The organism is Brevundimonas sp. GW821-FHT02A10, assembly GCF_059422025.1.
The window spans coordinates 844416-898462 of the sequence record NZ_JBWKWC010000001.1 but is presented as its reverse complement, the minus strand read 5'-3'; the positions used below and the strand labels follow the sequence as shown (position 1 = coordinate 898462).

At 68.3% G+C, this 54047-nt stretch carries 57 protein-coding genes and 1 tRNA gene (2 of these 58 cut by a window edge); 27 read left to right on the top strand and 31 right to left on the bottom strand.

Going from position 1 to position 54047, the window contains the following annotated elements:
- From AC07U0_RS04115 to phnC, 4 genes are all read right to left on the bottom strand, one after another.
- Nucleotides 1-263 carry the beginning of a substrate-binding domain-containing protein gene (locus AC07U0_RS04115; RefSeq protein WP_494718748.1) on the bottom strand. Its footprint begins 814 nt before the window's first position, so 263 of the gene's 1077 nt are visible here — the first part of the coding sequence; the start codon lies at nt 261-263; its stop codon lies beyond the left edge, outside the window.
- Between the two features lie 90 nt (nt 264-353).
- Nucleotides 354-1166 (bottom strand): phosphonate ABC transporter, permease protein PhnE, encoded by an 813-nt coding sequence (gene phnE / locus AC07U0_RS04110; protein ID WP_494718747.1) that lies wholly within the window; start codon nt 1164-1166, stop codon nt 354-356.
- Entirely contained in the window at nt 1163-2170 is a 1008-nt protein-coding gene (phnD, locus tag AC07U0_RS04105) for a phosphate/phosphite/phosphonate ABC transporter substrate-binding protein (RefSeq protein WP_494718746.1), read from the bottom strand. Before phnD ends, phnE begins: the two co-directional genes overlap by 4 nt.
- Nucleotides 2167-2964: a phosphonate ABC transporter ATP-binding protein gene (phnC, locus tag AC07U0_RS04100; RefSeq protein ID WP_494718745.1), complete on the bottom strand. Its 798-nt coding sequence runs from the start codon at nt 2962-2964 to the stop codon at nt 2167-2169. Before phnC ends, phnD begins: the two co-directional genes overlap by 4 nt.
- Nucleotides 2965-3298: 334 nt before the next feature.
- Here phnC and AC07U0_RS04095 point away from each other — a divergent pair, with 334 nt between their 5' ends.
- The 3 genes from AC07U0_RS04095 (at nt 3299) to AC07U0_RS04085 (ending at nt 6263) form a co-directional block, all read left to right on the top strand.
- Complete coding sequence (locus AC07U0_RS04095; RefSeq protein ID WP_494718744.1) at nt 3299-4564, top strand: type III PLP-dependent enzyme; 1266 nt, start codon at nt 3299-3301, stop codon at nt 4562-4564.
- A 121-nt stretch (nt 4565-4685) separates the two neighbouring features.
- The gene (locus AC07U0_RS04090; protein WP_494718743.1) at nt 4686-5738 is read left to right on the top strand and encodes a 1,9-bis(guanidino)-5-aza-nonane synthase; all 1053 of its coding nucleotides are present in this window, start codon (nt 4686-4688) and stop codon (nt 5736-5738) included.
- 147 nt (nt 5739-5885) lie between these two features.
- Nucleotides 5886-6263, top strand: a complete 378-nt coding sequence (locus AC07U0_RS04085) for a lysozyme inhibitor LprI family protein (protein WP_494718742.1) — start codon at nt 5886-5888, stop codon at nt 6261-6263.
- Between the two features lie 60 nt (nt 6264-6323).
- Here the strand turns inward: AC07U0_RS04085 and AC07U0_RS04080 are convergent, their stop codons facing one another.
- Nucleotides 6324-6773 carry a PadR family transcriptional regulator gene (locus AC07U0_RS04080; protein WP_494718741.1) on the bottom strand — a complete coding sequence of 150 codons (450 nt, stop codon included), beginning with the start codon at nt 6771-6773 and terminating at the stop codon, nt 6324-6326.
- A 27-nt stretch (nt 6774-6800) separates the two neighbouring features.
- On the opposite strand from AC07U0_RS04080, the gene AC07U0_RS04075 reads away from it, so the two are divergent.
- The 5 genes from AC07U0_RS04075 (at nt 6801) to AC07U0_RS04055 (ending at nt 9854) form a co-directional block, all read left to right on the top strand.
- Entirely contained in the window at nt 6801-7049 is a 249-nt protein-coding gene (locus AC07U0_RS04075; protein ID WP_494718740.1) for a hypothetical protein, read from the top strand.
- Nucleotides 7050-7139: 90 nt separating this feature from the next.
- Nucleotides 7140-7388: a ribonuclease gene (locus AC07U0_RS04070; RefSeq protein WP_494718739.1), complete on the top strand. Its 249-nt coding sequence runs from the start codon at nt 7140-7142 to the stop codon at nt 7386-7388.
- A gap of 109 nt (nt 7389-7497) precedes the next feature.
- A complete protein-coding gene (locus tag AC07U0_RS04065) occupies nt 7498-8031 on the top strand; it encodes a hypothetical protein (RefSeq protein WP_494718738.1) in 534 nt (177 codons plus the stop codon).
- Between the two features lie 8 nt (nt 8032-8039).
- Complete coding sequence (locus AC07U0_RS04060) at nt 8040-8870, top strand: phosphatase PAP2 family protein (RefSeq protein WP_494718737.1); 831 nt, start codon at nt 8040-8042, stop codon at nt 8868-8870.
- A 3-nt stretch (nt 8871-8873) separates the two neighbouring features.
- Nucleotides 8874-9854 carry a right-handed parallel beta-helix repeat-containing protein gene (locus AC07U0_RS04055; RefSeq protein ID WP_494718736.1) on the top strand — a complete coding sequence of 327 codons (981 nt, stop codon included), beginning with the start codon at nt 8874-8876 and terminating at the stop codon, nt 9852-9854.
- A gap of 12 nt (nt 9855-9866) precedes the next feature.
- Here the strand turns inward: AC07U0_RS04055 and AC07U0_RS04050 are convergent, their stop codons facing one another.
- The 5 genes from AC07U0_RS04050 to AC07U0_RS04030 all read right to left on the bottom strand — a co-directional run bounded on the left by AC07U0_RS04050 (nt 9867) and on the right by AC07U0_RS04030 (nt 14824).
- Nucleotides 9867-10856 (bottom strand): cation diffusion facilitator family transporter, encoded by a 990-nt coding sequence (locus AC07U0_RS04050; RefSeq protein WP_494718735.1) that lies wholly within the window; start codon nt 10854-10856, stop codon nt 9867-9869.
- Between the two features lie 8 nt (nt 10857-10864).
- Entirely contained in the window at nt 10865-11533 is a 669-nt protein-coding gene (locus tag AC07U0_RS04045; RefSeq protein WP_494718734.1) for a hypothetical protein, read from the bottom strand.
- Between the two features lie 41 nt (nt 11534-11574).
- Nucleotides 11575-11829: a hypothetical protein gene (locus AC07U0_RS04040; RefSeq protein ID WP_494718733.1), complete on the bottom strand. Its 255-nt coding sequence runs from the start codon at nt 11827-11829 to the stop codon at nt 11575-11577.
- 8 nt (nt 11830-11837) lie between these two features.
- Nucleotides 11838-13322, bottom strand: coding sequence for an alpha/beta hydrolase (locus AC07U0_RS04035; protein WP_494718732.1), 1485 nt, complete (start codon nt 13320-13322; stop codon nt 11838-11840).
- A gap of 68 nt (nt 13323-13390) precedes the next feature.
- Nucleotides 13391-14824 (bottom strand): class I SAM-dependent methyltransferase, encoded by a 1434-nt coding sequence (locus tag AC07U0_RS04030; RefSeq protein WP_494718731.1) that lies wholly within the window; start codon nt 14822-14824, stop codon nt 13391-13393.
- Nucleotides 14825-15071: 247 nt separating this feature from the next.
- Between AC07U0_RS04030 and rplU the strand changes: the two genes are divergently transcribed.
- From rplU to AC07U0_RS04015, 3 genes are all read left to right on the top strand, one after another.
- A complete protein-coding gene (gene rplU / locus AC07U0_RS04025) occupies nt 15072-15617 on the top strand; it encodes a 50S ribosomal protein L21 (protein WP_494718730.1) in 546 nt (181 codons plus the stop codon).
- Between the two features lie 88 nt (nt 15618-15705).
- On the top strand, nt 15706-15987 hold the full coding sequence (gene rpmA / locus AC07U0_RS04020; RefSeq protein WP_494718729.1) for a 50S ribosomal protein L27: 282 nt from the start codon (nt 15706-15708) through the stop codon (nt 15985-15987).
- A gap of 167 nt (nt 15988-16154) precedes the next feature.
- Nucleotides 16155-16688, top strand: coding sequence for a GNAT family N-acetyltransferase (locus tag AC07U0_RS04015; protein ID WP_494718728.1), 534 nt, complete (start codon nt 16155-16157; stop codon nt 16686-16688).
- Between the two features lie 10 nt (nt 16689-16698).
- On the opposite strand, the gene AC07U0_RS04010 is transcribed toward AC07U0_RS04015, so the two are convergent.
- The 3 genes from AC07U0_RS04010 to AC07U0_RS04000 all read right to left on the bottom strand — a co-directional run bounded on the left by AC07U0_RS04010 (nt 16699) and on the right by AC07U0_RS04000 (nt 18248).
- Entirely contained in the window at nt 16699-16896 is a 198-nt protein-coding gene (locus tag AC07U0_RS04010; RefSeq protein WP_494718727.1) for a hypothetical protein, read from the bottom strand.
- Nucleotides 16897-17060: 164 nt separating this feature from the next.
- Nucleotides 17061-17648, bottom strand: coding sequence for a BA14K family protein (locus AC07U0_RS04005; protein WP_494718726.1), 588 nt, complete (start codon nt 17646-17648; stop codon nt 17061-17063).
- A gap of 63 nt (nt 17649-17711) precedes the next feature.
- Nucleotides 17712-18248, bottom strand: a complete 537-nt coding sequence (locus AC07U0_RS04000) for a hypothetical protein (RefSeq protein ID WP_494718725.1) — start codon at nt 18246-18248, stop codon at nt 17712-17714.
- Between the two features lie 115 nt (nt 18249-18363).
- Here AC07U0_RS04000 and AC07U0_RS03995 point away from each other — a divergent pair, with 115 nt between their 5' ends.
- Nucleotides 18364-19566 (top strand): threonine ammonia-lyase, encoded by a 1203-nt coding sequence (locus AC07U0_RS03995; protein ID WP_494718724.1) that lies wholly within the window; start codon nt 18364-18366, stop codon nt 19564-19566.
- Entirely contained in the window at nt 19547-20092 is a 546-nt protein-coding gene (gene bamJ, locus AC07U0_RS03990; RefSeq protein WP_494718723.1) for a BamJ family beta-barrel-assembly machinery protein, read from the top strand. Before AC07U0_RS03995 ends, bamJ begins: the two co-directional genes overlap by 20 nt.
- On the opposite strand, the gene queG is transcribed toward bamJ, so the two are convergent.
- The 3 genes from queG to AC07U0_RS03975 all read right to left on the bottom strand — a co-directional run bounded on the left by queG (nt 20089) and on the right by AC07U0_RS03975 (nt 24933).
- A complete protein-coding gene (gene queG, locus AC07U0_RS03985) occupies nt 20089-21198 on the bottom strand; it encodes a tRNA epoxyqueuosine(34) reductase QueG (RefSeq protein ID WP_494718722.1) in 1110 nt (369 codons plus the stop codon). The genes bamJ and queG overlap by 4 nt on opposite strands.
- Nucleotides 21199-21685: 487 nt before the next feature.
- Complete coding sequence (locus tag AC07U0_RS03980; RefSeq protein WP_494718721.1) at nt 21686-23671, bottom strand: M1 family metallopeptidase; 1986 nt, start codon at nt 23669-23671, stop codon at nt 21686-21688.
- A gap of 74 nt (nt 23672-23745) precedes the next feature.
- On the bottom strand, nt 23746-24933 hold the full coding sequence (locus tag AC07U0_RS03975; protein ID WP_494719183.1) for a multidrug effflux MFS transporter: 1188 nt from the start codon (nt 24931-24933) through the stop codon (nt 23746-23748).
- A 254-nt stretch (nt 24934-25187) separates the two neighbouring features.
- On the opposite strand from AC07U0_RS03975, the gene AC07U0_RS03970 reads away from it, so the two are divergent.
- The 4 genes from AC07U0_RS03970 (at nt 25188) to AC07U0_RS03955 (ending at nt 28908) form a co-directional block, all read left to right on the top strand.
- Nucleotides 25188-25358 carry a hypothetical protein gene (locus AC07U0_RS03970; protein ID WP_494718720.1) on the top strand — a complete coding sequence of 57 codons (171 nt, stop codon included), beginning with the start codon at nt 25188-25190 and terminating at the stop codon, nt 25356-25358.
- A gap of 220 nt (nt 25359-25578) precedes the next feature.
- Entirely contained in the window at nt 25579-26700 is a 1122-nt protein-coding gene (locus AC07U0_RS03965) for an HlyD family secretion protein (protein ID WP_494718719.1), read from the top strand.
- Nucleotides 26697-28313, top strand: coding sequence for a DHA2 family efflux MFS transporter permease subunit (locus tag AC07U0_RS03960; RefSeq protein WP_494718718.1), 1617 nt, complete (start codon nt 26697-26699; stop codon nt 28311-28313). Before AC07U0_RS03965 ends, AC07U0_RS03960 begins: the two co-directional genes overlap by 4 nt.
- A 1-nt stretch (nt 28314) precedes the next feature.
- Nucleotides 28315-28908, top strand: a complete 594-nt coding sequence (locus tag AC07U0_RS03955; protein ID WP_494718717.1) for a TetR/AcrR family transcriptional regulator — start codon at nt 28315-28317, stop codon at nt 28906-28908.
- Between the two features lie 7 nt (nt 28909-28915).
- On the opposite strand, the gene AC07U0_RS03950 is transcribed toward AC07U0_RS03955, so the two are convergent.
- From AC07U0_RS03950 to AC07U0_RS03940, 3 genes are all read right to left on the bottom strand, one after another.
- Nucleotides 28916-29000 (bottom strand) — tRNA-Leu (locus AC07U0_RS03950).
- Nucleotides 29001-29067: 67 nt separating this feature from the next.
- A complete protein-coding gene (locus AC07U0_RS03945; RefSeq protein ID WP_494718716.1) occupies nt 29068-30222 on the bottom strand; it encodes a metallophosphoesterase in 1155 nt (384 codons plus the stop codon).
- 81 nt (nt 30223-30303) lie between these two features.
- Complete coding sequence (locus tag AC07U0_RS03940; RefSeq protein WP_494718715.1) at nt 30304-32688, bottom strand: TonB-dependent receptor; 2385 nt, start codon at nt 32686-32688, stop codon at nt 30304-30306.
- A gap of 187 nt (nt 32689-32875) precedes the next feature.
- On the opposite strand from AC07U0_RS03940, the gene AC07U0_RS03935 reads away from it, so the two are divergent.
- Nucleotides 32876-33826: an ATP-grasp domain-containing protein gene (locus tag AC07U0_RS03935; RefSeq protein ID WP_494718714.1), complete on the top strand. Its 951-nt coding sequence runs from the start codon at nt 32876-32878 to the stop codon at nt 33824-33826.
- On the top strand, nt 33823-34866 hold the full coding sequence (locus AC07U0_RS03930; protein ID WP_494718713.1) for an LLM class flavin-dependent oxidoreductase: 1044 nt from the start codon (nt 33823-33825) through the stop codon (nt 34864-34866). The genes AC07U0_RS03935 and AC07U0_RS03930 overlap by 4 nt, the downstream gene beginning before the upstream one ends.
- Before the next feature lie 64 nt (nt 34867-34930).
- On the opposite strand, the gene AC07U0_RS03925 is transcribed toward AC07U0_RS03930, so the two are convergent.
- The 8 genes from AC07U0_RS03925 to hppD form a co-directional block, all read right to left on the bottom strand.
- Nucleotides 34931-35710, bottom strand: a complete 780-nt coding sequence (locus tag AC07U0_RS03925; protein ID WP_494718712.1) for an energy transducer TonB — start codon at nt 35708-35710, stop codon at nt 34931-34933.
- A gap of 3 nt (nt 35711-35713) precedes the next feature.
- A complete protein-coding gene (locus AC07U0_RS03920; RefSeq protein WP_494718711.1) occupies nt 35714-36529 on the bottom strand; it encodes a hypothetical protein in 816 nt (271 codons plus the stop codon).
- Nucleotides 36526-37062 (bottom strand): CcdC protein domain-containing protein, encoded by a 537-nt coding sequence (locus AC07U0_RS03915; protein WP_494718710.1) that lies wholly within the window; start codon nt 37060-37062, stop codon nt 36526-36528. The genes AC07U0_RS03920 and AC07U0_RS03915 overlap by 4 nt, the downstream gene beginning before the upstream one ends.
- 83 nt (nt 37063-37145) lie before the next feature.
- Entirely contained in the window at nt 37146-38153 is a 1008-nt protein-coding gene (locus AC07U0_RS03910) for a fumarylacetoacetate hydrolase family protein (protein ID WP_494718709.1), read from the bottom strand.
- Nucleotides 38154-38237: 84 nt separating this feature from the next.
- Nucleotides 38238-38987 carry a hypothetical protein gene (locus AC07U0_RS03905; protein ID WP_494718708.1) on the bottom strand — a complete coding sequence of 250 codons (750 nt, stop codon included), beginning with the start codon at nt 38985-38987 and terminating at the stop codon, nt 38238-38240.
- Between the two features lie 129 nt (nt 38988-39116).
- A complete protein-coding gene (locus AC07U0_RS03900) occupies nt 39117-39383 on the bottom strand; it encodes a hypothetical protein (protein WP_494718707.1) in 267 nt (88 codons plus the stop codon).
- Nucleotides 39380-40558, bottom strand: a complete 1179-nt coding sequence (locus tag AC07U0_RS03895; protein WP_494718706.1) for an isoaspartyl peptidase/L-asparaginase family protein — start codon at nt 40556-40558, stop codon at nt 39380-39382. The genes AC07U0_RS03900 and AC07U0_RS03895 overlap by 4 nt, the downstream gene beginning before the upstream one ends.
- Before the next feature lie 216 nt (nt 40559-40774).
- Entirely contained in the window at nt 40775-41884 is a 1110-nt protein-coding gene (gene hppD, locus AC07U0_RS03890) for a 4-hydroxyphenylpyruvate dioxygenase (RefSeq protein WP_494718705.1), read from the bottom strand.
- Between the two features lie 194 nt (nt 41885-42078).
- On the opposite strand from hppD, the gene AC07U0_RS03885 reads away from it, so the two are divergent.
- Genes AC07U0_RS03885 through AC07U0_RS03875 form a run of 3 tightly spaced genes read left to right on the top strand, consistent with a single transcriptional unit; the run spans nt 42079 to nt 43842 of the window.
- Complete coding sequence (locus AC07U0_RS03885) at nt 42079-42660, top strand: YqaA family protein (protein ID WP_494718704.1); 582 nt, start codon at nt 42079-42081, stop codon at nt 42658-42660.
- Between the two features lie 26 nt (nt 42661-42686).
- Entirely contained in the window at nt 42687-43250 is a 564-nt protein-coding gene (locus AC07U0_RS03880; RefSeq protein ID WP_494718703.1) for a disulfide bond formation protein B, read from the top strand.
- 4 nt (nt 43251-43254) lie between these two features.
- Nucleotides 43255-43842 carry a demethoxyubiquinone hydroxylase family protein gene (locus AC07U0_RS03875; protein WP_494718702.1) on the top strand — a complete coding sequence of 196 codons (588 nt, stop codon included), beginning with the start codon at nt 43255-43257 and terminating at the stop codon, nt 43840-43842.
- Here the strand turns inward: AC07U0_RS03875 and AC07U0_RS03870 are convergent.
- Both AC07U0_RS03870 and cobT read right to left on the bottom strand, forming a co-directional pair.
- The gene (locus AC07U0_RS03870) at nt 43826-44824 is read right to left on the bottom strand and encodes an esterase-like activity of phytase family protein (RefSeq protein WP_494718701.1); all 999 of its coding nucleotides are present in this window, start codon (nt 44822-44824) and stop codon (nt 43826-43828) included. The genes AC07U0_RS03875 and AC07U0_RS03870 overlap by 17 nt on opposite strands.
- 8 nt (nt 44825-44832) lie before the next feature.
- Nucleotides 44833-46725 (bottom strand): cobaltochelatase subunit CobT, encoded by a 1893-nt coding sequence (cobT, locus tag AC07U0_RS03865; protein ID WP_494718700.1) that lies wholly within the window; start codon nt 46723-46725, stop codon nt 44833-44835.
- A gap of 102 nt (nt 46726-46827) precedes the next feature.
- Between cobT and AC07U0_RS03860 the strand changes: the two genes are divergently transcribed.
- On the top strand, nt 46828-49722 hold the full coding sequence (locus AC07U0_RS03860) for an ATP-dependent DNA helicase (RefSeq protein WP_494718699.1): 2895 nt from the start codon (nt 46828-46830) through the stop codon (nt 49720-49722).
- Here the strand turns inward: AC07U0_RS03860 and AC07U0_RS03855 are convergent.
- Nucleotides 49719-50153, bottom strand: a complete 435-nt coding sequence (locus AC07U0_RS03855; protein ID WP_494718698.1) for a VOC family protein — start codon at nt 50151-50153, stop codon at nt 49719-49721. The two genes, AC07U0_RS03860 and AC07U0_RS03855, sit on opposite strands and share 4 nt — an antisense overlap.
- Nucleotides 50154-50313: 160 nt before the next feature.
- Here AC07U0_RS03855 and AC07U0_RS03850 point away from each other — a divergent pair, with 160 nt between their 5' ends.
- Nucleotides 50314-51429, top strand: a complete 1116-nt coding sequence (locus tag AC07U0_RS03850) for an alpha/beta fold hydrolase (protein ID WP_494718697.1) — start codon at nt 50314-50316, stop codon at nt 51427-51429.
- Between the two features lie 14 nt (nt 51430-51443).
- On the opposite strand, the gene AC07U0_RS03845 is transcribed toward AC07U0_RS03850, so the two are convergent.
- On the bottom strand, nt 51444-51977 hold the full coding sequence (locus AC07U0_RS03845; RefSeq protein WP_494718696.1) for a hypothetical protein: 534 nt from the start codon (nt 51975-51977) through the stop codon (nt 51444-51446).
- Between the two features lie 143 nt (nt 51978-52120).
- Between AC07U0_RS03845 and AC07U0_RS03840 the strand changes: the two genes are divergently transcribed.
- The 3 genes from AC07U0_RS03840 to AC07U0_RS03830 form a co-directional block, all read left to right on the top strand.
- Entirely contained in the window at nt 52121-52327 is a 207-nt protein-coding gene (locus AC07U0_RS03840; protein WP_494718695.1) for a hypothetical protein, read from the top strand.
- 64 nt (nt 52328-52391) lie between these two features.
- Nucleotides 52392-53447, top strand: a complete 1056-nt coding sequence (locus tag AC07U0_RS03835) for a DUF2125 domain-containing protein (protein ID WP_494718694.1) — start codon at nt 52392-52394, stop codon at nt 53445-53447.
- A 7-nt stretch (nt 53448-53454) separates the two neighbouring features.
- Nucleotides 53455-54047, top strand: the 5' portion of a protein-coding gene (locus tag AC07U0_RS03830; protein WP_494718693.1) for a hypothetical protein. The gene runs 94 nt beyond the window's last position; 593 of the gene's 687 nt are visible here — the first part of the coding sequence; its start codon is at nt 53455-53457; its stop codon lies off the right edge, out of view.

Here is a 54047-nt window from a genome sequence, read left to right as displayed (position 1 = left end):
GAGGGGCCGACGCCCTGACAGAAGGCCTGGATGCCGCCGCCGGTGCCCAGCGATTCGACCCGCGGCGCCGCGCCGCCGGGATTGTTGCGCCCGAAATTCTCGGCGACGCGGGTGGCGAAGGGGAAGACGGTCGAGGAGCCGGCGGCCCAGATGCCCGCGCGCTGGGCCTGGGGGGCGCCACCGCCGCCCTGGCCGCAAGCGGCGACCGCGACGACGGTCACAGCCATCAGGGCGGCCGAGGCGGCCAATTGCTTGCGGGTCATCAGACGCTCTCCGAACGGACGTTTCCGCCCGTGCTTAGAGCAGGCTTTTGTGACGGTACGGCTACCGTTCCGGCGAGGCGTTTTGTCCTGTCAGAGCAGGCGCTTGCGCATCGTCTGCGACAGCATGTCGATCAGGGTCACGGCGACGATGATGATGATCACCACGGCCGACACTGACCGGAAATCGAAGGCGTTCATCCGGTCGAACAGAACCTGGCCGATGCCGCCCGCGCCGATCAGGCCGAGCACGGTCGCCGAGCGGCTGTTGGACTCGAAGCGGTAGAGGGCGAAGGAGGTCCAAAGGGGGGCGACCTGGGGAATGACGCCCCAGAAGATCTCGTGCAGGGGCGAGGCGCCCGTAGCGCGCACGCCCTCGACGGGGCCCTTGTCGATCGACTCGACGGCTTCGGAGAACAGCTTGGCCAGGACGCCGGCCGTGTTCAGGGCGATGGCGAGAACGCCCGGCAGCGGCCCCAGGCCCACGGCGACCACGAACAGCAGGCCGATGACCAGATCCGGGATCGAACGCAACAGGTTCATCACCCAGCGCACCGGCGTCACCACCCAGATCGGGGCGATGTTGCGGGCGGCCGCGAGGCCCAGCGGGATGGCCGCGAAAATGGCCAGGAAGGTGCCCCAGAGCGCGATCTGGATCGTCTCCCACATCTTGGCGACATAGATTTTCCAGTCGGCGAAGTCGGGCTTGAGCAGTTCGGCCGCGAACTGGCCGGTGTGCTCATTGGCTTCGAAAAGCTTGGTGATGTTGCCCAGGTCGACGGCCTTGACGCTGTAGGCCAGGACCACGGCGACGCCGCCCCAGATCAACAGGTCCAGCAGCATGGCCCCGAGGGACTTGGACGGGGCCTTGGGAATGACGGCGGTATCGAGGGGGGCGGCGGTCAAGGCTGGACCTCGGCGCGGGCGCGCAGGCGTTGCAGTTCGGCCTCGGCGGCGGTGACGCCGGCGGCGTCGCCCTTGGCCCTGGCGTCGGTCAGCTTCTGGTCGGCGACCATCAGGCGGATCGGGTCCAGATAGCCGTCATCGGCGGCGCGGAACTCCGAATACTCCAGCGCGGACAGCACCTGGCGCTGGCGGTCGGCCTCGACGCCCGTGCCCTTGCCGTAGGACAGGAAGAAGGCGCGGATCTTTTCCTTCAGGGCCGGCGGCAGGCTCTCGGACACCACGATGCCCGATTCCGGGATCGGCGGGGACTGCCAGATGTCATGGATCTGGGCGGCCATGACCGGATTCTCGCGGTTCATGAAGACGGTGTTGACGCTGTTCGAGGTCGCCACGTCGAGCACGCCCGAGGCGACGCCGAGCGCGTTCGACTGGTGGTTGGCCGAACGCACGGTCTTGAAGCAGTTGGCCGGGACGATGCCGCGCGGATTGAACAGGAAGGACATGGGGGCCAGGGTGCCCGAGGTCGACTGGGCGTCGCCGATGCCGAAATTGTACTTCTTGCCGCAGGCCAGGACCATGTCGAGGGTGATCCCGGAGTCCTTCCGGGCGATCAGCGTGGCCTGGTAGCTGTCCAGACCTTCCTTGTTGACGGTGCGGGCGATGACCTCGGCGTTGGCGCGATCGACGGCCTCGAGCGCGGGCTTGGCCGAGAACCAGCCGACCTGGGTCTGTTCGCCGCGCATGGCCTCGACCAGGACGGTGTAGTTGGAGCCGAAGAAGGGTTTGACCGTGACGCCGGTCGCCTTGGACATGTCGTCCAGCAGCGGCTGCCACAGCGGGCCGGCCGAGGCCTGGCCCTCGGCGGACAGGATGGAGAAGGTGATCTCGGTCGGCATGGCGCCGGCGGCCTTCTTCTCGCCGCCTCCGCAGGAGGCGACGCCGAGCGCGACAGCAGCGACGGCCGCGAGGCCGAGCAGGCGGCGGGTAAGGAGGGTGCGGCTCATGCCTTGGCTTCCCAGAACGCGTCCTCGAACTCGGGACCGTAGATGTCGATAAGGGTCTTGGTGTCCAGGCTGGTCGAGGGACCGTCATAGACGATCTTGCCAGCCTTCAGCGCGATGACGCGCTCGCAGTAGCGGATGGCGTAGTCGACCTGGTGCAGGGTGACGATGACGCCCAGACCGTCGCGCTTGTTCAGTTCGACCAGCAGTTCCATGACCTTGCGGGCCGAAACGGGGTCGAGCGAGGCGACGGGCTCGTCGGCGAGGACGGCTTGTGCGCCCTGGACGATGGCGCGGGCGATGGCGCCGCGCTGCTGCTGGCCGCCCGAAAGGGTGTTGGCGCGCTGGGCCGCATAGTCGGCGACGCCGACGCGGTGCAGGGCGGCCATGGCCTTGTCCTTGTCCGCCCTGGGCCAGGCGCCGAGGATGCCGCGCCAGCCGGGCAGGCGGCCGAGCGCGCCGAGCATGACGTTGGAGAACAGCGACAGCCGGCCGACCAGGTTGAACTGCTGGAAGATCATGCCGAGTTTGGCGCGGGCGGCCCGGATCTGGCCGGTGGTGCGGCCGTTCTTCTGCACCGTCTCGCCGAACACCTGGATCGTCCCCTTGCCGGGGTCGATGGGGTGCATGCCGGTGATGGAGCGCAGCAGGGTGGACTTGCCGGAGCCGGACGGTCCGATCAGGGCCACCATCTCTCCGGCGGCGACCTCCACCGACACGCCGTCGAGCGCCTTGCGGGCGCCGTAGGTCTTCGACACATCACGAACGGATGCGACGGCTGGGGAAGTGGAACTCATCGGGCTCGCTGGTGCGGCTGAAACGGGGGCGCCGAATGACGCGAGAGGGGCGTTTCGGCAAGTCTTAATGCCATGCGGGCGGATGCGGCGTCCAGTGCTGTGGACAATGGGCGACAGCCGCGCCGGGCCCCGGGGGACGTCTCCGGCTTGTCTTTGAAATCCCGAGACCTTCCGCAGGCGGATCAAACCGGCCTCTGGTCAGGCCCCGCCTAGAAAAAACCTCTTTACATGACAGTCCCGTGACCCTACATCGCCCTCTCCGGCGGACCCCGTAGGTCTAACGTTGCGCTGCTAACGCCGGTCTGGGTTTAACAATTACAGGGGTTTACGTGAATTGCGCACGTATCATTTCCCCCTGGACCTGGTCCGCGAGCGGTCCCCCGAACGTCCTGTCGCACTCGTGCGGCCGGCGACGGTTTCCGTAGCGGCGCGCTGGTTCCAGGACAATCTGAACGCTGACGTCTTCTATGCGGTGAAGGCCAACCCTTCGCGCTGGGTCATCGAAGCTCTCGTCGAATCCGGCGTGAACTCGTTCGACGTCGCCTCGCTCGCCGAGATCGAGCTGGTGCGTTCGGTCGCCCCCGACGCGCGTCTGGCCTTCATGCATCCGGTCAAGAGCCGGTCGGCGATCACAAAGGCGTACTTCGACCATGGAGTCCGCACCTTCTCGCTCGACTGCATGGACGAGCTGCAGAAGATCCTCGACTCGACCGCCGGCGCCACCGATCTGAACCTGATCGTGCGCATGGCCGTCTCGGCCGAGGGCGCGGCCTACACCCTGTCGGGCAAGTTCGGCGTCTCCGTCGACCAGGCGCCGCCCCTGCTGCTGGCCGTGCGCCGGGCGGTGGTCGACGGCCTGATGGGGGTGTCGTTCCACGTCGGTTCGCAGTGCATGCGCCCGACCGCCTATCAGGCGGCCATGTCCCAGGTCGGCCGTGCGATCTCGCGCGCCGGCGTCATCGTCGATGTCGTGGACGTCGGCGGCGGCTTCCCCTCGGTCTATCCGGGCATGGTCCCGCCGGACATGAGCGAATACGCCGACGCCATCCACCGCGGCTTCAACGAAATGCCCGTGTCGGAAACGACCGAGCTGTGGTGCGAGCCCGGCCGGGCCCTGGTCGCCGAAAGCTCGTCGATCCTGTGCAAGGTCGAGCTGCGCAAGGGCGACGCCCTGTATCTGAACGACGGCTCCTACGGCTCGCTGTTCGACGCCACCCACTCGCGCTGGCCCTTCCCGACCAAGCTGGTCCGGGACGGCGAGTCCGCGTCGGAGCTCAAGCCGTTCCAGTTCTACGGCCCGACCTGCGACTCGATCGACCATATGCCGGGTCCGTTCTGGCTGCCGGCCGATATCCGCGAAGGCGACTATATCGAGATCGGCATGCTGGGCGCCTATGGCGTGGCCATGTCGACCGGCTTCAACGGCTATGGCGAGCACGATCTCGCCGCGGTCGAGGACGCCCCGATGGCCTCGCTCTACGGCCTGGCGCCGCGCTCCATCCCGACCGTGCGCACCACGGCGGAAGAGAACGCCCGCAAGGTCGTCCGCCTGTCGCGCCCCAAGGGCAAGGCCGGCCAGCGCAAGAAGGCGAAACGCTAGACATCCTGTCCCGCTGACGCCAAAGCGTCGCGAACGCGTTTGATAAAGCAGCGGCCCGTCGCTCCGTCCGGGCCGCTGCCTTCGCTATGACGGGCGCTCAAATCAAAGGGAAACCCCTGAAATGAACGCACCCGTCGAGTCGAACACCAAGGCGCAGCTGCTCCAGAACGTGGTCGAGCACGTCGACATCACCTCGTTCGACGCCCGGCCGATCATCGACAGCATGCGCAAGATGTCGTTCTCGTCGCGCGACACCGCCCGCGCCGCCGACATCTTCAACATGGCGCTCGAGGACAAGGACTGTTCGCCGTGGCTGATCCTGGCCGGCTCGACCTCGGCCGGCGGCTGCATGCATGTGTACCGCGACATGGTGAAGTTCGGCATGATCGACGCCGTGGTCGCAACGGGCGCCTCGATCGTCGACATGGATTTCTTCGAGGCCCTGGGCTTCAAACACTATCAGGCCGCCGGCGAGGTCGACGACAACGTCCTGCGCGAAAACTACATCGACCGGATCTACGACACCTATATCGACGAGGAAGAACTCCAGGCCTGCGACCACACGATCCTCGAGATCTGCGACCGTCTGGAGCCGCGCGGCTATTCCTCGCGTGAGTTCATCTGGGAGATGGGCAAGTGGCTGTCCGAAGGGAACGCCAAAAAGGAAGGCTCGCTGATCCAGACCGCCTATGAAGAAGGCGTGCCGATCTTCTGCCCGGCCTTCGTCGACTCCTCGGCCGGCTTTGGTCTGGTCAAGCACCAGAAGCAGCGCATCGCCGAGGGCAAGCCCTATCTGATGATCGACGCGGTCGCCGACTTCCGCGAACTGACCGACATCAAGATCGCGGCGGGCGTCACCGGCCTGTTCATGGTTGGCGGCGGCGTGCCCAAGAACTTCGCCCAGGACACGGTGGTCTGCGCCGAAATCCTCGGCGTCGACGCCGAGATGCACCGCTACGCGGTCCAGATCACCGTCGCCGACGTGCGCGACGGCGCCTGCTCGTCGTCGACGCTGAAAGAGGCCGCCTCCTGGGGCAAGGTCCAGACCACCCACGAACAGATGGTCTTCGCCGAAGCCACCACCGTCGTGCCCCTGATCGGCTCGGACGCCTACCACCGCGGCAGCTGGAAGACCCGCGACAAGCGCCGCTGGGCCAAGCTGTTCGGGAAGTAAGCCCGCGCTCGATCAAGTCTGGATGAGGCAAGAAGGGGAGAAGGTCGGATCGGCCTTCTCCCTTTTCCAATTGCGATCGCGACCTTCCGATCGGTCCGGCGTTTCGAACGGGCGGCGCTGAACGCCGCGCGATTTCGGAGACGCAGAATGAACCGCAAGCTGAAGGCCGCCCTTGTGGCCGTCATCCCCTGTTTCGTGGCGGGCGCGGCGATCGCCCAGTCGCAGACCGGTATGAACGCCTCTGCGGCCCAGGCTGCGAGAGACGCGGATCGGGCGCTGAACACCCAGTATACGGCGACCATGAACAGGCTTTCGCCGCCTTCGCGCACACTGTTGCGCGACGCCCAGCGCGCCTGGATCACCTTCCGCGACCAGCAATGCCGCTATGAGGCGTCCGGCGTGCGGGGCGGCTCCGCCTTTTCCATGGTCCAGTCCGGCTGCCTTGCCCGATTGAGCACGGAACGCACGCGCGACCTGCGGCGCCTCGGCCAGTGTCAGGAAGGCGATCTGTCCTGCCCGCGCTAGAGGGCGCAAAAAAGGGGCCGCGAGCGATCGCGGCCCCTTCGTCATGCGCAGCGGGGAGCGTTACTCCCCGCTGATTTCCCGCACGGCCTTCATCAGGGCCTCGACGACCTTGGCGGTCTCGGGGTCCGACCAGCCGCCGGGCTTCATCTGCACGGCCTGGCGCAGGGTGTGGAAGGCTTCGCGAACCACTTCCGGCGTCTGTTCTCCGGCGACAAATTTGGCGGCAAGGGCCATGCGCTGCATGACGCCGTCGACGGCCGCGCGGTTCTCCGCCAGCCAGGCCTGACCGGCCTCGGTGACCGAGAAGACCCGCTTGCCGGACGCATCCTCGACGCCCGCGATCAGGCCTTCGTCGGCCAGCAGCGACAGGGTCGGATAGACCACGCCGGGCGAGGGGGCGTAGCCGCCGCCGAACGCGGTCTCGATGGCCTTGATCAGGTCGTAGCCGTGGCGCGGCTCCTGTTCGATCAGGGCCAGCAGCACCAGCCTCAGATCACCGGGGCCGAACATGCGGCGTCCGCGTCCCGGGCCGCGTCCATGACCGCGGCCTTCACCGCGCTCACCCATGCGGCCCCCCATACGGTCCATCGGGCCACGGCCTTCGCCACGACCCCACGGCCCGGCGTGATGGCCGAAGCGGCCCCCGCCCTGACCCCGGCCTTCGTGGCCGCAGAAATGACGGCCGTGACGACCGCCGCGTTGACCTTCACCGCGTCCTTCGCGGTCCTCGTGAAATCCAAACATGATGTGTTCCTTCGTTTTCATGTCGCAAAGATATATCTTTAAGAGCGTTACGCAAGGATCTTGAGATATATCTTTTTGCATATCGGAACCGGGACCTCGCTCGTGGGCTTTTGTCTCGAGAAGGAGCCCGCCATGTCAGACCCCCACGTCACCGAAGACGCCCGCGAAGCCGACGACATCGGCGAGAAGCCCGATCTGGGCCGAACCGCCGACACCCTGATCGACGTGCTCAACGGCACGGATTCCGGCTCGGACACCCGCGCGGGTTCGCTGCGCGGCGGGTCGGCGACGGGTTCGGACGACGATCCTGATCAGGAGCTGATCAACGAAACCCTCGCCAGCGAGGGCATGGTCGACAAGGCCGAGACAGCCAAAGACTGACTCCCGATCCATCATCGGTCGTCCGAGCGGCGCCGTAGCGCCTTGCCGCCGCCGCAACGATGGGCCACGGTGGCGTCAGTAGAGAAACGTGCCCAGGGACGAGACCGGAATGAAGCGCAGTCTGGCGGCGGTAGTCGCCCTTCTGACGGTGGCGTCACTTACTGTGGGCCTGTCCGCCTGTGATCCGTCGGGCAAGGACCACAAGGCTTCCGACACCCCGTCCGATTCCCCGGCGAAGACCGGCGCCGAATCGCCTGTCGCCGAAACCGGGGCCCCCGCGACCACGGGTGCGGCTCCGGCCGACGCCCCGGCCGCGACTGTGGTCCGCCTGGGCAATGCGCCTGATTTCGCCGCTGTCTATCCGGGCGGAGTGGTCGAGGCGCCACCGACCGTCGCGGGCGGTCCCGCCGGTCCCGGCGGTCTGGTCACCTTCACGACGGATGCGAAGCCCGAAGCGGTGATCGGCTTCTACAAGCAGCGCGCCGAGGCCGCGGGTCTGGCGCCGGTCATGTCGCTGAACCGTGGCGACACCGTCGCCTATGGCGCGGCCGAGCCCGCCAACGGCGCCATGGTCCAGGTCGTGGCCACCGCAGTGGACCAGGCGCCGACCTCGGTCCAGCTGACCTGGAGCGCGGGTCAGTGAGAAGGGCCGTGACCGCGCCGGTTCTGGCCGCCGCGCTTCTGGCCATTCCTGTCATCGCCGCCTGCGCCTCGACCCCCTATGGCGAACCCGCAGGCGCCTCGACGACGGCGACCCCGATCGCTGATCCGGTCCTCGCCGGCTATTTGACGGAGGCACGGATCAAGGCTCTGGCCGACGCCGTGCCCGCCCCCTCGGCCGACGGATCGGCCGAGCAGATCGCCGACCGCGCCCTGTCGGACCGCTATCGCGCGCTGGAGAATTCCGACCGATGGCTTCTGGCCACCGCCCATGCCGAACTCAGCCCCGAACTGGCGCGTCAGCATTTCGACTGCGCCCTCGGGGTCCGCTTCACCGGGACTGCCACCCCTCGCCTGAACGCCGTCCTCGCGAAAATCCTGCACGACGCCAACGAAGCCGCCGAGGCCGCCAAGTCGCGTGAATTCCGCCCCCGCCCCGTCGGCGTCGACATGGCCCGTCCCGCCTGCACGCGCATCAGCGAGGCCGGCCGCCGCAGTCCCTCCTATCCGTCCGGCAGCGCCTCGGTCGGGGCCGCCTATGGCGAGGTCATGGCGGCCGTGGATCCGGCCCATGCCGCCGAGGCCCGCGCCATCGCCCATCAGATCGGCGTCAGCCGCATCGTCTGCGCCATGCACTATCCCGCCGACGTCGCCGCCGGCGAGGCGCTGGGCAAGGCCGTCTTCGCCGAGGCCGCCGCCACCCCCGCCTTCCAGACCGAGCTCGTCGCCCTGCGCGCCGAACTGGCTGATGTGCGCCGCACGGGCCTGACCAACCCCGGCTGCGTCGCCGAACGCGCCGCCCTGGCCATGCCCCTGCCTTAGGGGATGGTCGGGCCGTTCCTCGCCCTCCTTCTACAGTCGAGCGGCTGGTCGCTGCCTGCGACCCGTGTCTGTTCCGCGGAGGAGATCCGCGACCTCACGGCTGCGCCTGACGCCGCCGAGACGCCCTTCCGCCTGACCTGCCGCGCCGACCTCAATGGCCGCCCGGTCCTGCGCCGTATCCTGATCGAGGGCGCGGAGGCCTCTGGCGCGGGCGTCGACTGCGGCGGCGGTGGGGTTGGTCGCCCCGGCGCCCGCACCACGACCCAGACGCCGACGATCGCGATCTGGTCGCGTCGTATCGACGGGCCCGAGCCCCGCTGGAGCCGCCCGACCGACGTCTTCATCCGCAACTGCACCGTCCACGGCGCGATCCGCATCTGGGGCATGGGGGCGGGCGGCCGCATCGACGACCTGCGCACCTCCTCGCGCACGCCCGGCCATACGGCGGCGGCGCAAGGCGCCGCGCCATCGCACATCGTCCTGACCAATCTGACCTTCGCCGCGACCGGCTCCATCCCCCTCTATGTCGGGCCGGGCGTGACGGCGGTGACGGTCGAGGGCGGGCGTTTCAGCGGGCGGTCGGATTCCACGGCCGTCTATCTGGACGCCGAGAGCGCCGGGAACAGCATCCGCGATGTGACCTTCGCCGTCCGCACCCCGCGCGAGATCATCGCCGTCGACGGCTCGGCCCGGAACACGATCACCGGCAATCGTTTCGCCCTGAATGGGCAGGGCGGCGTCTTCCTTTATCGCAACTGCGGAGAGGACGGGGTGATCCGGCACCAGACCCCGTCGGACAATGTGATCACCGACAATGTCTTCACCGGCGCCGCGATGCTCAGGCCGCGTACCGTGGTGGTCGGGGCGCGCGAGGGCGGGCGGCGCTACTGTGCAGACGACCGGGGCTGGCCCTTCGGCTCCAGCATCGACGACGGCGACCATGCGACCGGCAATACGGTGGCGCGCAACCGCGCCATGCGCTGATCTGGGCGCTGATCAGCAGTTCGGGCAGTCCGGCAGGGCGCCGGTTTCGAGCTGCAGCGTCGTATGGCCGATGGAGAACCGGCTGCGGGCCAGTTTCTGCGCCTCGATCAACAGGGCGGCGCCGTCTGCCCGGTCGTGAACCAGATGGGCGGTCAGGGCCGTCTCGGTCGTCGACAGGCCCCAGACGTGCAGGTCGTGCACCGCCGAAACCCCGGGCAGGGCGAGGAAGGCGGCCTTGACCGCCGCCACATCGACCGACGGCGGCGCGGCGTCGAGCGCCAGATTGACCGAGTCCTTCAGCAGGCCCCAGGTCCCCAACAGGATCACCGCCACGATCAGGATCGACACCAGCGGATCGAGGATCGACCAGCCCGTGACCATGATGATCCCGCCTGACAGCACGACCCCGATCGAGACGGCGGCGTCGGACATCATGTGCAGATAGGCGCCCTTGGCGTTCAGGTCCGAATGCTGGTCGCGCATGAACAACAGGGCGGTGCCGAGGTTGATGACGAACCCGATGCCGGCGACGATCATGATCATCACCGAATGGACGGGCGCCGGATCGGTCAGCCGCTGCACGGCCTCGAAGGCGATGGCCCCGCAGGCGAAGATCAGCAACAGGGCGTTGGCCAGGGCCGCCAGCACAGTCGCCTTGCCGAAGCCGTAGGTCAGCTGCTTTCCCGCCGCGCGCCGCGCCAGCACCGCCGCGCCCCCGGCCATGGCCAGGCCGAGAACGTCGGACAGGTTGTGGCCCGCGTCGGCCATCAGGGCGGTCGAGCCACTGAAAATCCCGGCCCCGAACTCGCAGGCCACAAAGGCCAGGTTGACGATCAGCCCGACGCCATAGCGCCAGTCGCCGGTGTCGACCGGGCCGTGGTGGTGGCCGGCATGACCGTGGGCGTGCCCATGGGAATGAGAATGGCCATGCGAATGCCCGTGATCGTGACCCGAATGGTCGTGATCGTGGTCGTCATGCGCGTGGTCGTGGGGGGAAGCCATGCCCCGTCTTAGTGCTGATGCAGCAGGACGAGAAGGCCCAGCCCCAGCAGGGCGACCCCGAGCACGGCGCCTTCATAACGGGCCCAGCGTTCGAGCTTCAGCACCGAGGCGCCCATCCGGGCCAGGGCCGTGAAGACCCCCATGCCCAGCACCGTGCCGACGGCGAACGCGGCGGTCAGGAAGCCCAGCGCCATGATCCCTTCCTGGGCCGAGGACATATAGATGGGCAGCAGCACCTCGCCGGGCGAGATCGCCAGCATGGCGACCAGACCCCAGAAGGCGGCGCCGTGGCTGACGGTCGGCTCGGCCAGCTCCAGCGTCGCGCCATTGGCGGTCACCGGGGCCGGACGCCGGATGATGGCCCTGAGCAGATAGAAGCCGCCGAAGGCGAACAGCAGGATGGCCGACAGGTGGGGCAGCAGGCCCGAGATCCACTGATCCAGCGCCACGCCCGCTGCGACGATCAGTCCGCCGACGACCGCCGTGGTGACGATATGGGCCAGACCCGCCGCGGTCACCGCCGCCAGTACGCGCGCCAGACTCCACTTCTGCGCCCGCCCGACCAGGACGAACGGCAGCCAGTGGGTCGGCAGGGCCGCGTGCAGGAAGGCCGCCACGAAGCCGCCGCCGATCAGCGACAGCAGCACGTCATGTTCGAGCGGGGAGGGCGGCGTCATTGATCGCCCTCTACCGTGTTATCTTATAACAGTCGAGGGCTTTATTCCTCTTCCTTGGGGGAGGCCGCTTTCAGGACGATCTTTTTCGCAATCTGATTGATCAGGAGAAGGACGCCGCAGATCGGAATCGCGCGCAAAGTGAATTGAAAGAGATCCGACCGAAACAGGGAATCGTGGCCCACCAGCAAGGCGGCCAAGCTCACCGCGACATATCCTAGGAGCAGGCCGCCGATGACAGAGGTGTTGATCGCCACCGCACGAAAGGTTTTCGCTGCATATTGCGCGCGGTCGTACATGGCTTGCCCTAGCTCTCCGTGAACACCAGCGGCGTGCCCGCCGCCGGCAGACAGCTCTGGTCCACCGGCTTTGTCGGATCCCTGAAGAAGTCGCGGGCCGCGCGGGCGGCGCAGGGGCTACCGCCGGTGACGCCGTGGGTGGCGTTGGTGACGATCATCACCTGACTGTTCGCATAACCCTCGGCGGCCTTGCGGGTCAGGGGCGGGGGGCAGCCGGGGTCGATCTCGGCGGCGATGAACAGGGTCGGGATGGTGGTGTGGACGGGCGCGTTCTCGACCGGATCGGAGGGGCCGACGTCGACCGTGGCGCAGACGTCGAACAGGCGCGACAGGCTGGGAACCGAGACCTCGGCGACCGGATCGCCCGCGGCCCCGGCGGCCAGCCGTTCCTTGGATTCGAACGGCAGCTCCTCCTTGCACAGATGGGCCATGTGCTGGCCTTCGAAATAGTAGGTGCGGTTCTCGGCGGCCTCGGCGACGGGGGTCAGGTCGCCCGCGATGATCTTCTCCAGATCGGCCGGCAGGCTGCGTACGCCCGAGGCCGAATAGGTGGTGTCCATCAGGAAGGACGCCAGGTCCTCGACCGTGTAGGTCTTGCCGTCCCTGTTGGTCTGCGGCCCCGCCAGCCATTTGCGCGCATTGGCCTCGAACCGGGTCTGCAGGTCGAGGTGGCGGGCGCCGCACTCGGCCTGGGCCGCGCATTTGGCGAGGATGATCTTCACGGCGGCCGAGACCTGTTCCGGCGTGCCGACGGCCCAGTTGCCCTCGGGCGGCCAGGGGCTGTCCATAACCACGGCGCGCACGCCCTCCGGCGCATGGGTGATGACCGCGGCCTCGATGCGCGGACCATAGGAGCCGCCGAACAGGTCGATCCGGTCGAGGTGCAGGGCGGTCCTCAGGTCGGCGACGTCGGCGGCGATGGCGGCGGCATTATATTGCGACAGGTCCACCTTGGCGTCGTGCCCCATCATGCAGTCGATCAGCTTGCGCGCGTCTTCCTCCGACGGCGGACCCGCGTCAGTCAGCTGGGCGCCGGGGCAGTCCATCGACGGGATGCTCAGCCCGCCGCCGCGCTGGTCGAAATAGATCCAGTCCTGATCGACGGCGGCCAACGGACCGGCCCGGTCCGGATTGGCGGCGTAGAAGGCCAGGCGTCGGCCCAGCCCCTGGACCAGGGCGCCGCCCGGTCCGCCGTGGAAGACCACGACCGGCGGCAGGGTCTGGCCCGACGCATCGTGGTACGGTTGGCTCGCTCTCACGATGGCCACGGCGATGTCGATGCGGCGGGTGTCCGGACTGCCGCGCGTCTCGTCGACTGTCAGGGTCCCGCACTCAACCTTGCGCGCCGTCGGACCGGTGGCCTGGGCCGGCCAGTCGGCGGGGCAGTCCCTGACCGTATAGACGGGCGCTTCCGCCCGGGCGTGCGGCGCGGCGGCCAGCAGGCCCAAGGCCGCCACAGGGATGGCCACAAGGGCGGCGAACAGTCTGGTCATGAAGGATCCTCCGCCCGCACCAGACACCCGGAAGGCGTCGAGGCGCAAGCAGGAGGACGTTAGGAGCCTCAGGCCTTCTTCGGGGCGGCCTTCTTGCCGGTCACCCTGGCGATGGCTTTCGACACCGCCGCCTTCACCCCGCGCGCGGGTTTGGCTGCGGCCCTGACCACGGCCGGAACGCCCGGCTTGCGCTCGGCATAGAGCGACTTGCGGTCCAGCGGCAGGCCGCTCGGTCCCGGACGGCGCTTCTGGGCCACGGTCTGATAGACCAGCACCGAACCGCGCTCGAAGCTCTTCTTGAACAGGGCGAAATAGATCAGCCACAGCCGGGTGCGCGCCTCGCCGACCATGGCGTAGGCCTCCTCGCGCTTCGCATAGAGCCGCTCTTCCCAGTGCTTCAGCGTCAGCTCGAAATGCTCGCGCATGTCTTCGACGTCCAGGGTCTCGAAGCCGAGGCGGCCGAGGTTGGTCACCGTCATGCCGATGGTGTCCAGCTCCCCGCCCGGGAAGATGAAGCGGGTGATGACCTTGGTCGTATTGGTGGCCTTGATCGGATCCAGACCGCCGCGGCGCACCGAGGCCTGGTGGAAATAGAGGCCGCGCGGCTTCAGCAGCCGCTTCATCTCCAGGAAGTGGCGTTCGTGGTTGGCGAAGCCGACGTGTTCGAACATCTCGACCTGCGAGATCGCATCATACTGGCCCGTGACGTCGCGATAGTCCTTGAGCTCCAGCGTGATCCGGTCCGACAGGCCCTCGCGCTCGACCTTGGCCCGGCCGTAGTCGAGTTGCGCCTGCGACAGGGTCACGCCGTGGACGGTGACGCCATAGTGTTTGGCCGCCCAGCAGGACAGGCCGGCCCAGCCGCAGCCGACGTCCAGCAGCTTCTGGCCGGGCTGCAGGCGCAGCTTGCGGCAGATCCGGTCCAGCTTCTCTTCCTGGGCCGCTTCCAGCGTCGCGTCGTGATCCGTGAAATAGGCGCTCGAATAGACCATCTCCGGATCGAGGAAGAGCCGGTAGAAGTCGTTGCCGACATCATAGTGGAACTGGATGAAGTCCTTGTCGCTGCGGCCGGCCTTGTCGGCGCCGATGCCGTCATTGCCGGTCTTGTCCCACTCGGGCAGCTGGGTCGCGCCGGCGTCGGAACCGCCCAGCAGGAAGGGAATGGCCGCCTTGGCAATGAGCATCTTGTCGGCGCGCTTGGCCAGGTGGACGGCGCGGCCGTGATCCCAGCGGTCGGCGGCCTCCAGCGGGCTGCCGCCCTCGATGCGCATGTCGCCCGTGGCGAACATCTCGAACAGGGTCATCAGGCCGGGCTTGAGCAGCAGGCGGCGGACGGCGGACGGGCGGGCGATGACGATCTGGATGTCGTCGCGGGCGTTCGGTCCCAGCGGCAGGACCTCTCCGTTCCAGAGGCGCAGGGACAGGTCGGCCTGAAGCAGTTCGGCGACATGGGCGGTGATACGGCGCGCGGCAATGATGCGGCTGTCGGCGTCGGTCGTCATATGGAGTGTGTCCTCTTCCCCTTATGCGTTCATTGCACGGTCGCGTTGCGCGGGGCTAGAGAGGCGTGGCGATTCAAAGCGTCGCTGGAGCCGGGTGGGGCGCCGAGGCCATGCGACCGGCCTTTTCGAGCGGTTTCGGGCCGGTTTGGCGTTGACTCAGAGGGCCCGGTCCGTATATGTCGCCGCTCTTCGCCCGGGGGGTCATCCGCCGGGCGCATCCTTTTTTGCGTTACGCTGAGGCTCCAACATGTACGCGGTGATCAAGACCGGCGGCAAGCAGTACCGGGTTCAACCGGGCGACACGATCGTGGTCGAGAAGCTGAACGGCGACGCCGGTCAGGAACTGAAGTTCGACAGCGTCCTGATGCTGGGCGGCGACAAGGGCGTGACCCTGGGCGCCCCGCTGATCGACGGCGCTTTCGTCGGCGCGACCCTGATCGAGACCCGCAAGGGTGAGAAGGTCAAGATCTTCAAGAAGACCCGTCGTCAGGGCTACCGCCGCACGAACGGCCACCGCCAGCTGGAAAGCGTTCTGCGCATCACCGGCATCGAAGGCGCCGGCGAAACGGCCAAGTGGGACGGCAAGATCGATCTGACGACCCGCGCCGAGATCAACCTGCGCGCCCGTGGCCTGGCCAAGCGCGACGCGACGTCGGCCTTGGGTTCGACCGAGACGGTCGTCGCCTCGCACGACGGCGCTTCGGTTGACGCCGTGGTCGTCGAGAAGTCCGCACCCGCCAAGAAGGCCCCGGCGAAGAAGGCTGCCAAGCCCGCCGAGACCGACGAAGCCTAAGAACAACCGCGCTACCCAGCGCGACCCACGAAGACCGCGCTCAAGCAGGCCGACCGGCCGTTAGCGCAACAAGGAAGAGGAGCAGACTATGGCTCACAAGAAATCCGGTGGTTCGTCGCGTAACGGTCGCGACTCCCAGTCCAAGCGCCTTGGCGTGAAGAAGTACGGCAGCGAAAACGTGCTCGCCGGCAACATCCTCGTGCGTCAGCGCGGCACCCAGTTCCACCCGGGCGCCAACGTCGGCCTCGGCCGCGACCACACCCTCTTCGCGCTTGAGCACGGCGTGGTGAAATTCACGACCAAAACCAACGGCCGTTGTTACGTGTCGATTATTCCGGCCAACGACGCACAGGCGATGGCCGCCGAGTAACGCGAAACCCGGAATTTTCGGATCGCGTTGCTCCTCAAAAGCAGCCGATCCGGACCAGGGAAAATATTCCGCGGGGAGTCTGGATCACCAGGCTCCCCGTTTGCGTTTCCCCGCCTCGAAGTCCGCCCGAGCCCTCCAAGGAGGCGGACCGATTTGAGGCCAAGACCATGTGCATCATCGAAACCTCTCCGGTCATCGAGACCCGGCGTCTGGTCCTGCGCGCGCCCGCGCCCCAGGACGCCCCCCGTATCGCCGCCCTGGCCAATGACCGCGAGATCGCGCGGATGACCTGCCGCATGCCGCACCCGTTCGGGACCGGCGACGCGGAAGACTTCGTCATCGCCGTCGCGGGTCAGGATCCGGCCAGGGCCAACACCTTCCTGATCGAGCATGAAGACCTGGGGCCCGTCGGGGTCATCGGGATGTTCGAGGACGGGGATGTGGCGCCCGAGACGGGCTACTGGATCGGCCGCGATTTCTGGGGCCGGGGCTTCGCCACCGAGGCTCTGGAGGGCGCCATGGTCTGGGCCAGCCGCAAGTGGAAGCGCCGCGCCCTGGTCGCCGGTCACTTCGCCGACAATGCTGCCTCGGGCCGGGTGCTGGAGAAGGCGGGCTTTCTGTACACCGGCGAGACCCGCCGGCCGTACAGCCAGGCGCGTCAGGCGACTGTCGACACCCGCCGGATGGTCTGGATCGCCTGAAGCGGTCCGGTCAGCCGGCCGCCAGGCTGGGTCCGAACACCGCGACGGCGCCGATTATGCCTGCGAGAACGGCCATCCCGGCTCCGGCCATGAAGGCGACGGCCGTCCGGGTGCGGCGGCGGCGCATGCCTCCGGTCTTGACCGAGCGGATATAGACCTTGGGTGTGCGGTCGAAGGCTTCCGATCCGCTGATATTGTGCTGGGACATGAACGCGCTCCCCCGACTGACCTCGCGCCCCTCCAGAGGATCTGGCGGACGCGGGGTCACTCAGGGACGTGCGGTGGGGCCAAACAAAGGCGAACGCCGCTCACCCACCAATCCGTGATCGGACGACTGTTGGTCGCTGAATCCCGGATCAGCCGCGGAAGGCTTTACCCGCAGAAGACGGGCCGGCCGCTGTAGGCGATGTAATAGCCCGTCGCCGGGTCATAGGAGCGGTACTCGGCGCAGCACCAGTTGATCCGCTGCGGATCGCGGCCGCCGACGGCGTACTGACCATGGTCGTGGCCGTAGCGGTCGGCATAGGCCTGACCAGAGGCATAGCCGCCGTAGCCGCCGCCCGAATAGACGACGTCCGGCCGGCCGTACTCGCCGTAATAGACGTTGTTGCCGTAGCTGTAGCCGCCGCCGTAGCTGTAGCCCGTGCTGCGCCGCCAGGGCGCGCGCTGGTCCCGCCAGCGGGCGTCGCAGTCGGTGCGGCCGCGATCCCAGTAGGCGTCGCAGCGATAGTCGCCCGGCACGTCGCGCTGGCCCTGATAGCTGTAGTCCCGCGAGCTGTAGCGCCGGTCATGGCGGCGGTCCCCGCAGCGGTCGCCGCAGACCGCGCCCTGCTGATAGCCGTAGAAGTCCTGGGCGCCGCCGGGCTGGTAGCCGTAGACCTGCGCCGAGGCCGGAAGGGCGCTGAGGGCGAGCGGGGCGGCAAGGGCCAGCGCGGTGAGGCGCGACGAAACGGAAAACATGGTTAACGCCTCCAGTCGGCCTCTACCCCCTCCAGGGCGACCCGCCGTGTTGATGGGGTACGCTTACAGGGTGACGGAGATGACGCGGCCGCCGCGCGTCTCGACGCGGCGCATGAGCACGATTCGGTCGCCACCGGCGCTGACCGGGGCGATGATGAACCAGCTGCCGTCCGGCAGGCCGGTGACGGTGAAGCGGTTGTTGGCGCAGGTCGAGGCGCGCACGAACGAGCGATAGTCCGCGTTCGGATCGGCGACGGTGCGCGCGCGCACCACGGCCTCGGGGATCGCCGCCTGCTCGGTCGAGCCGTACAGGGTGTTGAATCGGGCGCGGGTGTAGGGGGTGTCGGGCGTCAGGGCGACCGAGCCGGTGCAGCCATAGGCCGTGCCGTTGCGGCTATAGCTGATGCGGCCCTCGATTGTGCCCTGGCCGGGACGCGCGGACCAGTCGAAGGCGTCGGCGTTGAAGGCGCTGGACGGCGGCGGGGGCGGAGCCATCGTCCCCATCGTCGGTGCGCAGGCCGCGACGGTGAGTAGAGAAAGGGACGCCAGGGTCGCGAGCGCGGCCGGACGGGCGCGTCCGATACGGATCTGATTCGACATGGGTTACCCTTTCCTGTGCGATCCCGTCTCGCGGAACCGACCCCTAACCATACGCCTAACGCCCGTCCTATGGTCAAGGTTGCGAGCGTTGACGACCTCAGTCACAACATCGCCGATGACCGTGACATTTTCCGACATCCAGGCCGCCAAAAACCGCATCGCGGGTCAGGTGGACCGGACCCCCGTGCGCCATTCCCGTCGCCTGTCCGAGCTGACCGGGGCCGATGTCTGGGTCAAGTACGACAATCTGCACTTCACCGGCTCGTTCAAGGAGCGCGGCGCCCTGAACCGGCTGCTGCTGCTGACCCCGGACGAGCGCAAGCGCGGCGTCGTCGCGGCCTCGGCCGGCAACCACGCCCAGGCCCTGGCCTATCACGGCGGCCGTCTGGGCGTGCCGGTGACCATCGTCATGCCCGAGGGCACCCCCTTCGCCAAGATCAACGGCACCCGCAGCCATGGCGCCACCGTGGTCATCCACGGCCTCGACTTCACCGCCTCAACCGAGGAGGCCAAGCGGCTTCAGGTCGAGAACGGCTATGTCTTCGTCTCGGCCTTCGACGACGAGGGCATCGTGGCGGGCCAGGGCGTCTGCGCCATCGAGTTCCTGGAGGATGCGCCCGAGCTCGAGGCCCTGATCGTGCCGATCGGCGGCGGCGGCCTGATCGCCGGCTGCGCCATCGCCGCCAAGGCCATGAAGCCGGAGATCAAGGTCTTCGGCGTCGAGGCCGCCCGCTATCCGTCGTTCACCGCCAAACGCGCGGGTGAACCGCCCGTCTGCACCGGCCAGACCATCGCCGAGGGCATCGCCATCAAGGCCGTGGGCGACATCCCCTTCAACCTGGCCAACGACCTCATCGACGAGGTCTTCGTGGTCGACGAGGCCGACTTCGAACGCGGGGTCTCCTTCATGGTCACCCTGGAGAAGACGGTGTGCGAGGGCGCCGGCGCCGGCGGTCTGGCGGCCCTGCTGCGCTATCCGGAACGCTTCAGGGGCATGAAGGTCGGCATCGAGCTGACCGGCGGCAACATCGACGCCCGGATGCTGGCCGTGGTCCTGAACCGCGAGATGGTCCGTGAACGGAGGCTGATCGTCTACCGCATCCTCGGTGACGACCGGCCGGGCATGCTCTCGGCCATGGCGGCGGTGATCGGCGGCCTCGGCGGCAACATCATCGACGTCGTCCACAACCGTCTGGCCCTCGATGTCCCGGCCAAGGGCGCGGAGTTCGACATCATGGTCGAAACGCGCGATAGCGCCCACGCCGACGAGATCGGCGAGGCTTTGAAGGACAAGGGTTATGCGCTTCGGATGGGCTAGGGCCGCCCGAAAGACCGTTGGGGTCTCTGTTATCGCCGCCACGCTTCTGGTCGCCGCTTGCCATCGCCCTCCGGTCAGCCCCGAGGAACTGGCGAAGAACGCCGCCGACGCCGCCGCCTTCATGGACAGGAACAAATCCGCAGAAGGGGTCCAGACCCTGCCGTCGGGGCTGCAGTACAAGGTGCTGGTCTCGGGCCCGTCCGGGGCCGCCAGCCCCGACCGCAACGATCTGGTGCGGGTCGACTACGAAGGCGCCCTGATCGACGGTACGGTGTTCGACAGCTCGTTCGAGCGTGGCGTGCCCCTGGCCATCCACGTCGATGAGGTGGTGCCCGGCTGGACCGAGGCCCTGCAGCGGATGAAGGCCGGCGATGAGTGGATGCTCTATGTCCCGCCCGCCCTCGGCTACAAGGACCAGCGCGCCGGCGATATCCCGCCGAACTCGGCGCTGGTCTTCCGCGTCAAACTGCTGGACGTCGCCCCGGTCCCCGGAAGCGGCCGCGCCATCGGGTCGGCGCAGGGCTAACCCCGGGTCCACTCCGCCCTCACACCCTCATCGTCTTCCCCTGCGAGCCGGGCCGTCTTCGCGCGCCCGAAGGCTTCCGCGTCCAGCCGCCCCAGCGCCCAGGCCGCCGCCCCGCGCACCAGCGGTGACGCATCGTCCAGCAGCCGTTCCGCCGTCGGAACCAGCGCCGTATCCCCGCTGTTGCCGACCGCATAGAGGACGTTCCTCAAAAAGCGGTCGCGGCCGATGCGCTTGATCGGGCTCTTCGTGAACAGGGCGCGGAAGGCGGGGTCGTCCAGCGCCGCCAGCTCGGCCAGTGGCGGCTGCTCCAGCGCGCCGCGCGCTTGCAGCCGGACCTCCCTCGAGGCGGCGGCGAACTTGTTCCACGGGCAGACCGCCAGACAGTCGTCGCAGCCATAGATGCGCGAGCCCGTCGCGGTGCGGAATTCGACCGGCCAGGGCCCCGGGAATTCGATGGTCAGGTAGGAGAGGCAGCGGCGGGCGTCGAGCTGGAACGGCGCGGGGAAGGCCTGCGTCGGGCAGGCGTCCAGGCAGGCGGTGCAGGAGCCGCAGTGCTCGGTCTCGGCCGCGTCCGGCTCCAGTTCCGCCGCCGACAGGATGACGCCGAGGAACAGCCAGTTGCCGTGGTCGCGGCTCAGCAGATTGGTGTGTTTGCCCTGCCAGCCGATGCCGGCGCGCTGGGCCAGCGGTTTCTCCATCAGGGGGGCGGTGTCGACGAAGACCTTCACGTCCTCGCCGGTCTTCGCCGCGATCTGGCCCGCCAGGGTCTTCAACCGGCCTTTGATGACCTCGTGATAGTCGTCGCCCCGGGCATAGACCGAGATATATCCCGCCGACCGATCGGCCATCTCGGGCAGGGGATCGGTCTTTGGGCCATAGTTCAGGCCCAGCACCACCGCCGACTTCGCCCCGTCCCACATAGCGGTCGGATGGGCGCGGCGCTCCAGCGTCGTCTCCATCCAGCCCATCGCGCCATGCCGCCCCGCCTCGACGAAATGAGCCAGCTTCTCGCCCGCGCTCCAGGGATCGCTGGCCGAGGCGAAACGGCAGACGTCGAAACCCAGGGCCGAGGCCTGGCTGCGGATGATGTCGCGGGGATCGGCCATCGGGAGGTGATCTGTCACAGAGGGGCTGGCGAGGACAGGGGAGTCTTCCTTCTCCCCTTGCGGGAGAAGGTGGCAGGCGGAGCCTGACGGATGAGGGGTCACGCAGGCCTGTGAGATGAGGGACCGCCAACCTCAGCCGTCGGCACGACCCCTCATCCGAGCCGCTGCGCGGCCCACCTTCTCCCGCAAGGGGAGAAGGATCAGGTCAGCCTCGCATTCGAACGCTTCGAAACTGGCCCTCGATCAACGCCTTACCACCCCGCCACCTCATTCGGTCCAGCAGGCCCCACGCAGGTGCTAACCTCCGCCCGGGTCTTTGACATCGCCAGCCCTCGACCGCGCACGCCGTTGCACGCTCATGGCACGCGAGTGCAACGAACGCCGTTCTGAAAGCCTGAGCGAATCCCGTCGTCTGCGGGGCGAACCTCTCGCCCCGCTTTCAGGATTGCACTTTTTGCACTCGCTTTTTTGAGTGCAGAAGGGGCCGCTACTGCCCCGCCGGCTTGCCGATCAGGGCGTCGACCGAGCCGGTCGTCACCGGGTGATAGCCGGGCCGGGCGGTGGCATAGATGCGCGTCGCCAGCGGACGGCCCCAGTCGCCCTCCTTCCACAGGCTGGTGAACAGCGGCATCACGAACTTCCGGCGACCCTGCGAAGTCAGGAAGCGCTCCAGTGTCGGCACGGCCGGCTGATACCGGTGGGCCACGGCGATCTGCAGCCAGGCGAAGGTCAGCTCGGAGTTGCCCTCGTGCTCGAGGTTCAGGGTGGCGTCCAGGTCCGCCAACTGCTGGTTGGTCATCCAGTCGGCCCCATCGCGCAGGTTGGCAGGGCGCCACTGCAGGAAGCGCTGCCGCTGCTGGGTGCTCCAGCCCTTCCACGGGATGGCCGAGGCCGGACCGCGGTTGGCGAAGAAGGCCGTCGCGGCGCGGTCCACGGCGTCGAAGTCGGCCGAGGTCGGGGCCACGGCGTTCGACGGCAGGCCGGGCTGATAGACCCATTCATCCAGCTTCAGCTGCTGCTCCAGCGCCTGATCGCCCTTCACGAGGTTGGCCCGGATGTCCTGCAGGAACAGCTCGGAGGTCATCGGCCGGAAGGCGTTGCGGTCAAAGTAGCCCTTCAGCCAGGCGTCGAAGCGCTGACGGCCGACGATGCGCTCGATGGTCTCAAGGAAGGCCGCGCCCTTCTCGTAGGCGATGTCGGTCATGCCGTCGTCGGGATCGCGCCCGGTCAGGTCGAGGTGCAGACGGGTGTCGGCCGCCGGCTGGGTCTTGAGCTGCTCCTGCAGCGAGTCCCAGCCGAGGACGCGCTCCTGCTGGGCGCGGGCGGGGCTGTAGACGGCCTCCATGATCCGGTTCTGGAAGTAGGTGGTGAAGCCCTCGTTGAGCCAGAAGTCGGCCCAGACGGCGTGGGTCACCGTATTGCCCGACCAGCTGTGGGCCAGCTCGTGCGCGACCAGCGAGACCAGCGACTTGTCCCCGGCGATGACCGTGGGGGTGGCGAAGGTCAGGCGCGGGTTCTCCATCCCGCCGAACGGGAAGGAGGGCGGCAGGACCAGCACATCATAGCGGCCCCAGCGATAGGGGCCGTACAGGGCCTCGGCCGCGTCGACCATCTTGCCCATCTCGGCGAACTCGGCCTTGACCGCCTCCAGACGGCTCGGCTCGGTCCAGACGCCGACGCGGCCACCTTCCGAGGCGAAGGCCAGGTCGCCCACGGCGATGGCCATCAGATAGGGCGGGATCGGGTTGGTCATGCGGAAGCGGTAGCTGTGCATGGGCTGGCCGTTCAGGGCCGGTGAGGTCTCGCCGTTCGGCGTCAGCATCTCGGCGCTCATCACCGCCTTCAGCGCCTCGGGAACGGTGATGGTGGCGGAGTAGGTCTGGCGGATGCCCGGGCTGTCCTGGGTCGGGACCCAGGTCCGGGTCAGGATGGCCTCGCCCTGGCTGAACAGGAAGGGCTGTTTGCCGCCCGCCGTCTGGGCCGGCGTCAGCCACTGCAGGGCCGCCGCATCCGGCTTGGTGGCGTAGTCGATGAAGATCTTGCGGGTCTCACCGGGCGCGAAGGCCGGGAAGGTTACGGTCAGGCTCTGGCCCAGGATCGGGTCGGCGGCGCCGAGGACGAACTGCAGCGGGCCCTTGGCGTCGCGCACGGCCTTGATGTTCAGGTTGCGGCTGTCCAGCACGATCTGGGTCGCGCCCGGCTCGGCGGTGACATCCAGCGTCGCCGTGCCAGACAGGGTGTGGGCGGCGAAGTCGGCGGTCAGGTTCAGGTCGACGTGCTTGACCCGCGCGATCTGGGGCTGGGCGTAGGAGTGGATGTCCTTGGGATAGGTCACCGGCGCGGTCGCCGAGGCGGGCAGGGGCGGCATGTCCGAGGCCGGATCGGCGGCGGGCTTCTGGCAGGCGGCGAGGACCAGCACGCCGGCTAGGGCGGCGCTCAGGGCGAGAATAGAGACAGTCGTCTTGCGGGACATGGAACGCTCCGTTGAACTTCGGCGCGGACCTGAGACCCGTTGGGCGACGAGATCAACCCCCTATCGGGCGGACCTTAGTGGCTGGGCGCGGGGACCGGGTTGTGCGGCACAAACAGCCGCCCGCGTTCGGCGAACAGCACCGCGACGATGGCGATCAGGCCGCAGCCGGTGAAGCCCACGATCATCGGGACCACGGTGCCGTTGAACTGCTGACCGATGGCGAAGCCGGTCAGGGAGCCGATGATGGTCGAGATGAAGCCCTGGGCCGAGGAGGCGGTGCCGGCGATATGGCCCATGGGCTCCATGGCCATGGAGCCGAAGTTCCCGGCCATCAGGCCAAAGCAGAACATGGTCATGGCCTGCAGGATGGCGAAGCTCCAGATCGACTCATGCCCGCTGATGACCACGGTGGCGTGGACCGCGGCGATGCCGGTGAAGCCCAGCAGGGCCGTGTGGCTGATCTTGCGCGAGCCCAGCTTCACGACGATCCGGGCGTTGACGATCGAGGCGATGGCGATCCCGCCCGCGATCACGGCGAAGACGGTGGTGAACAGGCCGGGGGCCTCGAACACGTCATAGAAGATCTGCTGCGAGGAGTTGATGAAGCCGAACAGGGCCCCCTGAACCGCCGCCATGGCCAGGGTGTAGCCCATGGCCTGACGGTTGGTGACGACCGCCCTGAAGGCGCCGGCGATCCGCTTCGCCTCAATCGGCAGCCGGTCCTCGGGATGCAGGGTCTCTGGCAGGCGCAGGCCGGTCCAGACCATCAGGGCGATACCGGCGAAGGCCAGAACCGCGAAGATCCCCTCCCACGGCGCGAACAGCAGGATCAGCTGACCCAGCGACGGCGCCAGGATCGGCACGCCGAGGAAGACGAGGAAGCTCAGGGACATGACCCGCGCCATGGTCCGGCCGCTGAACCGGTCACGCACGATGGAGACGGCCAGCACGCGCGTCGCCGCCGAACCCAGCCCCTGTCCGACCCGGGCGATGATCAGGGTCTCGAAGCTCGGCGCCAGCATGGCCACCACGCTGAAGGCCACATAGATGCCCACGCCGATCATCAGGATGGGCTTGCGCCCGAACCGGTCGGCCAGCGGCCCGTACACGATCTGGGCCACGCCGAAGCCCAGCAGATAGGCGGTGACGATCCACTGCCGGCTGTTCTCCGACGCCACGCCCAGCGCCTCGCCCATGGCGGGCAGGGCCGGCAGCATCGAGTCGATCGCCAGGGCGTTCAGCGCCATCATCAGGGCGATCATGCAGACGAACTCGGGGAAGCCCGGCCCCTTCGCCGCGACCCTGGCCTCGGCCTCGAGTTCGGCGGCGTGCCCAGCGGCTTCGGCGGGGGTCTTGTCTGAGGGCCTCGTCATGCCGTGACCCATGCGCCACGGACAGCGTCGTCGCAACCACAGAGGGCCGAAAATGCTGCGCCGCAGCATTATTTGACTGGCCCATTTTACAATCTGGCCTACGGTAACGCTGCTTCTTCACTCCTTCAGATCGAGACGGGCGCATGATCGTCCTCGGGGTTCTCATCATCGTGGCCTTCCTGGGCGCCCTGCTCTGGGACTACCTGGGCCAGCCGACCAAGCTGCGCCACCTCGGCCGCCGTCGCGGGTCGATCGGCAAGTCGCGCGGCGTCTCCTCCCGCAACCGCGACAAGAACGCTTCCGACGCCGACTGAGACCCGACGCTCCGGCCTTGCTGGCACGGCGTCTGATCCCCACATCGTATCGAGCGGCGGCCCTGTCAGCGGGGGGCGCGCGGGCCGCGTCTGCGGCCAAACGGACACAGGCGCCCGGCTGTTGGAATTCCTTACAGCTTGTGAGGTTGTTTTCTGGACGATTGGGTCTATTTAACGCCCGTTCCTCCCCGAACGCTCGTCTCCCAACATCTGGTCGTCCATGCCCGCTGCACCCGCTCTCAAGAACCGCCTGCCCCTGATCGTGGCCGGCGTCGTGGTCCTCGCCCTCGTGATCGGCGGCTTCTTCTGGTGGCAGAACAAGCAGCGCTGGGAGGCGACCGACAACGCTTTCGTCCAGGCGGACACCACCATCGTCAGCCCCCAGATCAACGGCTATGTCACCGAGGTTCTGGTCAGCGACAACCAGCGCGTCGAGCCCGGCCAGATCCTGGTCAAGCTGGATGATTCCGACGCCAGGGCCCAGCTGGCCCAGGCCGAGGCCAACCTCGCTGCACTGGTCGCCGCGGTGGGCAATGTCGACGCCCGCGCAGTGCAGGAGCAGGCGACCATCGCCTCGCGCGCCGCCGCCGTCCGTTCGGCCCAGGCCAACGCCGCCCTCGCCGACGCCCGCGTCGACCGTTACGGCAAGCTGGCTCAACAGGGCTGGGTCTCGCAGCAGGGCATCCAGACGGAACGCGCCGGCGCCCAGACCGCCCAGGCCTCGGTCGCCGAGGCCCAGGCCGCCCTCTCGGCCGAGCAGCACAACATCGGCGTCCTGGGCTCGACCCGCGAACAGAGCGTCGCCGCCGTCGAACAGGCTCGCGCCGCGGTCGATGTCGCCCGCACCAATCTGGACCGCACCGTGATCCGCGCCGCCAGCGCCGGGGTCGTCGGCGCCCGCAGCGTCCGCGTCGGTCAATACGTCCGCGTCGGAGGCCAGATCCTGTCGATCGTGCCGCTGGGCGACAGCTATGTGGTGGCCAACTTCAAGGAGACCCAGCTGGATCGTCTGCGTATCGGCCAGACCGTCGAGATCAAGGCCGACGCCTTCCCCGGTCAGCACATCACCGGCCGTATCGACAGCTTCTCGCCCGCCACCGGCTCGGAGTTCGCCCTGATCCCGGTCGAGAACGCCACCGGCAACTTCACCAAGATCACCCAGCGCGTGCCCGTCCGCATCGTGGTCAGCCGCGCCAACGGCGGCGGAGCCCTGCGTCCCGGCCTGTCGGTCGAGGTCAAGGTCGACCTGAAGAGCCCCGGCGGCGTCAGCTTCGCTGAATCCACCACCGGCCAGACCCGTCTGGCCGACGCCGGCGCGGCTCAGTCGGGCGCGCACGAGTGACCGACGCCGCCGCCTCCGAGGGGGCAGTTCCGGCGGCCGGCGGCAAGCCCGCCGCGCCGGTCGCGGGTCACCCCGAGATCAACTGGACCATGCTGCTGCTCGGCTTCGCGGGCATGGTCATCGGCCAGTTCATGGCCATCCTCGACATCCAGATCGTCGCGGCCTCCCTGCCGCAGATCCAGGCCGGGGTCGGCGCCTCGGCCGACGAGATCAGCTGGATCCAGACCGCCTATCTGATCCCCGAGGTCGTGATGATCCCCCTGTCGGGATATCTGTCGCGGCTGTGGGGCACGCAACGGCTGTTCCTGATCTCCTGCACCGGCTTCCTGATCATGTCCGTGGCCACGGGCCTGTCGAACTCGATCGACACCATGATCCTGTTCCGCGCGCTTCAGGGCTTCGTCGGCGGGGCCATGATCCCGACCGTCTTCGCCGTGGCCTTCACTGCCTTCCCGCCGGACAAGCGCGTCACGGCCAGCGTGGTCATGGGTCTGATCGTGACCCTGGCCCCCACCGTCGGCCCGACCCTCGGTGGTCACCTGACGGAGTGGCTGAGCTGGCGCTGGCTGTTCTTCATCAACGTCGTGCCCGGCATGCTGGTCCTCTTCCTGGTCAGCCGCTACGCGAACTTCGACAAGGGCGATCCGTCGCTGGCCAAGGGCTTCGACTGGTGGGGGCTGGGTCTCATGGCGACCTTCCTGATGAGCATGCAGTATGTGCTCGAGGAAGGGTCCAAGAACGACTGGCTCGCCGACAACCTGATCCTTGTCCTGACCATTGTGGCGGCGACCGCGGGGCCGGCCTTCGTCTGGCGCTCCCTGACCTATCGCAATCCGATCGTGGAGCTGCGCGCCTTCACCAACCGCAACTTCATGGTGGGGGTCGTCATGACCTTTACCGTCGGCTTCGCCCTGTTCGGCGGCACCTTCCTGCTGCCCCTGTTCCTCGGCCGGGTGCGCCACTATTCGCCGTCGGAAGTCGGCACGACCATGGTCGTCTCGGGTCTGGCCATGTTCGCCACCGGCCCGTTCGCCGGCCGTCTGGTCCGCGCACTGGATCCGCGCATCCTGATGTTCGGCGGCTTCATGCTCTGCGCCTGGGGCATGTGGGATGCGCGCCTGGTCACTGACGACTGGGGCTTCTGGCAGTTCGCCAGCGTTCAGGCCCTTCGCGGCGTCGGCGTCATGATCGCCATGATCGCCTCCCAGCAGGTGACCATGTCGACCCTGCCGCCGCATATGGTCAAGAACGCCTCGGGTCTGGTGAACCTGTTCCGCAACGTCGGCGGCGCCTTCGGTCTCGCCTTCCTGAACACCTCCCTGACCACCAACACCGCCGCCCACATGAGCGAGCTGACCAGCCGCATCAGCCAGTCCAGCATCGAGATGCAGGACATGATGACCGGCATCGCCGATCGCTTCTCGACCTCCATCAATCCGGACGGGGCGGCGATGAAGGCCATCTACGGGATGATGCAGCAGCAGGCGACGACCCTGGCCTTCGGCGACGCCTTCGCGGTGCTGGGCATCGGCTGCGCCGTCGCGGCCTTCGTCACCCTGTTTGCCCGGCCGGTGAAGCCCAACCCGTCCGCCCCGCCGTCGGACGCGCACTGATATGCCCAGAGCCGCCGGCCAGATCGATCCGAGGAAGAGCGAGGCCATTCTTGAGGCCGCCGCAACCCTGTTCCACGAGCTGGGCGGGGCGGTGTCGATGGAGGCGATCGCGAAGAAGGCCGGGGTGTCGAAACAGACGCTCTACAATCGCTTTGCCTCCAAGACCGAACTGGCCCACGCCCTGGCCGAGCGGCGCTCGGAAGCCATCACCGCCCCCCTGCGCACCGAGGGTGATCCCGAGGCCGTGCTGACGGCGCTCGCCGCCACCCTGATCGCCAAGGTCTGCAACGCCCACAAGACCGAAAGCCTGCGCGGCGTCGCCCTGATGTCGCCGTCCATCCCGGGCATCGCCCAGGCCATCTACGACGGCGGCCCGGCGGCCAGCCTGCGCCGCATCGCCGCCTGGCTGTCGGAACAGGATCGCAAGGGGCTGCTGAAGGTGCCGGATCCCGACCATGCGGCGGAGATGTTCTCCTCCATGGCCGTCGGCCACGGCCATCTGCGCGCCATGCTGGGTCTGGAGCATCCCGAGGTCGATATCGAAGCCCGCGCCCGCGAAACGGCGCAGCGCTTCATCCGCGCCTTCGCGGTCTGATCTCTGCTGGTGCCCCGAGCCGGGGTCGAACCGGCACTCCTCTCGGAACCGGATTTTGAATCCGGCGCGTCTACCAGTTCCACCATCGGGGCCCGCAGAGGCTGTTGACCTAACCAGAGGGCGGACTGGTGTCCAGAGAAACCGTCCCGTCGTCCGGGCTCAATGCCGGGTCAGCAGCTGCTCGGGGAAGTCGAGTTCGAACTCCGAGTAGCTGGCGGCGACGCCGAAGGTCGCCTCGCCGTTGCGGCCCGCATAGCGGTCCAGCAGGGGGGAGTAGGTGTAGAAGCGGATCTTCTTGCGCTCCACGTCGAACTCCATGAAGCGCAGCCAGCCGCCGCCGCCATTGGCCGATCCGGCCTGACCATCGGGCCCGACCGTATTGCCCTGGAAGTCCTGCAGCACCTGATAGACGGGAAGCCCTGCGTCGTTGCGGTCGATCCTCAGGTTCTCACCCAGCGACACCCCTTCGACGGCGGGGGTATAGGCATGGCCGCTCAGGACCATGAAGATCATCGGGTTCTTGCGCACGAACCGGTCCCAGATCTGGTCGGGCGACAGATGGTCGGTCCCGGCGAACAGGCTGGTCGTGCCGTTCGAGCGGTCGGTGGCGCCGGTCTTCGACGGCGCCAGCCACTCGTGGGTGGAGATGATCACCGGCGTATCCGGATGGGCGTCGATCACGCCCTGGGCCCAGTCGAGCACGGCGGGCGGCGGGTCCATCTCCAGCGACAGATGCAGGAAGGGTTTGCCGTCGCCTTCGAAGGTCTGGAAGCTGTTCAGCCCGTTCTCCGTCGCCCCGCCGTACCAGCTCTTGCCCGCGAAATGGCATGAGGTCGGACCGAAGTAGAAGCTGAACGCCCGGCCGCCGGCCAGCGGCCGCGAGGCGCCCGGCCCGCCGTCCTCGGCCCACCAGCCGTAATTGTCATAGTCGTGGTTGCCCGGAACCATGCCGAAGGGCACGCCCGAGCGGCTCAGGATCGAGACGGCGCGGTTGGCGATGTCCCACTCCTCGCGGGTGTCCATCACCCGGGCGGGCGCCGTGTCCGTGGCGGGCAGGCGGAACTGGCCGTCGCCGTGCTGGATGATGTCGCCGACGAAGGTGACGAAGGCGAGGTTCTTGGGGCCCTTCTGGTCGGCCAGATACTGCATCTCGCGCGCGAAGGTCTCGGCCCCGCGCGGCTGGGGCAGGGCGATGTCGGAATAGTTCTGGGTGTCGGGCACGACCGCGACGGTGAAGGTCTGGGCGAGGGCGGACCCCGCCGCGAACAGCAGGGCGGCGCCGGCGATGGCGGACAGGATCTTTGAGGTCTTCACCGAGGGTTCTCCCGAAAGCCAAAAGGCCCTTCCGCGCCGTCGCCGACGCGGAAGGGCCCTGAAGATCAGCCCTTATCGGGCCTAGAAGTCAAAGCTGATCGTGGCGAAGGCCTGACGCGGCGCCGACGAGTGGAACACCAGGATCGCGCCCGTCGCATCGTCCGGAGCGAAGACGCTGCTGTCGAAGTTCGACGCATAGCGCTTGTCGGTCAGGTTGGTGACGTTGACCGCCAGTTTGGCGCCCGACACGCCCAGACGTCCGAGGTCATAGCTGACGCCCAGGTCGAAGGTGGTGACGCCGCCGAAGCCCTGGTCGTTGGTGTAGGTGTAGAAGCGCTCACCCGTGTACTTGCCCTGCAGCGAGGCCGAGAAGCCGCCGCCGTGCAGGGTCAGGACGCTGGCGATCAGCTCCTTGGGCGTATCCACCTGCTGCTTGCCGGCCGTGGCCTTGACCACGCAGGTGGTGGTGCACCAGTTCAGGTCGTCGTCATAGGTGGTCTCGTTATACGAGGCCGAGTTGTACCAGGTCAGCCAGGGCAGGGCCTTCCACAGCACGCCCAGCTCGACCCCGTTCGAGGTCACCCCGCCCGCATTGTGGAAGGAGTTGCCGCAGCCCGGGTTCTGCTGCTGGTTGGTCGGGCACGGGTTGTACTGCAGCAGCCGGTGCTCGAAGTTGACGTGATAGGCCGCCAGCGAGACCTGCAGCGGGCCGCTGACATAGCGGTAGCCCGCGTCCCAGCTCTTCGAGGTTTCCGGCTCCAGATACTGGCCCTGCGCGTCCCAGACGGTCTGGGTCACCGATTGCGGCCCGAGCTTGAAGCCGCCCTGATACATGGCGATGTTCTCGGCGTAGCTGGCGTAGATCTCGTGGCCCGGCGCCAGCTGGTAGTGGACGCCCACCTCCGGCAGGAAGTTGTCTTCTGCGGTGAGGCTGCCGGTCGCGAACTGGCTCGAGGCCAGCGGGGCGTTGGTGGCGATGCCGCGGATCGCCTCGGCGTCGGACTTCGAATAGGTGCTCTTGAAGCCGAAATCGATGGTCAGGCGGTCGTCGAGCAGGCGCAGGGTGTCCTGGACGTAGAACTGGTGTGTCTCCCAGTTCGTCTCCTGCACCCACTGGGCCGTCGAGGGCGTGCCGCCGAGGAAGACGCCCAGATCGCTCGGGCCCTTCACGTCGGTGCGGATGTAGCGGGCGGCGCTGGAGGTGTTCTCCTCCAGCCAGAAGCCGGCCTGGATCTCGTTGGCGCCGAAGGTCCACTTCAGGCTGCCCAGCACCCCGTCACGGTCGATGGTGTAGCGGGTGTCGCGGATCTGGACCGGCAGGTCGTCCGCGGTCGAGGTCGTGCCCTGGTTGGACAGGCCGGCGATGAAGTTGTTCCCGGCGCCCTTGTCGGTGTGTTTGTAGACCTGCAGATGGGCCTTCAGCTCGCTGGTCAGGTCGAAGTCGCCGGCCAGATAGTAGAGCTCGTCGTTGCGCAGGATCTGGCCGTTGGTGAAGGTCACGTCCGAGTTGCGCTGCGGCGCGGGCGCCGCGACGCACTGGGCCGCCAGCGAGGCCACCGAACAGGCGGCGACGCCGACATAGGCGTTCCAGTTCGGCGCATAGCCGGCCCAGTCCCAGCCGAGCCGGCCCAGCATGTCCTTGGACAGATAGGCGTCGTCGGCCTGGTTGGTGCGCGAGATGTCGGCGAAGGCGGTGATCGTCCCGCGCTCGAATTCATACACCGCCTTGGCGTTCAGCTGTTTGCCGGTCGAGGTCTTGTAGTCGCCCTGGTTCACGAACAGGTCCTGCTCGGCGTACTGACCCGAGACATAGGCCGAGAAGCCGTGGTGTTCGCCGGTGTCCAGCCGCAGGAAGCTGCGCAGGCTTTCCTCGCTGCCGACCGTCTGACTGCCGGTCAGGCCGAAATCCTTGTGAGGATTGGACGAGGTGTAGATCAGGGCGCCGCCGAGGTTGCTGGTCGACGGAATGCTCAGGCCGGCGATGCCCGTGGCCAGATCGGCGCGGCCCAGATTGTCGGAGATCAGCGCCCGGCTGATGGTCAGGCCGTTGTAGTTGTTATAGGCTCCGTCGCCGAGCGGCATGCCGTCCAGCGAATAGCCGAGGTGGGTCGTGTTGAAGCCGCGCACCTGCAGCGACAGCGATTGCTCGTTGACGCCCAGGGCGTCGATCGACTGGGCCATGACGCCCGGCAGGATGTTGATCGCCTTCTGGATGCTGGTTCCCGGCGGCAGGGTGTCGAGGTTCTGCGGCGTCAGGGTCGAGACCGAGCGCGTCTGGCCCGTCCCGATGACGACGATCTCGTCGACGGTGTCCGGGCCGGCTTCGGGCGCGGTCGCGTCAGGCGCAGTGGCCATGGCCGCGTCGGGCGCGGCGACATCGCCGGCGAAGGCGGCGCCGGCCGCTGTGGCCAGCATGGTTCCGGCCAGAAGCCCGGCCAGACGGGTGTATTTGATGTGTGACAACATGACGCGATCCCCCAGAAGACGGGGAGGCTCTAGGCCCGGCCTGTAACGGCGCAGCTTCGGTTACATGACGGCGGGATGACTTTTGTGTTGTGATGCGTCGCGCCCACAGGTCGCTGTCATGGTCGGGCCGAGGTGAATTTCCGGATCGCCCTTGCGTTTCAACGCGCTGTAACGCATCTGCCTCCGCATGACCGATCAGACCCTGCCTGACCTCGCGATCGTCTATGAGCACCCGGAATGGTTCGAGCCGCTGTTCGCGGCGCTGGACCGGCATGGGGTTTCGTATGTGAAGGTCCCGCTGGCCGGGCACACCTTCGATCCGGCGGCCTCGCCGGCGCCGGCGAGGGTGGTGTTCAGCCGGGTGGCCATGTCGTCCTTCCTGCGCGAGCCCGAGCATCCGATCTTCTACGCCCAGAGCCTGTTCGAGCACTGGGAAGGGCAGGGGGCGCGGGTGGTCAACGCCTCGGCCCTGAACATCGACACCTCCAAGGCGCGGCAGATGTCCCTGATCGCCCGGCTGGGTCTGAAGGGGCCGGCGACGCGCGTGGCGCACCGTCAGGCCGACATCCCGGCCGCCGCCGAAGGCCTGCGCTTCCCCGTCCTGGTCAAGGCCGATATCGGCGGCGCCGGGGCCGGCATCACCCGCTATGAGACGCCCGAGAAGCTGGCCGAGGCGGCGGGCGAGAAATGGTGCCCGGTCGGGGTCAACGGCCTGTCCCTGATCCAGGAATACGCCCCGCGCCGCGGCGGCAAGATCACCCGCGTCGAGACCCTGGGCGGCAAATATCTCTACGCCATCGATATCGAGAGCCCGGGCGACGCCTTCGACCTCTGCCCCGCCGACGCCTGTCTCGTGCGGCCCGGCGCCCCGACCCTGACGATGACGAAGACCACGCCGTCGCCCGAGATCATCGAGGCGGTCGAGCGGCTGGCCGTGGCGGGCGAGCTGGAGATCGGCGGCATCGAATATCTGGTCGACGACCGCGACGGCTCGGTCCTGTTCTACGACATCAACGGCCTGTCGAACTTCGTGGCCAAACCGGTTGAGGTCCTCGGCTTCGACCCCCACGACAATCTGGTCGAATGGCTGGTCGGCATCGTCGCCGAACAGACGGCAGCTTCGGAGAAGGCGGCATGAGGTACGGCTATTGGGCCCCGGTCTTCGGCGGCTGGCTGAGGAATGTCGCCGACGAGCCCCGCGCCTCGTGGGAGCATCTGTCGGCCATCGTCAAACGGTCCGAGGAGATCGGCTATGACCTGACCCTGGTCGCCGAGCTCAATCTCAACGACATCCAGGGCATCGACGCCCCGGCTCTGGACGCCTGGTCGTCGACGGCGGCGCTGGCGGCAGTGACCTCGAAGATCGAGCTGATGACGGCGGTACGGCCGAACTTCCACCAGCCGGCCCTGTTCGCCAAACAGGCGGCCAATATCGACCGGATTTCGGGCGGCCGTCTGGCCCTGAACGTGGTCTCGTCCTGGTGGGCGAAGGAGGCCGAGAGCTACGGCCTGCAGTTCGATCAGCACGACGACCGCTACGCCCGCACCACCGAATGGCTCCAGGTGCTGGACAAGCTCTGGTCCGATCCGCGCACGGACTTCTCCGGAAGCTACTACGAACTCAAGGACGCCATCGTCGAACCCAAGCCGCTGTCGACGCCGGAACGCCGCCGTCCGGTCATCTATGCCGGGGGCGAATCCGAGGCCGCCAAGACCCTGATCGCGCGCCACTGCGACGCCTATGTCATGCATGGCGACACGCCCGAGGTGATCAAGGAGAAGATCGCCGACATGAAGGCCCGGCGCGAGAGTTTCGGCCTGCCGCCGATGCAGTTCGGCATGGCCGGCTACGCCATCGTACGCGACACCGAGGCCGAGGCCGAAACCGAGCTGGCGCGCATCACCACCATCCCCGGTCTGGCCGAAGGCACGCCGCCCGCCGGCTTCGCCAATTTCGACCAGTGGCTGTCCGGCACCCAGCTGGAGCGGGAGCTGAAGATCCGGGAATATTCGGTCTCCAACCGCGGCCTGCGCCCCGGCTTCGTCGGTACGCCCGAGACAGTCCGGGAACGGATCGAGGAATTCGAAGCCGCCGGCCTCGACCTCGTGCTGCTGCAGATGTCGCCCCAGGCCGAGGAGATGGAGCGCTTCTCCGCACAGGTGATCCAGCCGAACTGAGGTCCCGCGTCAGGCGCCGGCGACGGAGCCTTCGGGGGCGTGGCCCAGCGTCTCGCCGCCCGCCTCAGCGCCGTCTGAAAGCGTTGTAGAACTCGACCGCGCTCCCCCGATCCTGGGGAGCGGCCTCCAGATCGAGCGTGGCGGCGCCCGTCGAGGCAAGTGCCGCCTCTTCGAAGCCCATCCCGGGAGGGCTTGCGGCGACGACCTCGCAGGCCTCGAGGCGGCCGCCGTCCCCGACCAGACAACTGAGACGCACCAGACCCTGTTCAACGCCTGCCCGCTGGGCCTTCGTCGGGAAGGCGGGGCTCGGGGCGAGCGTCCAGGCCAGGGCATCCGCCGCGGGGACGGCGTCGCGCGGGTTCTGCAGCGGCCGATCGCATGCGGACAGAACCCGATCGATCGCGGCGGCCGAGGGCGGGATAGGCAGGCTGTAGCGACGGGGCGGTGTCGCCGGGAACTGACCGTCCGCGGCCACTTCCCCGACTCGCAGATCCAGCGTTCCACCGCTCCGGAGCTGACGCGCCACGCGTTCGGGATTGGGCGGCGAGATCACCGCGCCCCCAGGGGTGGATCGCCAGATCTGCTGTTCGTCGTCGATCCCCCCTACGGAGAGCCGCACCGGACGGTTCGTGCTTCCCGCAGCTGGAACGCCGCTGACCAAGACGTCGAGCGTCTTCCCCCGACAGCGGACGGCGACCAGATTGGCGCCGAAATTCAGGGTGGCGGCGGTCAGGAAGGCGCTCGGCTGGACGGTCAGATCCCAGTCGTCGTTCGTCTGTTGCGCCAGGGCCGGGCTTGCGAACAAGCCGGCGCCCAGGGCGACGGCGACGGCAGTCCGTTTCATCGCTCAGCGATCCTGATCGCGTCCACGAAAGACGACGTTGAACTCGATGGCGTGGCCCGGCTCCAGCGGGGCGCGGCGCAGATCCAGTTCCGCATTGGCGGTCGCCCGGATCGCCGCCTCCTCGAACCCTTGCCCGGCCGGGGCAGCGGCGACCGCCTCGCAAGCTTCCGGCTGACCGTCGTCTCCGACAAGGCAGCTCAGGGTGGCGACGCCCTCTTGCACACGGGCGCGTCGGGCCTTTTCAGGAAAGACGACCCTGGGCGGCGTTCTCCAGGTGATGACACCGGAATGCGGCACCACGTCGCGAGCGCTGGTCAGAGGGCGATCGCAGGCCGTCAGGACCCGGTCGATGGCTGCAGCGGAAGCCGGTATGGGAAGGCGGTAGCGGTGGGCCGTCGTCGCGGGGGCATCACCTCGCGCCGGCGACGCTTCGACAAGAATGTTCAGCGTCCCGCCGGCCCGAAGCTGTCGCGCGATACGATCGGGGTTGGAGGGCGACATCACCGTTCCACCCGGCGTGCTGGTCCAGACCTGTTTCTCCTCGTTGATCGCCCCGAGGGAAATCTCAATCCGGCGGTTGACGCTCGCCGCGACAGGGATGCCGCTGAACAGGACGTCGAGGACGCCGGAGCGGCAACGGACGGCGACCAGGTTGGAGCCGAAATCGACGGTGGCGGCGGTGAGCTCACCATTCGGCTGGGCCGTCAGGTCCCAGTCGTCATCCGCCTGTTGCGCCGATGCCGGACTTGCCGGGGGCGGGCTGGCGAGGGATGGGCTGGCCAGCAGGCCGACGACGAGGGCGATGGTCTCCAGATTCATACTGTGATCTCCACATGGCTGTCCGTACCGCCATGCTGGACTCGGCGGGCGCGAATGTACATCTCGACGCGCTGGACGATGATCGTTCCGACCACGAAGACCAGGAAGGCGTCGGCGATGGCCGTGGCGTTCAGGCCGAGGGCGGCAGCGTGGGGCTCGAGGAAGGCGCTGAGCGCGCGACGGCCCAGCAGCAGGACGACGATCAGGATCATGCCGATGGGCGAGGCCTGGGCCTTCAGCGTGCCGTCGGCGTGCTTCTCGATGGTCGTCATCTTGCCGCGCCACCAGCCGGCGACGCCGCCGAGGATCAGGCCGAGAGCGAGGACGGCCCAGTCGAGCGCCGCGAAGGGGGCGTGGCTGGCGCCCGGCTGTTTGCTGGTTCCCCAGATCGCCAGGGCCATCAGGGGCACGATGATGGCGGGCGCGACCCACAGATATTGAGGCCGCAGCGTTCGGGGCGTCCGGTTGCGGAGCACGACCATCAACAGGGCGAAGCCCACGGCGATAAGCGGAATATACTGTTGCGGCGTCATGCCCGGTGTCCCCCTGCGGCAGGGCGCCGCAGGGCTCAGACTATGACGGGAACCCGGCTTCGGGGAAGGGGGCAGTGAGGCGATCAGGCCTTCTGAACCGTCTGTTCGATGGCGCCGAAGATCGAGTGATGCTTGTCGTCCAGCATCTCGATGCGGACCGTGTCGCCATACGTCAGGAAGGGCGTCTCGGCCGCGCCGCGCAGGATGGTTTCGACCGTGCGGACCTCGGCGATGCAGCTGTAGCCCAAGCCGCCCTCGGAGACCGGACGGCCGGGGCCGCCGTCGGCGCCCTTGTTGGACACCGTGCCTGAACCGATGATCGTCCCTGCCGTCAGCGACCGCGTCTTGGCCAGATGGGCGATCAGAGTCCCGAAATCGAAGGTCATGTCGACGCCAGCGTCGGCCATGCCGAAATCCTTGCCGTTCAACTGGACGCTGAGCGCGCCCGACAGCTTGCCGGCCGTCCAGCGGTCGCCCAGCGCATCAGGGGTCACGAAGACCGGCGACAGGGCGCTGGCCGGCTTGGACTGGACGAAGCCGAAACCCTTGGCCAGTTCCGCCGGGATCAGGTTGCGCAGGGACACGTCGTTGACCAGACCGACCAGACGGATGTGGTCCAGCGCCTCGGTCGGCGTCACGCCCTGAGGCACGTCGCCGACGACCACGACGATCTCGCCTTCCAGGTCGCAGCCCCAGGCGTCGTCTGCCAGCACGATCGGATCGCGGGGCGAGAGGAAGCCGTCGGAGCCGCCCTGATACATCAGGGGATCGGTCCAGAAGGTCGCGGGCATCTCGGCGCCGCGCGCCTTCCGCACCAGCTCGACGTGGTTCACATAGGCCGAACCGTCCGCCCACTGATAGGCGCGGGGCAGGGGGGCGGCGGCCTCGTGTTCGCGGAACCGGCCCTGCGGCACGGCCTCGTGTTCGAGGCTTTCGGACAGGGCCCTGAGCAGGGGTTCGCACCGCTCCCAGTCATCGAGCGCCGCCTGCAGCGTCGGGGCGATCAGGAAGGCGTCCGTGAACCAGTGCAGGTCGTTGGAGACGACGACTAGACGGCCGTCACGGCCGTGCTTGAGCGAGGCGAGCTTCATACCCGGAGGATTAGGCCGATTTTTCCGAAGGGGAAACCGGGGATGGCGCCTGATCAATGATCAGAAATGTTCAGGCCGCTCGATTCAGGAGGACCGGGTCAGCTGTTTGCGCGCCGCGCGCAGTTCGGCCAGTCGGGCGGGCTTGTCGCTCCAGTGGTCGGACAGATTGTGAACGGCGGCGCGCACAGCCTCGATCTGGGCCGCGGCGCTGAGGGTCTTCGGCGGATGATCACCATGACCGCCTCCGTGGCCGCCGGCCGCAGGCTTGGCGTCGTGGCCCCCGCCGTGACCCTTGTCGTCCTTGCCGTGGCCGTCCCCGTGTCCGTCCTTGTGGTCGTCATGACCGTCGGATGCGGGGGCGTGGCTGATGAAGACGTCACGGGCCTTGATGATGACCTTTTCGACGCCCGCCTTCTCGGCGTGGGCCTCAGGCTTGTGCTCCTTGTGCTCGGCCTTGGGCGGGCTCTTGTCGATGCCGTCCAGCGCCGGGCCGAGCGCGCCATAGGGACCGGCCAGCCCCTTGGCGAGGACGAGAACGTCGCCGAGCTGGCCCTTGATCACGGCCTGGGCCTTGCGGGCGGTGGCGATGACGCTGTCGCGCGGCGCACCCGTAGCTTCGGCGAGGGCCTTCCTGATCGCGGCGTAGATGGCTTCGGACGGGTCGTCGCTCGGGCGTTTGCTACGTCCCCAAAGCCAGCCCAGCAGAACGGCCAGACCCAGCAGCAGGATCAGGGTCGCCGTCATCATCGGCGACAGGCTGAAGAACAGGCCGCCCGGTTCCGGGGTGTAATAGGCGTCGGGCGCGGGGAAGTCGGTCGGGGTCGGGGCTGACATGCGGCGATCCTTCTCCGGCCGGTTGCGAGACCGCCATCATGGCTGAACGGTCGCGCTTCGCAATGAAAAGGTTAACGTCGTTGTGCGAAGTTTTTCCTGAGCCGGATCAATCGCCCGACAGGGGAATTCCTAAGCGGGCGGCGCAAGGATCGCGCGGGTCTCGACCCCGGTGCGGGCGGCGGCGTCGCGCACCTCGACCTCGACCACGATGGCCCCCTCAGGATCGAGCGCCCAGAGGTAGCGGCGCTCGACCTCGACAGTCCGGCCCGACGGCGCGAAGCCTTCGTAGCTGTCGCCCCAGGGCGTGATCCGCTTCAACTCCGGCCAGGTCAGGTCGCAGGCCGCGGCCAGCTCCTCCTCGGCCATGGCGGTCAGTTCGTGTTCGGCGAAGCTCATCGGGGTTGCTCGTCAGCGTAGATGGCGACGCGGGCCGCTTGTCCGGGGTGGATCTCGCCGCGGTACATGCCGGAGGTCGACATGTCGAACGCGACCTCGCCGTCGCGTCCCATGACGATCACGCCGCCCTTGCCGCCGAGCTGATCGGCCTCTGCGATCTCGGCGCGGGCCGCATTCCCCACGATCGGGCGACGCCCGGCTATGCAAATTTCATCAGGGGTTCGCGCGCAGGGCCGGGACGGCCCCAGGTCGACATCGATCTGGCCGGGGTTTCTGGTCCATGCCGCGATCCGTGCGCAGATGTCGCGCGCCACCGTCGCCCGGATGAAATACTCGCCGTCGCCGGTCGCCGAGACCGCGCAGCCGTCGCGGTTGGAGGCATAGGTGCCGGCGCCGATCACCGGCACGTCCCCGACCCGGCCCCAGCGCTTGCCGTTGACGCCACCGGTCGAGGTGCCCGCCGCCAGATGGCCCTGACTGTCGAGGGCAACGGCGCCGACCGTGCCGAACTTGCGCTCGTTCAACGGCGGGGCCGAGGCGTCGTTGTCCGCCATGCCGCCGATGGGCGACTGAGGCGTGCCGGCCGGGGGCAGGGGGAGGGGCCGGCCCTGTTCGGTCAGCAGCCGGACCAGCTGATCCCAGCGCCTCTGGGTGAAGAAGAAGGACGGCGGAACCTGCTCCAGCCCGACCGAGGCGGCGAAGGCGTCGGCGCCCTGGCCGATCAGCATGACGTGCGGCGACTGCTCCATCACCGCCCGGGCGGCGGCGATGGGATGGCGGGTGGTGGTCAGGCCCGCGACGGCCCCGGCGGTCAGGTCGGCGCCGTTCATGACCGCGGCGTCGAGTTCGTTCTTGCCGGCGGCGGTGAAGACGGCGCCACGCCCGGCATTAAACAGGGGATCGTCCTCCATGATCTGGATGGCGGCCTGAACCGCGTCGAGCGCCGAACCGCCGCTTTCCAGCACCTTGCCGCCCGCCTCCAGCGCCTTCGTCAGCGCCGCGCGATAGGCCGCATCCTGTTCGGGCGACAGGTTGGCGCGCTCGATTACTCCGGCCCCGCCGTGGATGGCGAAGGACCAGCGGGGAGCATCTTCCGTATTTTGCGCGAAGGCCGGGGCGGCGATCAGGGACAGGCCGAGCGCCAGTCCGGCGAGCTTGGCGAAGGGGCGAGGCATGGCGGACTCCCGGCGAATGAAGGGGCGGCTCAACGCCGGTGATGCAGACGCTTCCACAGCCGATAGATCACGATCGGGGCGAAGCCACAGATCATGCCTGCGCTGAACACCATCCAGAACCCCCCGCCCAGCCAGAACTCGCCGGCCAGCATCCCGGCGCCGGCCGCGAGGACCGGGCCGAGAAACGGCAGCCAGGACGGGGGTTTGGCCGGGAGCTTAATGGGCGTCGACCTTGATCACGCCGCGACGGATCTGGTCCAGCTCGATCGAGTCGAACAGGGCCTGGAAGTTTCCGTTGCCGAAGCCCTCATTGCCCTTGCGCTGGATGATCTCGAAGAAGATCGGACCGAAGACGTCGGTGGTGAAGATCTGCAGCAGCAGGCCTTCCTCGTCCGAGCCGTCGATCAGGATGCGGTTCTTGCGCATCCGCTCCACGTCGTGCCCGTGGTTGGGCAGGCGTTTGTCGATCAGTTCAAAATAGGTCTCGATGGTGTCCTGGAACTCGACCCCGCGTTCGCGCATCGCCTCGACGGTTGCGAAGATGTCGTCGGTGGCCAGGGCGATGTGCTGGATACCCTCGCCGTTGTAGCGCTTCAGGAACTCCTCGATCTGGGAGTTGTCGTCCTGGCTTTCGTTCAGCGGGATGCGGATCGCCTTGTCGGGCGCGATCATGGCCTGGGAGAACAGGCCCGTCGCCTTGCCCTTGATGTCGAAATACTTCTGCTCCTCGAAGGCGAAGACATCGCCGTAGAAGCCCGACCAGGTGCGCATCTGGCCGCGACGCACATTGTGGGTCAGATGGTCGAGCAGGTGCAGGCCGACGTTGTTTTTCCGCTCTTCCTCTTCCCAGCCCTCGATCTCGTCCCAGGCGTCATAGAGGGAGCCGGTCTCGCCATAGGCGTCGATGAGGTACAGCAGCGAGCCGCCGATGCCGCGCAGGACCCAGGCGCCTTCGCCCAGAGCCCCGCCCGCATGGGCCTCGGCCGGCTGGGCGCCGCGCGCCACGGCGCCGTCATAGGCCGCCTTGGCGTCATTGACGCGGAAGGCCATGCCGTTGGCCGAAGGTCCGTGCTCACGCGCGAACTCGCCCGCCTGACCCGTCGGGGTGCGGTGGACCAGGAAGGAGATGTCGCCCTGCTTCAGACGCACGACATTGGTGCGGGGATTCACATGGGTCTGGACGAAGCCCATGGTCTCCAGCTGTTTGATCATGGCCTCGGGCTCGGGGCCGGTAAACTCGACGAATTCGAAGCCGTCGACGCCCAGCGGGTTCTCGGCGGCGGGGATGGTGGCGTCAGGCGTAAGGGTGGTGGCTGCAGGCGTCATGCGGCGACTCTCCACGGAACAGGTTGTGCGGCAGTCGCCGCGATTGGGCCGGAACCTAGTGGGGGAAGTCGGCTTCGCCAAGGCGTGCGACGTCTCCTCTGTTTTTGTCAGGAAAACGAAGGCGCTGCGGCGCCGCGACGGATGGACCACGCGTCCCGGCGTTGCTAGGGCTGACGGGCTTTCCGGGGAAATCCATGCTGCGCAAACTCTACGACTGGGTCTTCGAACAGGCGCGCAAGCCCTATGCCGAGAAGACCATGGCGGCGGTCTCCTTCGCCGAGGCCTCCTTCTTTCCCATTCCGCCGGACGTCATGCTGGCGCCGATGATCCTGTCGCGGCCGGACCGGGCCTATCGCTATGCGGCGGTCTGTTCGATCGCGTCCCTGCTGGGCGGACTGCTCGGCTATGCGATCGGCATGTTCCTCGAGCCTCTGGCCGTGAAGCTGCTGCACATCTTCGGCCACGGCATGGACATCGCCGTCTATCAGGCCTGGTTCGGCCAGAACGGCTTCTGGGTCATCCTCGGCAAGGGGGTGACGCCGATCCCGTTCAAACTGGTGACCATCGCCGCGGGCCTCGCCCACTTCAATCTGGGTCTGTTCGTTCTGGCTGTGGCCATCACCCGCTCGGGACGCTTCTTCCTTGAGGCCTGGATACTCAAGACCTGGGGCCCGAAGATGCTGGAGATCGTCGAAAAACGGCTGGCCCTGGTCTTCGTCATCGCCCTGGTCCTGCTGGTCGGCGGCTTCTTCCTCCTCAAGCTGTTGGAGCATTGAGCGGCGCGGGTTAGAACCGTCGCCTGATGATCGAGATCTATCGCCTCCTGACCCGCTGGTGGACCGCCTTCGCCCTGGCGATATCGCTGGCCATGCTGGGCGCGGCCCATGCGTCCGAGCGGCTGTGGGGCCTGACGCCCTGTAATCTCTGCCTCAAGCAGCGCGAGGTCTTCTGGGGCGCCGTCGCCGTCGCCGCCGTCGCCACCCTGTGGGCCGTGATCAGCCGGGCCAGCCGCGGCACACCGCGCATCGCCGCCTTCCTGCTGTTCGTCATCTTCCTGACCGGGGCCATCACAGCCACCTTCCACACGGGCGGCGAGATGAAGTGGTGGCACCTGCCCGCAACCTGTTCGGGCGCCGGCGGTGCGGCCAGCCTTGAAAGCCTGACCGCTCTGGCCCTGGGCACCGGCCCGGCCCCCAAGGTCGTGATGTGCGACGCCGTCACCTGGCGGTTCCTGGGTCTGTCGATGTCGTCGTGGAACGCCCTGATCTCGGCGGGCCTGGCCGTCTTCAGCCTGCTGGCCGCCAAACGGCCCAAGGACGCCCGCGCCCCGAAGAACGGCGCCGAGGCCATGCTGAAGGCGGTTTGAGGTCATGAGCGACGCCGCCGCCGAACCCCGTATCCCGCGTCCGCCTCTGCCCCGTCCGGGCCGGGGCGCCTCGCGGGCCCGGATGGCCGAGATCCTGCGCGTCGACCACGCCGGAGAATACGCCGCCGTCCAGATCTACCGCGCCCAGCGCGCCGTGTTCGAGGCGGCGAGGGGCAAGGACGCCATCGCTGCGGACCTGGCCCATATGCAGGATCAGGAGGCCGTGCATCTGGCCCGGTTCGACGCCCTGCTGAACGACCGGCGCGTGCGCCCGACGCTGATGGTCCCGGCCTGGCGGCTGGCGGCCCAAGCGTTGGGCGCCGGCACGGCCCTGTTGGGCGAGAAGGCCGCCCACGCCTGCACCGAGGCCGTCGAGAGCGTGATCGAGGAGCACTACGCCGACCAGATCGCCGAGTTGAAGGACCGCGATCCGGATCTGGCCGCCGAGCTCGAACGGTTCCGCGCCGAGGAGCTGGAGCACCACGATCACGCCGTGGCCCACGGCAGCCGCGAGGCGACCGGATATCGTTTGCTCAGCGCGGTGATCAAGGCCGGCTGCAAGGTCGCCATCAAGGTCAGCGAGCGGGTCTGACCTCGCCCGTCGGCGTAATGTCGAAGGCCAGCATCAGGGTCCGCTGGGCCGCGCTGAAATTGTCGTCCGACAGGATGTAGATTCGCGTCCGTTCGCCGTTCGGGCCGGACCGGGTCTCGGCGGCGATGCCTTCGAAATTGTCGGTGGTGCCGGGCAGCTTCAGCTCGATCAGAACGGGGCCCAGGGTTCCGTCCGCCGCCATCCGCCGCACCCGCGCCCGCGCGTCGATCGGCGGGGCGTAGGAGCGCTGGACCACGAACCAGCCGCCATTCGGGTCGCGGTCCATGCCGGTGATCCGGTAGTCGCTGTCGCGCAGCAGGGGCGTCGGCGGGGCCGTCACCACCGTGCAGCCGCGCGGCGTGCAGTCCCAGACCCCGCCGCTCTCGCCGTTGACGCGCCAGCCGTGCGGCGCGGCCGTCAGTCCCTCCATCCCGTCGTTCTCGGGGAAGGGGAAGTCGGGCTTTGCCGCGGGGACCGGGTCGCGCAGGGCGGCCAGCGGACCGTAGTTCCAGATGCGGTGGTCGCGCTCGAAACTGACCAGCAGCTCGCCGTCGTCCAGCAGGGCCAGACCCTCGGAATCGCCCTCGAACTTGTCCTGGATCGGCGTGCCGTCGGCCAGGGTCAGGCGGCGCGTGCGGGCGCCGTCGATGCCGGTCAGTCGGCCTTGCGCATCCAGCCTGAGCTCGGCCCGGACGAGGTCGCCGACGTCGGACACGGTGACGAAGCCGCCGTCGCCGGTCAGTTTCAGGTCCGACAGACTGTGCAGAGGCGAACCGACCGGGGCCACGATCTCGATCCCGCCGGCGAAGGCGACGCCGGGCGCCAGGGCCGCGCCGCCGGGCAGGCCCAGCCCCACCGGCTTGATCGTCGCCTCTTGCGGGATCCAGCCGTTGATCGCCGGGACATAGGGGCGCGGCACGCCCATCGAGCCCGAACAGGCGGTCAGGGTCAGGACGCCCCAGACCACAAGCAGACGCTTCATTTGAGGATTCATGCCGCCCGTCGTGCAGGATTCCGGCCAGCGCCTGTCTTGCGCGTCGTCGCCTTGGGCTCGGTCTCGAACAACTCGGCCAGCTTCTCGATCATGACGCCGCCCAGCTGTTCGACATCGACGATAGTCACGGCGCGGCGGTACCAGCGGGTCACGTCATGGCCGATGCCGATGGCGATCAGCTCGACGGGCGATTGTGTCTCTATCCGCTCGATCACCTGACGCAGATGCTTGTCCAGATAGAGGGCGGCGTTGGCCGACTGGGTCGAGTCGTCAACCGGCGAGCCGTCGGAGATGACCATCAGGATCTGGCGCGCCTCGGTGCGGTTGCGCAGCCGGTCGTGGGCCCAGGTCAGGGCCTCGCCGTCGATGTTTTCCTTGAGCAGCCCCTCGCGCATCATCAGGCCAAGGTTCTTCTTGGCCCGGCGCCAGGGCGCGTCGGCCGCCTTGTAGATGATGTGGCGCAGATCGTTCAGCCGGCCGGGCATGGCGGGCTTTCCGGCGGTGATCCAGGCCTCGCGCGACTGGCCGCCCTTCCAGGCCCGGGTGGTGAAGCCCAGGATCTCGACCTTGACGCCGCACCGCTCCAGCGTCCGCGCCAGGACGTCGGCGCAGACCGCCGCTACCATGATCGGCCGTCCGCGCATCGAGCCCGAATTATCGAGCAGCAGGGTCACGACCGTGTCCCGGAACGGGCTCTCGCTCTCGGCCTTGAAGCTGAGCGGGCTGGTCGGATCGGTGATCACCCGGGTCAGGCGGGCAGTGTCCAGCACCCCCTCTTCAAGGTCAAAGGTCCAGGTGCGGTTCTGCTGGGCCATCAGGCGGCGCTGCAGCTTGTTGGCCAGCCGCGCCACGATGGAGGACAGGGTGGTCAGCTGCTGGTCGAGCAACGACCGCAGACGCTCCAGCTCGTTCGGATCGCACAGGTCGGCGGCGTCCACCGTCTCGTCGAACTGGGTCGTGAAGACCTTGTAGGTCTCGATGGCCTTGCCGTCGTCGGCGGTCTGCTGACGGTTGGGCAGGTCGCCCTCGGACAATTCGGGGCCGTCTTCGGTGGCGTCGCCGTCCATCTCGGCAGGAGCGCCGTCCGGGCGGCTGTCGCGCTCTTCCTCGGCGCTCTGGTCGTCGGAGGAGCCGTCCATCGACTGGCCGCCTTCGCCGCCGCCGTCGTCCTCTTCCTCGTCCTGATCGTCGTTGGCGTCCGGGTCCTGCGGATCGGGCTCCTCGTCGCCCTGATCCTCCGACGCTTCGTCGCCACGGCCGTCGCCGGGGTCCAGCTCCAGCGCCCGCAGCACATCCTTCAGCGCCTTGCCGAAGGCGGCCTGATCGTCAGCGACCTCGGCCAGTTTGTCGAACTGGGCGCCGGCCTTGGCCTCCAGATTGGGCCGAACCAGATCCAGCATGGCGCCGGCGCCGTCGGGGCTGCGTTGGCCGGTGATCCGTTCGCGCACCAAGAGGGCCACGGCCTCGGCCATGGGGACGCGCTCGGCCTCGGCGCGCAGGGCGCCCATCCGCTCCAGCCGCGTCAGCAGGGCCGCGTTCATATTGGCCCGCACCCCGGCGAGGGCGTTCGATCCCACGGATTCGACCCGCGCCTGTTCGACAGCGTCGAAGACCTCGGCGGCCTGGCTGTCGGACGGACGCAGTTTCGCGTTCACCGCCTCGTCGTGATTGGCCAGCCTCAGGGCCAGCCGGTCGGCCTGGCCCCGGACCGTGGCGCTGTCGGGTCCCGACGGATCGCGCGGCGGATGCGGCAGGGTCAGGACGCCGTTCGACAGTTTGGGCCCGTCCGAGCCGAACACGACCTCCAGTTCCGACTGCTCGGCGAGAGCCCGGGCCGCATGGGCCAGAGCGCGCTTGAAGGTTTCGGCGGGAGTTTCGGGAGCGGCCATTTCGATCCGTCATAGCAGCGAGGCGCGGCGAGGAAAGGGCATGCGTGTTCGCATGTGCGTGTTCCCGTTCCGTTTCCGGGCCGGAATCGCTATCTAGAGGCGGTGTCAGGCGAATCCGTCATCACCCATCCGTCCGTGACCGGCGCCGAGGCCTGGCTGGCCTTGCCGCCGGCGCTCGCCGTGCCGCCGGGCGCGGGGGCGATCTGTGACGACGAGGGCGCGCGAAAGATCGGACGCGGGGCCGCCGAGGGGGCCTTCACCACCGCCCCGGTCATGGTCGCCCACGCCAGCCTGACCGCGCGGCGTCTGGGTCTGGCCCCACCGCCGCGCTCGCCCGACATCCTCGATGTGCTGGAGCTCTACGCCTTCGTCCGGCCCGCACGGTTCTGCGCCCCGTCGCCCAGCGGCCTGGCCCTGGCGCTCGGCCTGCCCGAGCCCAAGGGGGCGGAGGCCCAGGCGGAGGCCCTGCGTCACGCCGCCGGCGCCCTGCTGCGCGAACTGGCTGACCCGGCCTACCCGGGGCGCGAGGACGCCTTCACTTTGGTCGAGACGCTGGGCAAGGCTCCGTCCGGCGCCTGGGGCTGGGCCTGGCGGGTGGTGGGCGCCTTGCAGCACGCTCCCATGCGCGATCGTCGCTATCGCGGCTCGGGCCTCGATGCCTGGTCTCGCCTGCCGGAGTGGGAAGACGAGGCCCCCCGCGGCGAGGCCGGCTCGTCTCCGGTCGATAGCGAGAGCGCCCGCATCCGGCTGGCCAAATTGCTTCAGGCCTCGGGTCTGGACGAGACCCGTCCGACCCAGTCCGACTATGCCGCCGAGGCCGCCTACGCCTTTTCGCCGAGGAATGAGGAGGGCCGGCCGCGCGTGCTTCTGGCCGAGGCGGGGACCGGCACCGGCAAGACCCTCGGCTATCTCGCCCCGGCCTCGGTCTGGGCCGAGCGTAACCAGGGCGCCGCCTGGGTCTCGACCTATACCCGCGCCCTGCAGCGCCAGATCGACCGCGAAAGCGCCAGCCTCTGGCCGGATCCCGTCGAGCGCAAGCGCAAGACCGTGGTCCGCAAGGGCCGCGAGAACTACCTCTGCCTGCTCAATCTTCAGGACATGGTCCAGGCGGCCCAGCTGGGCAACGGCGATCTGATCGGTCTGGCCCTGACCAGCCGCTGGGCGCTGCACACCCGCGACGGCGACATGACCGGCGGCGACTTCCCCGGCTGGCTGCCCGGCCTGTTCGCCACGCCCCAGAGCAATCAGGCGTCAGCCGCCAACCTCGTCGACCGGCGCGGCGAATGTGTCCACGCGGCCTGTCCCCACTACCGCACCTGTTTCGTCGAAAAGACCATTCGCGCCAGCCGCAAGGCCGACCTCGTGGTCGCCAACCATGCGCTCGTCATGACCCAGGCCGCCTTCGACGGGGCCCGGTCGGCGCGGGGCCTGAAACAGGACGGCGAGACGGCGGCGCTCAAACGCATCGTCTTCGACGAGGGCCATCACCTGTTCGACGCCGCCGACAGCGCCTTCTCCGCCTGCCTGTCGGGTCAGGAAGCCGCCGAACTGCGCCGCTGGATCAGAGGTCCCGAAGGTCGCGGGCGGCGCGGGCGGGGTCTGGAGCAACGGCTCGGCGATCTGGTCGGCGACGACACGGGCGCACAGAAGGCCTTGCAGGACGCCATCCGCGCCGCCGCGGCCTTCCCGGGCGAAGGCATCTCGGGTCGCATCGCGCCACCGTCGGGCGAGGTCAATCCGGTGGGGCCGATCGAACAGTTCCTGATGGCGGCGCTGGAGCAAATCCGCGCGCGGACGTCTGAGGCCGCGTCTTCGGCGTTATCGGAGTTCGGGACGGAATGCGCCGTCCGCCCCGCGACCGAACCCTTGCTGGAGACCGCGCGCGGCGCGGCCCAGGCCATCGCCGCGCTCGAGGCGCCGTTGCTGGCCCTCGCCCGGCATCTGGAAGACATCCTCGACGAGGAATCGGCCGAGCTCGAACCCTCGGCGCGTGCGCGGATCGAGGGCGCGCTGCGGGGTCTGGACCGCCGCGCCCGCATGACCCTGCCCGGCTGGCGCTCCATGCTGGCGGCCCTGCAGGACGGCGGTGACGAACCGGACCCCGATTTCGTCGACTGGCTGTCGGTCGAGACCGCCTTCGGCCGCATCCACGACGTGGCCCTGCGCCGCCACTGGATCGACCCCACCGTGCCGCTGGAGGCCGCCGTCATCCTGCCGAGCCACGGCGTGCTGGTGACCAGCGCGACGCTCAGCGATCCCATCGCGGCGGCGGCGGGCGGTGACGCCTTCGACATGGCCCGGATGCGCACGGGTTCGGCCCGGCTGATCGAGCCGCCGCGCACCCTCAAGGTCGAAAGCCCCTTCGACTATGAGGCCAACAGTCGGGTCATCGTCGTCACCGACGTGGCCAAGGACGATCCGCGCCAGACAGCGGCGGCGATGCGCGAGTTGTTCCTCGCGGCGGGCGGCGGATCGCTGGGCCTGTTCACCGCCATCCGCCGTCTGAAGGCGGTCTATGAGCGGCTCGGCCCGGATCTGGCCAAGGCCGGCTACCCCCTCTACGCCCAGCACGTCGATCCGCTGGAGGTCGGCGCCCTGGTTGATATCTTCCGCGCCGAGCAGGACAGCTGCCTTCTGGGCACCGACGCCGTGCGCGACGGGGTGGATGTGCCGGGTCGGTCGCTGCGCCTGCTGGCCTTCGACCGCGTCCCCTGGCCGCGTCCCGACCTGCTGCACAAGGCGCGCCGCCTGAAGTTCGGGGGCGAGAGCGCCGCCGGTCGCGGCTATGACGACAGCCTCGCCCGCGCCCGCATCGCCCAGGCCTTCGGTCGCCTGATCCGCCGCGCCGACGACAAGGGCGTCTTCGTCATGCTCGACGCCGCCACCCCCACCCGCCTGTTCGCCAGCCTGCCGCCGGGCGCGGAAGTCATGCGTATGGGGCTGGTCGAGGCGGTGGAGCTGACGAAGGGGTTTCTGGGCGAAAGTCCCGAAGCCTAGGCCTCGAAATTGATCTCGATACTGTCCGCCGACCGGTCCGCCGCGCCGTGGAACACAGCTTCGATATTGTTGCCGTCGGGATCGAGCAGGAAGGCGGCGTAATAGCCGGGATGATAGGGCCGCTCGCCCGGCGCGCCGTTGTCGGTACCGCCCGCCGCGAGCCCGGCCTTGTAAAAGGCCTCGACCGCCGCCCGGTCCTTCGCCTGAAACGCCAGATGATGCCGGCCGGTCAGCTTGCCGGTCGCCGCCGGGCTGTCGGCCGAGGAGACGAACAACTCGTCGGCCCAGAAATAGCTCTCGGCCTCGCCGCCGATGGATACGTCGAGGACCTCCAGCACGGCGCCGTAGAACCTCCGGCTCGCGGTCAGGTCCTTCACCACCAGCTGCAGATGGTCGATCAGTCGGCCCCGGTGCAGTGTCTGCGCTTCCATATCGGTCTCCCGCGATGAACCGCTGAGGAAACGGGCGGCGCGACCAGGGCGTTCCTCGGGGCGTTCCGGTGCGTCGATCCGTCCCGGCAAACACCGCGCTTGACTCATGGTCTACGTTCGTAATCTATGTAGATTACATATGTAATCTAACGGATCGATCATGACCCGGCTTCCGGCCCTGGCCTCGCTCACCCTGCTCGCCGCGCTTGTCAGCGTGCTTCCTGAAACGGCCATTGCCTTCGGCCAGGAGGTCGCGCCGTCGGGGCAGGATGAGTTCGTCATCGCGACCCCAGGGGGGATCGACGAGGAAGAATTCGTGACGATCGGCGGCGTTCGGCAATGGGTGACGATCCGGGGCATGGACCGGACCAATCCGGTTCTGTTGATCGTGGGCGGAACGCAGGTCGACGGGCCGGGCGCGATCCTGAGCCCCTATGTCCGCACCTTCCTGCCATGGGAGCGGGACTTCACAGTGGTCCAGTGGGATCCGCGCGGCATGGGCAAGAGCTTTGTCGAGGCCGGCGGGGTTCAGGATCCCGACCTGACGCTGGATCAACTGGTGCAGGATGGTCTGGAGCTGACCGACTATCTCCGGCAGCGGCTCGGCAAGTCCCGGATCGTGCTGCTGGGCGTGAATTTCGGCTCGACCCTCGGGGTGAAGATGGCGATGGCCCGGCCCGCCGCCTTTTCGGCCTATGTCGGGGTGGGACAGATCGTCAGCAACCGGGCCGAGCGGGAGCGTTTTGGCTACGACCGCCTGCTGCGGCTGGCGACGGCGGCCGGAGACGAGGCGGCGCTCGCGGACCTGCGGGTCAGCGGTCCCGATCCCTGGCGGGAGCCCCGGGACCCGGCGCGGGTCGCCGCTTTTGTCCGGGCCGGGGCGAAATACAGGCCCCCCAACCCCGTCAATCCGATGCGACAGGCGCTGGGCGCGCCTCACTGGACCATGGAAGACCTTGCTGCCTCCCAGCGCGCCGCCGCACTCGCCGAGCAAAGGCTGGGCCGCGACTGGGGCGAGCATTTCGATTTCAGCACTCTCGGTCCGGATCTGGCGGTCCCGGTCTTCGTGATCCAGGGCGAGGACAACGACACAGCCCCGACGCCCATGGCCCAGGCTTGGCTCGACGGACTGCGTGCGCCCTCGAAAACCTTCATCGCCATACCCGTGGCCGGCAACCACGCGATCGAGACCCATACGGCGGACGTTCTCGCCGCCCTGAACCGCGCTGTCCGGCCGGTCGCCGTCGCCGCGGATCAAGCGCCGTCCCGACGCTGACAGCGGTGAAGCGGCTAGCCCTCGCCGTTGGCCGGCGAGCCCGCCACCACCCGCCCACGCTCGATGCGGATCAGGTCGAGAACCCCGATCATCTGGCGCGACCGCCACTGGCTCATCAGGAAGGTCAGCGGCCCGAGCGTCACCATGGCGATGATCTGATAGACCGTCGTTGAGTGCTCGCGGATGAAGGCCGAGACGCTGTCGCCCTCGATGTCCGCGATGATGGCGATGATCGACAGGGGCAGGGTCAGATAGCCGATGACCACCGCCTTCAGCATCTGGTCCTGGCGCCGGCCGTTCAGGCTTACCAGGGCGTAGAGGGCGTCGAACGTCTTGTCATCGACGCCGTCCAGCAGGTCGAAGGTCTGCTGTGTCGATTTATTGCGCCGGAAGCCGCTGATGAAATCCACGCCGATATAGCCCCAGGCGCCGGGGGTGTAGAGGCCGGACGGCAGCAGGCTCCAGGCGGGGAAGTTCCGCTTCAGCCGGCGCCACAGGTTCCAGAGTTCGGCGGCGGCGTCCGGCGCCCCGTTACCTTCGTCCGCCATGTCGCCCCTCGCTCGAATCGGCGCCGGATCGTCGGCGCAATCCCCGGTGGCAGGCGCAAGCTTTGCTGGCAAGGGCGGTCCGTCGGGCGGGCTGGCGACGCTGTCGGATGAAACGATCCGCCATCGAGCGGCGTTAACGACACATGCCCGCCTATTCGCTCCATCTGCACGACGGCGGCAACGTCCCGCCGAAATCCACCCATATCGACGCGGTCGACGACGCCGCGGCGAAAGTGGTTGGTCTGGACTGGCTCGCCAGTCAGCCGCGCTACAGTCACGTCAGCATCGCCGAAGGCTTGCGGCTGGTCGGCAAGTTTCAGCGGTCGACGGCGCCCAGCCCGGCGGTCTGACGCGCGATAGGGAATGTTCGGCCGCCGCGTTCATTTCACGTCCCGGCTGCTGTAACAGGACCTCATGAGCGAAGACGCCCCCAAGAAGCATAGCCGCGCCGGTCTGTTCGGCCCCTTCGTCCTGCTGCTGATCGTGGTGGCGGGCTGGAGCGTCTGGTGGTTCTATCTCGCCGATCAGGTGAAGACCCGGCTGGAGGCCCAGGTCGACGGCATGCGAGCCGCCGGCTGGCAGGTGACCTATACCAAGCTGAGCATGAGCGGCTGGCCGTTCCGGCTGCGGGCCCAGGCCGATCATGTCTCCTTCGACGCCCCTTCCGGCCACGGAATCGCCGGGCCGCAGCTGGTGGCCCAGGCCACGGCCTGGAACCCCGACAAATGGGTGCTGATCGCGCCGGACGGCCTGACCGTCACCCGGGCGGGCAAGGGCAAGGTCGCCGTGCGCGGCGAGGCGATCCGCATGAGCGTCCACGGCCTGACCCAGCGTTGGCCCAATGTCGCCATTGAGCTGGCGAAGCCTGAGTTCACGGTCCTGCCGGGCGCGGAACCCTTCCCGATTTCGCGCGCGAAGCTGATCCAGCTCTACCTGCGGCCGCATCTGGCCCCGGCGGGCACGCCCGGCGTGGAGACCAGCGTCGACATGCTGTTCCGCCTCGTCGAGGCCGAGGGGCGTCCGCACGGCCCGGTCGAGGGCATGACCCGCAATGGCAAGCTCAGCGCCCAGATCGAGACCGTCATCGAACACGCCGACCAACTGACCGGCGCGGACGCCGCCGGGATCTTCGGCGCCTGGACCCGGGGCGGCGGCCGCTTCACCCGGGTGCGCGGCGAGTTGCAGGCTGGCGACAGCCGCGCCGTCCTGTCCAGCGACCTGCTCTCGGCCCAGCCCGACGGTCGTCTGCAGGGCCAGCTGGCGCTCAAGGCCGAGAAGCCGCTGCCGGCCATCGCCGGTCTGGCACGCTCCAACTCCGGCGCGGTCAATCAGGCCGGGGCCATGGGGGCCGCGGCCGCCACCGCCGTCGCGGGCGGGGCGGGCGACAACATCGACCTGACCCTGGTGTTCAAGAACGGCCGCACCTTCCTCGGCCCCTTCGCCCTGGCCCCGGCGCCGAAGCTGTTCTGATAGCGCGATGCTGATCGAGCCGGAGATGGACGGGGAGACGGCCGCCCTCGACGCCGCCCTTGCCGAGGCCCTGAAGATGCGGCTCGAAGCGGGAAGTCGCTCTGGCCCCGACGCCGAGGCGCTGGCCCTGCGCGGCCTGCTGGACCATGCCGACACCGTCGACCAGGCGGCCCTGATCAAGGCGGTCTGGGGCCGGATCGCCGCCGACACCGGGCCTGTCCTCTTCGCCGCCGGTCCGACCGCCCATCTGCTGGCCGCCGACCGCTTTGGCCTGCCGGTGCGTAGCTCCGCCGACGCGGAGGCGGCTTTGGTCGAGGCCGGACGCGGCGCCCGGGCCCTGATCGATCTGGATGGTCCGCGTCCCTGGTGGGGCAAGCTTCTGGCCCGGCCCGACCTGCGCATCGTCGCCGCCCTGCCTGATGACCGTCACGGCCGCCCGCGAGCGGTCCTGATCTCCAACGAGACCTCGGGCCCGACCGGCGAGGACCGCACCTTCTGGATCACCGACAGCCGCGAACCGGACGCGAAGATCGCCGACGCCCTGGCCGCCTCCGGCTTTCTCGCCCAAGGCCTTGTTTCGGCGGGCGGCTTGAAGCTGTT

Bases quoted from the DNA above. Each gene is read 5' to 3' on its own strand.
- phnD (WP_494718746.1), bottom strand. From the start codon at position 2,170: ATGAGCCGCACCCTCCTTACCCGCCGCCTGCTCGGCCTCGCGGCCGTC.
- phnC (WP_494718745.1), bottom strand. From the start codon at position 2,964: ATGAGTTCCACTTCCCCAGCCGTCGCATCCGTTCGTGATGTGTCGAAG.
- AC07U0_RS04090 (WP_494718743.1), top strand. From the start codon at position 4,686: ATGAACGCACCCGTCGAGTCGAACACCAAGGCGCAGCTGCTCCAGAAC.
- AC07U0_RS04085 (WP_494718742.1), top strand. From the start codon at position 5,886: ATGAACCGCAAGCTGAAGGCCGCCCTTGTGGCCGTCATCCCCTGTTTC.
- AC07U0_RS04080 (WP_494718741.1), bottom strand. From the start codon at position 6,773: ATGTTCGGCCCCGGTGATCTGAGGCTGGTGCTGCTGGCCCTGATCGAA.
- AC07U0_RS04075 (WP_494718740.1), top strand. From the start codon at position 6,801: ATGACCGCGGCCTTCACCGCGCTCACCCATGCGGCCCCCCATACGGTC.
- AC07U0_RS04070 (WP_494718739.1), top strand. From the start codon at position 7,140: ATGTCAGACCCCCACGTCACCGAAGACGCCCGCGAAGCCGACGACATC.
- AC07U0_RS04065 (WP_494718738.1), top strand. From the start codon at position 7,498: ATGAAGCGCAGTCTGGCGGCGGTAGTCGCCCTTCTGACGGTGGCGTCA.
- AC07U0_RS04055 (WP_494718736.1), top strand. From the start codon at position 8,874: ATGGTCGGGCCGTTCCTCGCCCTCCTTCTACAGTCGAGCGGCTGGTCG.
- AC07U0_RS04050 (WP_494718735.1), bottom strand. From the start codon at position 10,856: ATGGCTTCCCCCCACGACCACGCGCATGACGACCACGATCACGACCAT.
- AC07U0_RS04045 (WP_494718734.1), bottom strand. From the start codon at position 11,533: ATGACGCCGCCCTCCCCGCTCGAACATGACGTGCTGCTGTCGCTGATC.
- AC07U0_RS04040 (WP_494718733.1), bottom strand. From the start codon at position 11,829: ATGTACGACCGCGCGCAATATGCAGCGAAAACCTTTCGTGCGGTGGCG.
- AC07U0_RS04035 (WP_494718732.1), bottom strand. From the start codon at position 13,322: ATGACCAGACTGTTCGCCGCCCTTGTGGCCATCCCTGTGGCGGCCTTG.
- AC07U0_RS04030 (WP_494718731.1), bottom strand. From the start codon at position 14,824: ATGACGACCGACGCCGACAGCCGCATCATTGCCGCGCGCCGTATCACC.
- rplU (WP_494718730.1), top strand. From the start codon at position 15,072: ATGTACGCGGTGATCAAGACCGGCGGCAAGCAGTACCGGGTTCAACCG.
- rpmA (WP_494718729.1), top strand. From the start codon at position 15,706: ATGGCTCACAAGAAATCCGGTGGTTCGTCGCGTAACGGTCGCGACTCC.
- AC07U0_RS04015 (WP_494718728.1), top strand. From the start codon at position 16,155: ATGTGCATCATCGAAACCTCTCCGGTCATCGAGACCCGGCGTCTGGTC.
- AC07U0_RS04010 (WP_494718727.1), bottom strand. From the start codon at position 16,896: ATGTCCCAGCACAATATCAGCGGATCGGAAGCCTTCGACCGCACACCC.
- AC07U0_RS04005 (WP_494718726.1), bottom strand. From the start codon at position 17,648: ATGTTTTCCGTTTCGTCGCGCCTCACCGCGCTGGCCCTTGCCGCCCCG.
- AC07U0_RS04000 (WP_494718725.1), bottom strand. From the start codon at position 18,248: ATGTCGAATCAGATCCGTATCGGACGCGCCCGTCCGGCCGCGCTCGCG.
- AC07U0_RS03995 (WP_494718724.1), top strand. From the start codon at position 18,364: ATGACCGTGACATTTTCCGACATCCAGGCCGCCAAAAACCGCATCGCG.
- bamJ (WP_494718723.1), top strand. From the start codon at position 19,547: ATGCGCTTCGGATGGGCTAGGGCCGCCCGAAAGACCGTTGGGGTCTCT.
- queG (WP_494718722.1), bottom strand. From the start codon at position 21,198: ATGGCCGATCCCCGCGACATCATCCGCAGCCAGGCCTCGGCCCTGGGT.
- AC07U0_RS03980 (WP_494718721.1), bottom strand. From the start codon at position 23,671: ATGTCCCGCAAGACGACTGTCTCTATTCTCGCCCTGAGCGCCGCCCTA.
- AC07U0_RS03975 (WP_494719183.1), bottom strand. From the start codon at position 24,933: ATGATCGCCCTGATGATGGCGCTGAACGCCCTGGCGATCGACTCGATG.
- AC07U0_RS03970 (WP_494718720.1), top strand. From the start codon at position 25,188: ATGATCGTCCTCGGGGTTCTCATCATCGTGGCCTTCCTGGGCGCCCTG.
- AC07U0_RS03965 (WP_494718719.1), top strand. From the start codon at position 25,579: ATGCCCGCTGCACCCGCTCTCAAGAACCGCCTGCCCCTGATCGTGGCC.
- AC07U0_RS03955 (WP_494718717.1), top strand. From the start codon at position 28,315: ATGCCCAGAGCCGCCGGCCAGATCGATCCGAGGAAGAGCGAGGCCATT.
- AC07U0_RS03940 (WP_494718715.1), bottom strand. From the start codon at position 32,688: ATGTTGTCACACATCAAATACACCCGTCTGGCCGGGCTTCTGGCCGGA.
- AC07U0_RS03935 (WP_494718714.1), top strand. From the start codon at position 32,876: ATGACCGATCAGACCCTGCCTGACCTCGCGATCGTCTATGAGCACCCG.
- AC07U0_RS03930 (WP_494718713.1), top strand. From the start codon at position 33,823: ATGAGGTACGGCTATTGGGCCCCGGTCTTCGGCGGCTGGCTGAGGAAT.
- AC07U0_RS03925 (WP_494718712.1), bottom strand. From the start codon at position 35,710: ATGAAACGGACTGCCGTCGCCGTCGCCCTGGGCGCCGGCTTGTTCGCA.
- AC07U0_RS03920 (WP_494718711.1), bottom strand. From the start codon at position 36,529: ATGAATCTGGAGACCATCGCCCTCGTCGTCGGCCTGCTGGCCAGCCCA.
- AC07U0_RS03915 (WP_494718710.1), bottom strand. From the start codon at position 37,062: ATGACGCCGCAACAGTATATTCCGCTTATCGCCGTGGGCTTCGCCCTG.
- AC07U0_RS03910 (WP_494718709.1), bottom strand. From the start codon at position 38,153: ATGAAGCTCGCCTCGCTCAAGCACGGCCGTGACGGCCGTCTAGTCGTC.
- AC07U0_RS03905 (WP_494718708.1), bottom strand. From the start codon at position 38,987: ATGTCAGCCCCGACCCCGACCGACTTCCCCGCGCCCGACGCCTATTAC.
- AC07U0_RS03900 (WP_494718707.1), bottom strand. From the start codon at position 39,383: ATGAGCTTCGCCGAACACGAACTGACCGCCATGGCCGAGGAGGAGCTG.
- AC07U0_RS03895 (WP_494718706.1), bottom strand. From the start codon at position 40,558: ATGCCTCGCCCCTTCGCCAAGCTCGCCGGACTGGCGCTCGGCCTGTCC.
- hppD (WP_494718705.1), bottom strand. From the start codon at position 41,884: ATGACGCCTGCAGCCACCACCCTTACGCCTGACGCCACCATCCCCGCC.
- AC07U0_RS03885 (WP_494718704.1), top strand. From the start codon at position 42,079: ATGCTGCGCAAACTCTACGACTGGGTCTTCGAACAGGCGCGCAAGCCC.
- AC07U0_RS03880 (WP_494718703.1), top strand. From the start codon at position 42,687: ATGATCGAGATCTATCGCCTCCTGACCCGCTGGTGGACCGCCTTCGCC.
- AC07U0_RS03875 (WP_494718702.1), top strand. From the start codon at position 43,255: ATGAGCGACGCCGCCGCCGAACCCCGTATCCCGCGTCCGCCTCTGCCC.
- AC07U0_RS03870 (WP_494718701.1), bottom strand. From the start codon at position 44,824: ATGAAGCGTCTGCTTGTGGTCTGGGGCGTCCTGACCCTGACCGCCTGT.
- cobT (WP_494718700.1), bottom strand. From the start codon at position 46,725: ATGGCCGCTCCCGAAACTCCCGCCGAAACCTTCAAGCGCGCTCTGGCC.
- AC07U0_RS03855 (WP_494718698.1), bottom strand. From the start codon at position 50,153: ATGGAAGCGCAGACACTGCACCGGGGCCGACTGATCGACCATCTGCAG.
- AC07U0_RS03850 (WP_494718697.1), top strand. From the start codon at position 50,314: ATGACCCGGCTTCCGGCCCTGGCCTCGCTCACCCTGCTCGCCGCGCTT.
- AC07U0_RS03845 (WP_494718696.1), bottom strand. From the start codon at position 51,977: ATGGCGGACGAAGGTAACGGGGCGCCGGACGCCGCCGCCGAACTCTGG.
- AC07U0_RS03840 (WP_494718695.1), top strand. From the start codon at position 52,121: ATGCCCGCCTATTCGCTCCATCTGCACGACGGCGGCAACGTCCCGCCG.
- AC07U0_RS03835 (WP_494718694.1), top strand. From the start codon at position 52,392: ATGAGCGAAGACGCCCCCAAGAAGCATAGCCGCGCCGGTCTGTTCGGC.